This is a genomic window from Arthrobacter melezitosi (genome assembly GCF_054511055.1).
The window spans coordinates 1-56,154 of the sequence record NZ_JBTNDJ010000008.1 but is presented as its reverse complement, the minus strand read 5'-3'; the positions used below and the strand labels follow the sequence as shown (position 1 = coordinate 56,154).

52 protein-coding genes (1 of these 52 only partly in view) are annotated in these 56,154 nt (G+C 70.0%); 29 read left to right on the top strand and 23 right to left on the bottom strand.

Translation table 11 applies throughout. The features are described 5' to 3' along the window. The 3 genes from mmsB to ACX80W_RS10455 all read left to right on the top strand — a co-directional run. On the top strand, window positions 1–412 hold the 3' portion of the coding sequence (mmsB, locus tag ACX80W_RS10465; protein WP_459282987.1) for a multiple monosaccharide ABC transporter permease. The gene continues 881 nt to the left of window position 1, outside the view; 412 of the gene's 1,293 nt are visible here — the last part of the coding sequence; its start codon lies off the left edge, out of view; its stop codon occupies window positions 410–412. A 54-nt stretch (window positions 413–466) separates the two neighbouring features. Next, complete coding sequence (locus ACX80W_RS10460) at window positions 467–1,573, top strand: substrate-binding domain-containing protein (RefSeq protein WP_459282985.1); 1,107 nt, start codon at window positions 467–469, stop codon at window positions 1,571–1,573. Window positions 1,574–1,728: 155 nt separating this feature from the next. Next, a complete protein-coding gene (locus ACX80W_RS10455; protein ID WP_459282983.1) occupies window positions 1,729–2,808 on the top strand; it encodes a Gfo/Idh/MocA family protein in 1,080 nt (359 codons plus the stop codon). Window positions 2,809–2,926: 118 nt separating this feature from the next. Here the strand turns inward: ACX80W_RS10455 and ACX80W_RS10450 are convergent, their stop codons facing one another. Both ACX80W_RS10450 and purH read right to left on the bottom strand, forming a co-directional pair. Beyond that, window positions 2,927–5,149, bottom strand: coding sequence for an NADP-dependent isocitrate dehydrogenase (locus tag ACX80W_RS10450; protein WP_459282982.1), 2,223 nt, complete (start codon window positions 5,147–5,149; stop codon window positions 2,927–2,929). An 80-nt stretch (window positions 5,150–5,229) separates the two neighbouring features. Continuing rightward, window positions 5,230–6,858: a bifunctional phosphoribosylaminoimidazolecarboxamide formyltransferase/IMP cyclohydrolase gene (gene purH / locus ACX80W_RS10445; protein WP_459282980.1), complete on the bottom strand. Its 1,629-nt coding sequence runs from the start codon at window positions 6,856–6,858 to the stop codon at window positions 5,230–5,232. A 329-nt stretch (window positions 6,859–7,187) separates the two neighbouring features. Between purH and ACX80W_RS10440 the strand changes: the two genes are divergently transcribed. Further along, window positions 7,188–8,540, top strand: a complete 1,353-nt coding sequence (locus ACX80W_RS10440; RefSeq protein ID WP_459282978.1) for an MFS transporter — start codon at window positions 7,188–7,190, stop codon at window positions 8,538–8,540. A gap of 99 nt (window positions 8,541–8,639) precedes the next feature. Here ACX80W_RS10440 and ACX80W_RS10435 read toward each other — a convergent pair whose 3' ends face one another. From ACX80W_RS10435 to purN, 3 genes are all read right to left on the bottom strand, one after another. Further along, complete coding sequence (locus ACX80W_RS10435) at window positions 8,640–9,221, bottom strand: DUF6318 family protein (protein WP_459282976.1); 582 nt, start codon at window positions 9,219–9,221, stop codon at window positions 8,640–8,642. Between the two features lie 160 nt (window positions 9,222–9,381). Next, window positions 9,382–10,401, bottom strand: a complete 1,020-nt coding sequence (locus ACX80W_RS10430) for a magnesium and cobalt transport protein CorA (protein ID WP_459282974.1) — start codon at window positions 10,399–10,401, stop codon at window positions 9,382–9,384. Next, complete coding sequence (gene purN, locus ACX80W_RS10425) at window positions 10,398–10,964, bottom strand: phosphoribosylglycinamide formyltransferase (protein WP_459282972.1); 567 nt, start codon at window positions 10,962–10,964, stop codon at window positions 10,398–10,400. The genes ACX80W_RS10430 and purN overlap by 4 nt, the downstream gene beginning before the upstream one ends. 59 nt (window positions 10,965–11,023) lie before the next feature. Between purN and ACX80W_RS10420 the strand changes: the two genes are divergently transcribed. Next, window positions 11,024–11,491, top strand: a complete 468-nt coding sequence (locus ACX80W_RS10420) for a hypothetical protein (RefSeq protein WP_459282970.1) — start codon at window positions 11,024–11,026, stop codon at window positions 11,489–11,491. Window position 11,492: 1 nt separating this feature from the next. On the opposite strand, the gene ACX80W_RS10415 is transcribed toward ACX80W_RS10420, so the two are convergent. Continuing rightward, entirely contained in the window at window positions 11,493–12,782 is a 1,290-nt protein-coding gene (locus ACX80W_RS10415) for a cell division protein PerM (protein WP_459282968.1), read from the bottom strand. Window positions 12,783–12,848: 66 nt separating this feature from the next. Further along, window positions 12,849–13,601 (bottom strand): sulfite exporter TauE/SafE family protein, encoded by a 753-nt coding sequence (locus ACX80W_RS10410; RefSeq protein WP_459282966.1) that lies wholly within the window; start codon window positions 13,599–13,601, stop codon window positions 12,849–12,851. A gap of 68 nt (window positions 13,602–13,669) precedes the next feature. Between ACX80W_RS10410 and ACX80W_RS10405 the strand changes: the two genes are divergently transcribed. The 3 genes from ACX80W_RS10405 to ACX80W_RS10395 all read left to right on the top strand — a co-directional run bounded on the left by ACX80W_RS10405 (window position 13,670) and on the right by ACX80W_RS10395 (window position 16,879). Next, window positions 13,670–14,305 (top strand): DUF1684 domain-containing protein, encoded by a 636-nt coding sequence (locus ACX80W_RS10405; RefSeq protein WP_459282964.1) that lies wholly within the window; start codon window positions 13,670–13,672, stop codon window positions 14,303–14,305. Window positions 14,306–14,370: 65 nt separating this feature from the next. Continuing rightward, window positions 14,371–16,002 (top strand): stealth family protein, encoded by a 1,632-nt coding sequence (locus tag ACX80W_RS10400; protein WP_459282962.1) that lies wholly within the window; start codon window positions 14,371–14,373, stop codon window positions 16,000–16,002. A gap of 34 nt (window positions 16,003–16,036) precedes the next feature. Then, window positions 16,037–16,879 carry an MSMEG_6728 family protein gene (locus ACX80W_RS10395; RefSeq protein ID WP_459282960.1) on the top strand — a complete coding sequence of 281 codons (843 nt, stop codon included), beginning with the start codon at window positions 16,037–16,039 and terminating at the stop codon, window positions 16,877–16,879. On the opposite strand, the gene ACX80W_RS10390 is transcribed toward ACX80W_RS10395, so the two are convergent. From ACX80W_RS10390 to ACX80W_RS10370, 5 genes are all read right to left on the bottom strand, one after another. After that, a complete protein-coding gene (locus ACX80W_RS10390) occupies window positions 16,876–17,787 on the bottom strand; it encodes a phosphodiesterase (protein WP_459282958.1) in 912 nt (303 codons plus the stop codon). The genes ACX80W_RS10395 and ACX80W_RS10390 overlap by 4 nt on opposite strands. A 148-nt stretch (window positions 17,788–17,935) precedes the next feature. Continuing rightward, complete coding sequence (locus tag ACX80W_RS10385) at window positions 17,936–18,955, bottom strand: glycine betaine ABC transporter substrate-binding protein (protein WP_459282956.1); 1,020 nt, start codon at window positions 18,953–18,955, stop codon at window positions 17,936–17,938. Between the two features lie 2 nt (window positions 18,956–18,957). Continuing rightward, window positions 18,958–19,746, bottom strand: a complete 789-nt coding sequence (locus ACX80W_RS10380; RefSeq protein ID WP_459282954.1) for an ABC transporter permease — start codon at window positions 19,744–19,746, stop codon at window positions 18,958–18,960. Next, window positions 19,739–21,037, bottom strand: a complete 1,299-nt coding sequence (locus ACX80W_RS10375) for an ABC transporter ATP-binding protein (RefSeq protein WP_459282952.1) — start codon at window positions 21,035–21,037, stop codon at window positions 19,739–19,741. The genes ACX80W_RS10380 and ACX80W_RS10375 overlap by 8 nt, the downstream gene beginning before the upstream one ends. Then, on the bottom strand, window positions 21,030–21,671 hold the full coding sequence (locus ACX80W_RS10370; protein ID WP_459282950.1) for an ABC transporter permease: 642 nt from the start codon (window positions 21,669–21,671) through the stop codon (window positions 21,030–21,032). Before ACX80W_RS10370 ends, ACX80W_RS10375 begins: the two co-directional genes overlap by 8 nt. A gap of 328 nt (window positions 21,672–21,999) precedes the next feature. On the opposite strand from ACX80W_RS10370, the gene ACX80W_RS10365 reads away from it, so the two are divergent. The 4 genes from ACX80W_RS10365 (at window position 22,000) to ACX80W_RS10350 (ending at window position 25,874) form a co-directional block, all read left to right on the top strand. Beyond that, window positions 22,000–22,416 carry a hypothetical protein gene (locus tag ACX80W_RS10365; RefSeq protein ID WP_459282948.1) on the top strand — a complete coding sequence of 139 codons (417 nt, stop codon included), beginning with the start codon at window positions 22,000–22,002 and terminating at the stop codon, window positions 22,414–22,416. A gap of 169 nt (window positions 22,417–22,585) precedes the next feature. After that, window positions 22,586–23,962: an ABC transporter substrate-binding protein gene (locus ACX80W_RS10360; protein WP_459282946.1), complete on the top strand. Its 1,377-nt coding sequence runs from the start codon at window positions 22,586–22,588 to the stop codon at window positions 23,960–23,962. Between the two features lie 3 nt (window positions 23,963–23,965). Next, a complete protein-coding gene (locus ACX80W_RS10355; RefSeq protein ID WP_459282943.1) occupies window positions 23,966–24,937 on the top strand; it encodes a carbohydrate ABC transporter permease in 972 nt (323 codons plus the stop codon). Further along, window positions 24,930–25,874, top strand: coding sequence for a carbohydrate ABC transporter permease (locus ACX80W_RS10350; RefSeq protein ID WP_459282941.1), 945 nt, complete (start codon window positions 24,930–24,932; stop codon window positions 25,872–25,874). The genes ACX80W_RS10355 and ACX80W_RS10350 overlap by 8 nt, the downstream gene beginning before the upstream one ends. Before the next feature lie 63 nt (window positions 25,875–25,937). Here the strand turns inward: ACX80W_RS10350 and ACX80W_RS10345 are convergent, their stop codons facing one another. After that, entirely contained in the window at window positions 25,938–26,180 is a 243-nt protein-coding gene (locus ACX80W_RS10345) for a hypothetical protein (protein ID WP_459282939.1), read from the bottom strand. A gap of 48 nt (window positions 26,181–26,228) precedes the next feature. Beyond that, entirely contained in the window at window positions 26,229–26,489 is a 261-nt protein-coding gene (locus ACX80W_RS10340) for a hypothetical protein (protein WP_459282937.1), read from the bottom strand. A gap of 216 nt (window positions 26,490–26,705) precedes the next feature. Here ACX80W_RS10340 and ACX80W_RS10335 point away from each other — a divergent pair, with 216 nt between their 5' ends. Continuing rightward, window positions 26,706–27,449: an MBL fold metallo-hydrolase gene (locus tag ACX80W_RS10335; RefSeq protein WP_459282935.1), complete on the top strand. Its 744-nt coding sequence runs from the start codon at window positions 26,706–26,708 to the stop codon at window positions 27,447–27,449. A 78-nt stretch (window positions 27,450–27,527) separates the two neighbouring features. After that, a complete protein-coding gene (locus ACX80W_RS10330; RefSeq protein WP_459282933.1) occupies window positions 27,528–28,781 on the top strand; it encodes a phospholipase D-like domain-containing protein in 1,254 nt (417 codons plus the stop codon). 25 nt (window positions 28,782–28,806) lie between these two features. Here ACX80W_RS10330 and ACX80W_RS10325 read toward each other — a convergent pair whose 3' ends face one another. Then, complete coding sequence (locus ACX80W_RS10325; RefSeq protein WP_459282931.1) at window positions 28,807–30,621, bottom strand: gamma-glutamyltransferase family protein; 1,815 nt, start codon at window positions 30,619–30,621, stop codon at window positions 28,807–28,809. 217 nt (window positions 30,622–30,838) lie between these two features. On the opposite strand from ACX80W_RS10325, the gene ACX80W_RS10320 reads away from it, so the two are divergent. Together ACX80W_RS10320 and ACX80W_RS10315 are read left to right on the top strand one after the other, a co-directional pair. Beyond that, complete coding sequence (locus ACX80W_RS10320) at window positions 30,839–31,546, top strand: YoaK family protein (RefSeq protein ID WP_459282929.1); 708 nt, start codon at window positions 30,839–30,841, stop codon at window positions 31,544–31,546. A 63-nt stretch (window positions 31,547–31,609) separates the two neighbouring features. After that, the gene (locus ACX80W_RS10315; protein WP_459282927.1) at window positions 31,610–33,241 is read left to right on the top strand and encodes a CPBP family intramembrane glutamic endopeptidase; all 1,632 of its coding nucleotides are present in this window, start codon (window positions 31,610–31,612) and stop codon (window positions 33,239–33,241) included. A gap of 60 nt (window positions 33,242–33,301) precedes the next feature. On the opposite strand, the gene ACX80W_RS10310 is transcribed toward ACX80W_RS10315, so the two are convergent. After that, on the bottom strand, window positions 33,302–33,961 hold the full coding sequence (locus ACX80W_RS10310; RefSeq protein ID WP_459282925.1) for a pentapeptide repeat-containing protein: 660 nt from the start codon (window positions 33,959–33,961) through the stop codon (window positions 33,302–33,304). Window positions 33,962–34,434: 473 nt separating this feature from the next. Here ACX80W_RS10310 and ACX80W_RS10305 point away from each other — a divergent pair, with 473 nt between their 5' ends. Further along, window positions 34,435–35,280 carry an NAD-dependent epimerase/dehydratase family protein gene (locus ACX80W_RS10305; RefSeq protein WP_459282924.1) on the top strand — a complete coding sequence of 282 codons (846 nt, stop codon included), beginning with the start codon at window positions 34,435–34,437 and terminating at the stop codon, window positions 35,278–35,280. Between the two features lie 88 nt (window positions 35,281–35,368). Next, entirely contained in the window at window positions 35,369–36,631 is a 1,263-nt protein-coding gene (locus ACX80W_RS10300; protein ID WP_459282922.1) for an MFS transporter, read from the top strand. A gap of 37 nt (window positions 36,632–36,668) precedes the next feature. Here the strand turns inward: ACX80W_RS10300 and ACX80W_RS10295 are convergent, their stop codons facing one another. Then, the gene (locus ACX80W_RS10295) at window positions 36,669–37,916 is read right to left on the bottom strand and encodes a hypothetical protein (protein ID WP_459282921.1); all 1,248 of its coding nucleotides are present in this window, start codon (window positions 37,914–37,916) and stop codon (window positions 36,669–36,671) included. Window positions 37,917–38,319: 403 nt separating this feature from the next. Between ACX80W_RS10295 and ACX80W_RS10290 the strand changes: the two genes are divergently transcribed. Together ACX80W_RS10290 and ACX80W_RS10285 are read left to right on the top strand one after the other, a co-directional pair. Beyond that, window positions 38,320–40,728 (top strand): putative bifunctional diguanylate cyclase/phosphodiesterase, encoded by a 2,409-nt coding sequence (locus ACX80W_RS10290; RefSeq protein ID WP_459282919.1) that lies wholly within the window; start codon window positions 38,320–38,322, stop codon window positions 40,726–40,728. 123 nt (window positions 40,729–40,851) lie between these two features. Next, a complete protein-coding gene (locus tag ACX80W_RS10285) occupies window positions 40,852–42,372 on the top strand; it encodes a flotillin family protein (protein ID WP_459282917.1) in 1,521 nt (506 codons plus the stop codon). Between the two features lie 37 nt (window positions 42,373–42,409). Here ACX80W_RS10285 and ACX80W_RS10280 read toward each other — a convergent pair whose 3' ends face one another. Further along, window positions 42,410–44,452, bottom strand: coding sequence for a putative bifunctional diguanylate cyclase/phosphodiesterase (locus ACX80W_RS10280; RefSeq protein ID WP_459282916.1), 2,043 nt, complete (start codon window positions 44,450–44,452; stop codon window positions 42,410–42,412). Between the two features lie 312 nt (window positions 44,453–44,764). Between ACX80W_RS10280 and ACX80W_RS10275 the strand changes: the two genes are divergently transcribed. Continuing rightward, window positions 44,765–45,406: a ScbR family autoregulator-binding transcription factor gene (locus tag ACX80W_RS10275; RefSeq protein ID WP_459282914.1), complete on the top strand. Its 642-nt coding sequence runs from the start codon at window positions 44,765–44,767 to the stop codon at window positions 45,404–45,406. A gap of 180 nt (window positions 45,407–45,586) precedes the next feature. Here ACX80W_RS10275 and ACX80W_RS10270 read toward each other — a convergent pair whose 3' ends face one another. Further along, window positions 45,587–46,120, bottom strand: a complete 534-nt coding sequence (locus ACX80W_RS10270) for a heme-degrading domain-containing protein (RefSeq protein ID WP_459282912.1) — start codon at window positions 46,118–46,120, stop codon at window positions 45,587–45,589. Between the two features lie 129 nt (window positions 46,121–46,249). Continuing rightward, window positions 46,250–46,465 carry a hypothetical protein gene (locus tag ACX80W_RS10265; RefSeq protein WP_459282910.1) on the bottom strand — a complete coding sequence of 72 codons (216 nt, stop codon included), beginning with the start codon at window positions 46,463–46,465 and terminating at the stop codon, window positions 46,250–46,252. A gap of 200 nt (window positions 46,466–46,665) precedes the next feature. Between ACX80W_RS10265 and ACX80W_RS10260 the strand changes: the two genes are divergently transcribed. After that, a complete protein-coding gene (locus ACX80W_RS10260; protein WP_459282908.1) occupies window positions 46,666–46,890 on the top strand; it encodes a hypothetical protein in 225 nt (74 codons plus the stop codon). Between the two features lie 4 nt (window positions 46,891–46,894). Here ACX80W_RS10260 and ACX80W_RS10255 read toward each other — a convergent pair whose 3' ends face one another. Then, window positions 46,895–47,050, bottom strand: coding sequence for a hypothetical protein (locus ACX80W_RS10255; protein ID WP_459282907.1), 156 nt, complete (start codon window positions 47,048–47,050; stop codon window positions 46,895–46,897). Between the two features lie 371 nt (window positions 47,051–47,421). Here ACX80W_RS10255 and ACX80W_RS10250 point away from each other — a divergent pair, with 371 nt between their 5' ends. Together ACX80W_RS10250 and ACX80W_RS10245 are read left to right on the top strand one after the other, a co-directional pair. Continuing rightward, entirely contained in the window at window positions 47,422–48,885 is a 1,464-nt protein-coding gene (locus tag ACX80W_RS10250; RefSeq protein ID WP_459282905.1) for a GH1 family beta-glucosidase, read from the top strand. Between the two features lie 97 nt (window positions 48,886–48,982). Further along, complete coding sequence (locus ACX80W_RS10245) at window positions 48,983–49,957, top strand: LacI family DNA-binding transcriptional regulator (RefSeq protein ID WP_459283121.1); 975 nt, start codon at window positions 48,983–48,985, stop codon at window positions 49,955–49,957. 12 nt (window positions 49,958–49,969) lie between these two features. Here ACX80W_RS10245 and ACX80W_RS10240 read toward each other — a convergent pair whose 3' ends face one another. Then, entirely contained in the window at window positions 49,970–50,251 is a 282-nt protein-coding gene (locus ACX80W_RS10240) for a hypothetical protein (RefSeq protein WP_459282903.1), read from the bottom strand. 163 nt (window positions 50,252–50,414) lie between these two features. Then, a complete protein-coding gene (locus ACX80W_RS10235; RefSeq protein ID WP_459282901.1) occupies window positions 50,415–50,633 on the bottom strand; it encodes a hypothetical protein in 219 nt (72 codons plus the stop codon). Between the two features lie 260 nt (window positions 50,634–50,893). Between ACX80W_RS10235 and ACX80W_RS10230 the strand changes: the two genes are divergently transcribed. The 5 genes from ACX80W_RS10230 to ACX80W_RS10210 all read left to right on the top strand — a co-directional run bounded on the left by ACX80W_RS10230 (window position 50,894) and on the right by ACX80W_RS10210 (window position 55,900). Next, window positions 50,894–51,763, top strand: coding sequence for a hypothetical protein (locus ACX80W_RS10230; protein ID WP_459282899.1), 870 nt, complete (start codon window positions 50,894–50,896; stop codon window positions 51,761–51,763). A 110-nt stretch (window positions 51,764–51,873) separates the two neighbouring features. After that, window positions 51,874–53,280 (top strand): pyridoxal phosphate-dependent decarboxylase family protein, encoded by a 1,407-nt coding sequence (locus ACX80W_RS10225; protein ID WP_459282897.1) that lies wholly within the window; start codon window positions 51,874–51,876, stop codon window positions 53,278–53,280. Next, on the top strand, window positions 53,277–54,236 hold the full coding sequence (locus ACX80W_RS10220; RefSeq protein ID WP_459282895.1) for an acyl-CoA thioesterase: 960 nt from the start codon (window positions 53,277–53,279) through the stop codon (window positions 54,234–54,236). The genes ACX80W_RS10225 and ACX80W_RS10220 overlap by 4 nt, the downstream gene beginning before the upstream one ends. Before the next feature lie 211 nt (window positions 54,237–54,447). Then, the gene (locus ACX80W_RS10215; protein ID WP_459282893.1) at window positions 54,448–54,843 is read left to right on the top strand and encodes a hypothetical protein; all 396 of its coding nucleotides are present in this window, start codon (window positions 54,448–54,450) and stop codon (window positions 54,841–54,843) included. A 355-nt stretch (window positions 54,844–55,198) separates the two neighbouring features. Further along, entirely contained in the window at window positions 55,199–55,900 is a 702-nt protein-coding gene (locus tag ACX80W_RS10210; RefSeq protein ID WP_459282892.1) for a type 1 glutamine amidotransferase domain-containing protein, read from the top strand. Window positions 55,901–56,154: the final 254 nt, after the last annotated feature.

Here is a 56,154-nt window from a genome sequence, read left to right as displayed (position 1 = left end):
GGCGGCCCTGGCCGGCATGATCTTCGTGGGCCGCTCGACCGCCTCCGGCCCGTTCGACGGCGTCGGCTGGGAGCTTGACGCGATCGCCGCGGTCTTCATCGGCGGCGCCGCGGTGACCGGCGGCGTCGGCACCGTCATCGGCTCGATCATCGGCGGCCTGGTGATGGCCGTACTGAACAACGGCCTGCAGCTGCTCGGCATCGGCGCCGACATGACCCAGATCATCAAGGGCCTCGTGCTCCTGGTCGCCGTCGCCTTCGATGTCTACAACAAGACCCAGGGCAAGCCCTCGATCACCGGCCTCCTGACCCGCAACTTCGGCAACAAGACCAAGCCGGACCTGCCAAGCGAGGTCCGGAGCCCGGACAGCGAGCAGTCGATCTCCACCAAGGAAGTCATCTCCAAGTCCTGACGTCCACCAAGTTTTCCACCGTCCGAAAAAAGCAAGCTAAAGAAAGAGAATGGAATGCGTAATTTCGCAAAGTCCTTTGCGGCAGTCGCTGCAATCTCGGCGCTCGCGCTGACCTCCTGCGGCCGTGAAGATCCGGGCACCGGCAACGAGGGCGGCGGCACCGGCAATGAAGCGGCCGCCGAGGGCTTCGAGGAGGGCGCCGCGATCGGCGTCGCCCTCCCGCAGAAGACCTCGGAGAACTGGGTCCTGGCCGAGCAGCTGTTCAACGACGGCCTGACCGAAGCCGGTTACGAGCCCGACGTCCAGTTCGCCAACGGCGGCGTTTCGGAGCAGCAGAACCAGATCAACTCGATGATCACCAACGGCGTCGAGGTCCTGATCGTGGGCGCCATCGACGGCGCCCAGCTGGGCAGCCAGCTGCAGCAGGCCGCCGATGCCGGCATCACCGTGATCGCGTACGACCGCCTCCTCACCAACACGGAGAACGTCGACTACTACGTGGCCTACGACAACTTCCAGGTCGGCGAGCTGCAGGGCCAGGCCCTGCTCGACGGAATGGCAGAGAAGGGCGAAGGCCCGTACAACATCGAGCTGTTCGCCGGCTCCCCCGACGACGCCAACGCCCAGGTCTTCTTCGACGGCGCGATGAGCGTCCTCCAGCCCAAGATCGACGACGGCACGCTGAACGTCGTCTCCGGCCAGACCAAGTTCAACCAGGCCGTCACCCAGGGCTGGAAGGCGGAGAACGCCCAGCGCCGCATGGATACCCTGCTCTCCGGCAACTACGACGCCGAAGAACTCCACGGCGTCCTGTCCCCCAACGACACCCTGGCCCGCGCCATCCTCACCTCGGTGAAGGCCGCCGGCAAGGAGGTCCCGGTGGTCACCGGTCAGGACTCCGAGGTTGAGTCGGTCAAGTCGATCATTGCCGGCGAGCAGTACTCGACCATCAATAAGGACACCCGCGACCTGGTGGAGCACTCCATCACCATGGTCGAGGGCCTTGCCGCCGGCGAGGAGCTCGAGGTCAACGACACCGAGTCCTACGACAACGGCGTGAAGGTCGTTCCGGCCTACCTGCTGGAGCCGCAGATCGTCACCAAGGAAAACGCTGCAGAGGCCTACGCCGACGATCCCACGCTCTCCGAGATCGTCAAGTAACCTCCCTTCAACCGGTCCGGCAACGGGTCCGGCGGGAAATCCCGGTACCGCCTCGGCGGTACCGGGATTTCTTTTTGCCCGCACCGGGCGCCGCCGCAGCCCCGGACCCGGCGGTGCCGCTGGACCGGGGGCGCTTTCGCCGACAGGATGAGGGCATGACACCTCACCAGCGCCTCGTCCAGCCTCCCTGCGCCGCGCCCGGAGCGCCCAGCCCCCTGGCGGCCACCGGCCGCCCCCTGCGGTGGGGCGTCGTGGCCACCGGCCGCATCGCCGCGAAAGTGACGGCCGACATCGCCCTGCTCGAGGACGCCGTCCTCCATGGGGTGAGCTCCCGCAGCGCCGGCAGCGCACGGGCGTTCGCGGAGCAGTTCGGCTTCGCGGCGGCCTACGGGGATGAAGGCGGCGTGCCGGGCTACCAGCAGCTCTTCGACGATCCGGCGGTCGACGTCGTCTACGTCACCACCCCGCATGCCCAGCACTTCGAGGTGGCCCGGGCCGCCCTCGCCAGCGGCAAGCACGTCCTGTGCGAGAAGCCCTTCACCGTCAACGCGGCCGAGGCGGCGGCGCTGATCGACCTGGCCGCCGCGCGCGGGGTGTTCCTGATGGAGGCCGTGTGGACGCGCTTCCTCCCCAGCATCAACCGCGCGTGGGACATCCTCGCCTCCGGGGAGCTGGGCGAGGTCCGCTGGGTGCAGGCCGACCTTGGGTTCCCCGCGGAGTTCAATCCCGCCAGCAGGCTCTGGGACCCGGCGGCCGGCGGCGGGGCACTGCTGGACCTCACCGTGTACCCCCTCACCTGGGCCCTGGGTGCGCTGGGCTTCCCGGCGTCGGTGTCCGCCTCCGGGGACCTGAACGCGGACGGCGTGGACGTCCAGAACGCCGTGACGCTCAGCTACGAGGACGGCGCCCAGGCGCAGCTGACCTCCTCCCTCGGCGCGCTGGGCCCGGCCGCCGCCACGGTGGCCGGCAGCGGCGGCTGGCTGCGCACCGGCGGCGGGCCGCTCCACAACCCCCGCGAACTCACGGTGCAGCCGCTCGACGGGGAGCTGCGCACGGAAACCTTCGACCCGGTGGGGGCCGGGTACACCTACGAGTTGCGCGAAACCACCCGCTGCATCCAGGCGGGCCTGCTCGAGAGCCCCACCATGCCGCTGGCCGACACCCTCACCACCATGCACCTGCTGGACGGGATCCGGGCGCAGCTGGGGCTGCGCTACGCCAACGACTCCGTGTAGCGCCGCCCCTGGAGCGCCCCGCGGGGAAACGGAGAAGGCCGCCCCCGCGGATGCGGGAGCGGCCTTGACCGTCAAACGGCTGCCGCGAGACCGGGCGCCCGGTCTCCCGGGCGTCCCGTCAGGCGGCGAGGGTCGCCAGGACTTCCTGGAGCTTCTGCGACGGACGCATCGCGGCGGCCACCTTGGCGACGTCGGGGTGGTAGTAGCCGGCGATGTCGACTGGGGAACCCTGCACGGCGAGGAGCTCGGCGACGATCGTCTCCTCATTTGAGGCAAGCGCCTCGGCCACCACGGAGAAGGCCTGAGCCAGTTCGCTGTCCTCGCTCTGCTGCGCGAGTTCCTGCGCCCAGTACCGCGCCAGGTAGAAGTGGCTGCCGCGGTTGTCGATCTCGCCGACCCGGCGGCTCGGCGACTTGTTCTCGAGCAGGAACGTCCCGGTGGCCCGGTCCAGGGTGTCGGCGAGGATCTGCGCGCGCGCATTTCCGGTCGACGTCGCGAGGTGCTCGAAGCTCACGGCCAGGGCGAGGAACTCGCCGAGGCTGTCCCAACGGAGGTGGTTCTCCTTCAGGAACTGCTGGACGTGCTTCGGCGCCGACCCGCCGGCGCCGGTCTCGAAGAGCCCGCCGCCGTTCATCAGGGGAACGACCGAGAGCATCTTGGCGCTGGTTCCCAGTTCGAGGATGGGGAACAGGTCGGTGAGGTAGTCGCGCAGGACGTTGCCGGAGACCGAGATGGTGTCCTCTCCCCTGCGGATCCGCTCCAGGGTGAAGGCGGTGGCCTTCTCCGGCGTCAGGATCTCGAGCTGCAGGCCCTCGGTGTCGTGCTCCCCGAGGTACTGCCGGACCTTCGCGATGAGGTTGGCGTCGTGGGCGCGGCTTTCGTCGAGCCAGAACACGGCCGGCATGCCCGACGCGCGGGCGCGCGTCACGGCGAGTTTGACCCAGTCGCGGATGGGCGCGTCCTTGGTCTGGCAGGCCCGCCAGATGTCGCCCGGCTGGACGTCGTGCTCGAGGAGGACGGTTCCCGCGCTGTCGAGGACCTGCACGGTGCCGGCCTCGGTGATCTCGAAGGTCTTGTCGTGGCTGCCGTATTCCTCGGCGGCCTGCGCCATCAGCCCGACGTTGGGGACGGTGCCCATGGTGGTGGGGTCGAAGGCGCCGTTGGCCCGGCAGTCATCGAGGACCGTCTGGTAGACGCCCGCGTAGCTGCTGTCGGGGATGACGGCGAGCGTGTCGGCTTCGGAGCCGTCGGGCCCCCACATGTGCCCGGAGCTGCGGATCATCGCCGGCATCGAGGCGTCGACGATCACGTCGCTGGGGACGTGGAGGTTGGTGATGCCCCGGTCGGAATCGACCATGGCCAGCTTCGGGCCATCGGCCATGCCCTTCTCGATGGCGGCCGTCACGCCGTCGCGCACGTCGGCGGGCAGCGCGTCGAGGCCGCTGAGGATCGAGGCGAGCCCGTTGCTCGGGCTGAGGCCGGCGGCGGCCAGCTGGTCGCCGTACGTGGCGAAGAGTTCGGGCAGGACCGCCTTCACCACGTGCCCGAAGATGATCGGGTCGGAGACCTTCATCATGGTGGCCTTCAGGTGGACCGAGAACAGCAGGTCCTCCTGTTTCGCGCGCTCAACCTGTGCCTTGAGGAACTCGTCGAGTGCGGCGGCGCGCATCACGGTGCCGTCGACGACCTCACCGGCGAGGACCGGGACGGACTCCTTGAGGACGGTGGTGCCGCCGTCGGCAGTGCGGAGCTGGATGCGGAGGGTGTCGTCGGCCTCGAGCACGACGGATTTCTCGTTCGACCGGAAATCGTCGGCGCCCATGGAGGCCACGCGGGTCTTGGACTCCGGCGTCCAGGCGCCCATGCTGTGCGGGTTCTGGCGGGCGAAGTTCTTCACCGAGGCGGGGGCCCGGCGGTCCGAGTTGCCCTCGCGCAGGACGGGGTTGACGGCGCTGCCCTTGACCTTGTCGTAGCGGGCGCGGGCTTCCTTCTCCTCTTCGGTGGAGGGGGCGTCCGGATAGTCCGGCAGCGCGTAGCCCTGGCCCTGCAGCTCGGCGATCGCGGCCTTCAGCTGCGGGATCGAGGCGCTGATGTTCGGAAGCTTGATGATGTTCGCCTCGGGGGTCTTCGCGAGCGCCCCGAGTTCGGCCAGCGAGTCCGGCACCTGCTGCTCCTCGGTGAGGCGGTCACCGAAGAGGGCGAGGATTCGGCCCGAGAGCGAGATGTCGCGGGTTTCGATGTCCACTCCGGCCGTCGAGGCGAACGCCTCGACGATCGGCAGGAACGAGTAGGTGGCCAGCATGGGCGCTTCATCGGTGTGGGTATAAATGATCTTGGCCATTGGCGTCTCCCTGAAATTCTTCGGATGCGGTGGATTCTGGGTGTTCCTCGGTTCCAACCTACCCGAGGGCCACCTCGGAGCTAGTGGAAGAAGTGCCTTGCCCCGGTGAAGTACAGCGGGACACCGGCAGCCGCCGCGGCGTCGACGACCTCGGTGTCGCGCACCGACCCGCCGGGTGAGACGACGGCGCGCACTCCGGCGTCGAGCAGGATCTGCAGGCCGTCGGCAAAGGGGAAGAACGCGTCGGAGGCGGCCACGGCGCCGCGGGCGCGTTCGGCGCCCTCGCCGGCGAGGGTGTTGGCCCGCTCCACGGCCAGCCGGCAGGAGTCGAGGCGGTTGACCTGGCCCATGCCGACGCCCACGGAGGCACCGTCGGCGGCAAGCAGGATGGCGTTGGACTTCGCCGCCCGGCAGGCGCGCCAGGCGAAGGCAAGATCGGCAAGGGTGGCCTCGTCGGCGGGTTCACCGGCGGCCAGGGTCCAGTTGGCGGGGTCGTCGCCGCCGGCCTGGAGGGTGTCGGCCTGCTGCACGAGCACCCCGCCGGAGACCTGGCGCATCTCGACCGGGTCGCGCCGGTAGTCCGCCGGAAGGGCAAGGAGGCGGATGTTCTTCTTCTGCGAGAGAATCTCGACGGCCTCGGGCGCAAACGACGGGGCGATGACCACCTCGGTGAAGATGTCCTTCACGGCCTCGGCCATGCGGGCGCTCACCTCGCGGTTGGCGGCGATCACGCCGCCGAAGGCCGACACCGGGTCGCAGGCGTGCGCCTTCGCGTGGGCGTCGGCGATGGGGTCCTCTGCGCCGGCCGCAGCGACAGCCACGCCGCAGGGGTTGGCGTGCTTGATGATCGCCACGGCGGGCTCGGCGAAGTCGAAGGCGGCCCGCAGGGCGGCGTCGGCGTCGACGAAGTTGTTGTAGCTCATCGCCTTGCCGTGCAGCTGGGTGGCCTGGGCGATCCCGGGAGCCGCCGCCTTGTCCACATACAGGGCAGCCGGCTGGTGCGGGTTCTCCCCGTAGCGCAGCACCTCCGAGCGCTCGAGGGCCTGTCCGGCGTAGGCGGGCCAGGCATCGCCGTCGGCGGTGCCGTCACCGAACTGGGCCGCGGTCCACGCGGCCACCGCGGCGTCATACGCGGCGGTGTGCGCGAAGGCGGCGGCCGCCAGGCGGCGGCGGGCGGTGAGTTCGAACCCGCCGTCCGCCGCGGCGGCCACGACGTCACCGTACCGCGCGGGGTCGACGACGACGGCGACGGAGGGGTGGTTCTTCGCGGCGGAGCGGACCATGGCGGGGCCGCCGATGTCGATCTGCTCGACGACATCGTCGGGGGCCGCCCCGGAGCGGACCGTCTCGACGAAGGGGTAGAGGTTCACCACGACCAGGTCGAAGGCCTCGACGCCGAGCTCGGCGAGCTGGGCGGTGTGCTCCTCCCTGCGGCGGTCGGCGAGGATGCCGGCGTGGATCTTCGGGTGGAGGGTCTTGACCCGCCCGTCGAGGCACTCGGGGAACCCGGTGACCTCGGAGACCTCGGTGACGGGGACTCCGGCGGCGGCGATGCGGGCCGCCGTCGAGCCGGTGGAGACGAGGTCCACCCCCGCCGCGGAGAGGCCGCGGGCGAGTTCCTCCAAACCGGTCTTGTCGTACACCGAGATCAGGGCCCGGCGGATGGGGACACGGTCAGGATGGGTGGTGCTCACGCAGATCTCCGTCATGTTGCTGTGCGGGGGGTCACTCCAATTCTATAGGCGCACCGGGCAGGGCCGAGGACCCGAAGCCCGGGCAGGAAGTCCACCCCCCAAGGGTCGGACCCCGGACGGCTCCCGCCGTCCGGGGACCGCAGCGGAACCGCCGGCGGGACACCCCGGCCACGGGCGTCGGCGGGGCGGCCTGGAACGACGGCGTAGAATCGGAACTGCGCAGATTATGGTCATCAGGACTTTAACTCGCTCTTTCTGCGTTGCAGATCACCAGGGACACAGTTTCGGTGCCCCATGCGCGGCTGTAGAGCTTCGCAGTCACCCCGCCCGTTCAGGAAGGCACAGTGAGCACCTCAATTTCGTTACCCACCGGCGACCAGGTGGTCCAGGAGCTTCCCTGGCGGTGGCGCGTGCAGGGGAAGATCTTCCTCATCGGCGGCCTCGGCTTCATGTTCGACGCGTGGGACGTCACCCTCAACGGCTACCTCATCCCCCTGCTCTCCGCGGACTGGGGCCTGACCCCGGGCCAGGCGGCCTGGGTGGGCACCTCGAACCTGATCGGCATGGCCCTCGGGGCGTTCACCTGGGGCTCCATCGCCGACCTCATCGGCCGGCGGACGGCGTTCACCGCGACCCTGCTGATCTTCTCCATCTTCACGGTGCTCGGCGCCTTCTCCCCCGACATCGTGTGGTTCTCCATCTTCCGCTTCGCCGCCGGGTTCGGCCTCGGCGGCTGCATCCCGGTCGACTACGCCCTCGTCGGTGAATTCACCCCCCGCAAACACCGGGGCCGGGTGCTCACCGCCATGGACGCCTGGTGGCCGATCGGAGCCTTCCTCTGCGGGGTCGTTACCACGCTGCTCGTGGCCAGCTTCGGCGACTGGCGGTACGCCATGCTCGTGATGGTCCTGCCCGCCCTGCTGGTGTTCTGGGTGCGCCGCTCGGTCCCCGAATCCCCGCTGTACCTGGTGCAGAAGGGGCGGCGTGAGGAGGCCCGGAAGGTCATCGACTCCCTCATCGAGCGCACCGGCGGCGGGACGACCGAATGGCGCCTGCCCGAACCGGGCACGGCGGCGAAGCTGACCCTGGGCGGCCTCACCGGCCAGTTCTCCGGCATCTGGCGCTACAACTGGCGGCTGACCCTGACCGCGTGGTCGCTGTTCCTGACCATCCTGCTCGTGTACTACGGGGCGCTGACCTGGATGCCGAAGATCCTCATCGAGGCCGGGTACAAGCAGTCGGTCGCGTTCATCACCACGGCGGGTATGACCGGCATTGGACTGTTCGGCGTGATCGCCGCGGCCCTGCTGGTGGAGCGCGTCGGCCGCAAGTGGATCCTCGGGATCACCGGCCCGCTCTCGGCCGCCGTCCTCGTCATTTTCGCGCTCACCGTCGATGCACCCCTGGTGGCGACCCTGTGGCTCCTGGCCTTCGGGTTCCTGATCCAGGTCGCCATCCCGGTGCTCTACACCTACGTGTCGGAGCTCTACCCCACGGACCTGCGTGCGTCCGGCTTCGGCTGGGCCTCCACGGTCTCCCGCGTCGGGGCCGGGCTCGTGCCGCTGATCTTCGGGTCGCTGCTCTGGCCCTACCTCGGCCTGCCGTTGACCTTCGCGCTCACCGGCGCCCTGGTGCTCGTCGCGGTGCTCTGGATGGCGCGGAACGCCCCGGAGACCCGGGGCGCCGAGCTGCACTGAGCCGAGCTGCCCTGGGCCGGTCCGCCCGGACCGAATAAACCCGCGGGCCAAATGAAAGCCGGGGGCCTCCCGGCCCCCGGGCGTTCCGGCGCCGGGAGGCTACTCCGGCAGTTCGGCCTCCGGGGTTTCCTCGAGCGAGGTGATCTTCCAGGCCCCTTCGGCGTACTTCACGGCGGCGGTGTAGACCGTCCCGTCCGGGGTGAAGGGCCGGTGCTCAAGGACCTTCCCGTCGGCTCCGAAGGACGTGTACTCCCCCGGGTTGACCGGCAGAAGCGCGGTCACCTCGGCGGCGCCCTCAGGGGAGGTGACGAGGATGTTCTTCACCTTGGGCTGCCCGCCGAGGATCCACCCGCCGTCCTCGTACACCTCCGCGATGCGCCCGGCCCGGTCGGCCTCGGCGGCCGCGCCGTCGAGGTGTTCGAGGAGCACGCCCGTGTCCCCGGTCTGGAGGGCGTAGGCGGTGAGGTCGAAGTAGTGGAACAGGAAGGCCCGGGCGCCCTCGGCGGAGTTCTCCGTGGCGAGTTCATTGGATTCGGGCTGGCGGATGTTCGACGCCGGCGCGCTCGAGCTGGCGGGCGACGGCGCCGCGGACTCCGGCCCGGCGGCCGGCCCGGCTGCGGCGCCGCAGCCGCTCACGGCGAGGAGGGTGGCGGCGAGGACCGCGGTTCGAAGGAGGCTCATGGTGGATCCCAACCTGGAAGAACGGGGCACCCGCGCGCCCCGGGGCCTCGGATCGGCCCGGTCCACACTATCGGTGGCTTCGGGCAACAAGTGAGGAAGTCGGCCGGGATGTGACGGAGATCGCGCCGGAGCCGTGGGGCAGAGCTGGTTCAGAGCTGGGTCAGAGCCACTTCCGGCGGCGGAAGGCCCAGTAGAGGCCGGCGCCCATGGCGACCATCAGCAGCAGCGCGAAGGGGTAGCCAAGGGTCCAGTGCAGTTCCGGAATCACGTCGAAGTTCATCCCGTAGATCGAGGCGACGAGGGTCGGGGCAAAGAGGATCGCGGCCCAGGAGGAGATCCGCTTGACCTCCTCGTTCTGCGTCAGCGAGGTCTCGGTCAGCCGGGTCATCTCCTCGTTCTGCCGCTGCGCCACCAGGGTGGAGTGGACAGCCAGCAGGCTCTGCAGCAGGCTGCGGAACGTGTTGACCCGCTCCACGATGCGCAGCACGTGGTCGAGCACGTCGCGCAGCCGCCGGGCGAGCTCCCCCTCGCCCCGGAAGTCGCCCGAGCCGCGCTGCAGCGACTCGATGATGGTCTGGAGCGGCTGGGTGGCGCGCTGGAACTCGATGACCTCCCGGTGGAGCTCGTAGATCCGGCGTGAGACATCGGGGTCGCCGCCGAAGAGCTCGTTCTCGATCTCGTCGATGTCGTTTTCGAGCCCGTTCACCACCGGCAGGTACTCGTCGACCACCTCGTCGAGGATGGCGTAGAGGACCGCCTGCGGGCCCATCGCGAGCAGCTCGGGGCTGGCCTCCATCCGGTCCCGCACCGCGCCCAGGTCCGGCGACTCGGCGTGCCGGACGGTGACGACGAAGTCGGAGCCCGCGAAGACGTGGAGCTCGCCGAACTCCACCTTCTCCTCCCGGTCGAGGTAGCGGGCCGGGCGCAGCACCACGAAGAGGGTCTCGCCGTAGCGCTCGAGCTTCGCGCGCTGGTGGCCGTTGGCGGCGTCCTCGACGGCCAGTTCGTGCAGCCCGAACTCCTCGGCGACGGCCTGGATCTCGGCGCGGTCGGGGCGGTACAGGCCGATCCAGCCCATGCCGGCGGTCTCGCGCATCGCCTCGAAAGTCGAGTCGAGATTGCCCGGCTCGATCCTCCGCCTGCCGTTGACGTAGACGGCATTCGCGACAAGCGCGTTCACCGTGTGCTCCCCAGCGTCCGGAGGGTCTCGATCAGGAGCCGGCGCTCTTCGACCTTGATGCGTTCGTGCAGGCTCTCCTCGGTGTCGCCGGGCAGCACGGCCACCGGAGCCTGGGCGAGGATCGGACCAGTGTCCACGCCGGCGTCGGCGACCATCACGGTGCACCCGGTGACCTTGACGCCGTAGGCGAGCGCGTCGCGGACCCCATGGGCGCCGGGGAAGCTCGGCAGCAGCGCGGGGTGCGTGTTGAGGTAGCGGTTGGGGAAGCGGTCCAGGAAGCCCTGGTCGACGATCCTCATGAAGCCCGAGGACACCACGTAGTCGGGCTCGTAGGAGGCGACCGCCGCGCCGAGCGCGTCGTTCCATTCGGAGCGGTCCGGATAGGCGGCGAAGTCGACGACGAAGGTGGGGATCCCGGCCCGGGCCGCCCGTTCGACGCCGAACGTGCCCGGCCGGTCGGCGCCGACGGCGGCGATTTCGGCGTCGAGGCCGCCGGAGGCGACCGCGTCGATGACGGCCTGGAGATTGGACCCCGTGCCGGAGACCAGGAGAACGATGCGCATTGCTCCACTGTAGGGCGCGCGGTCGGCTCGGCGTAAACCGCAGCGGCTAGGGTTGAACCATGAACCAGCGGTCCGCACCTCCATCGAATGGCCCGTCGAAAGGCCCCTCCAACGGCCCGCACCGCGCCGTCTCCGGCCGGACCGCCCCGGGAGCGGATCCCGCCCCGGATGAGCGCGCCCGGGTCCTCTCCCAGTGGTTCCTGGTCACCCTCGTCACGGCGGTGGTCACGAGTTCGCTGGATCTGCCGTTCAAGGTGCTGGGCCTGGTGTTCAGCACTGCGGCGTTCGTCCTGGGCATCCTGGCCCTGGTGCGCGCCGTGCGGAGCAGGCTGGGCGGGTTCGTCCGCCTCACCGCCGCGGTGGGCGTGGGCATTGCCGGCTTCCTCGCCCTTTCGACGGCACTGCTGATTGCCCTGTGGCCGGTGACCGAGAACTACGAGGACTGCATCGACACCGCCCTGACCCTTGAGGCCGAGCGGGAGTGCCAGGACCGGCTGCTGACCCTCGACGGGCTGCTCCCGGGCTGAGTCAGGCGTCCCGCCGCTGCGGTTCCCGCTCCAGCAGGGGCGCCACCGCATAGCCGAGCACCGCGCCGAGCCCGACCTCGGCGCCGAGCCACAGGGCGACCGCAAGCGGGTCCGGGCCGAGGTCGGTCAGCCGGCCGATGCCCAGGGACGCCCTCGACAGCAGGGCCAGGGCAGCTCCGCCCAGGCCGGCCAGCAGGCCCACGAAAAGCCCGAGGCACACCGTCGAGACAATCGAGGTGAGCCAGCGGGCCGAAGTCTTAAGGCTCAGCCACTCGTCGAAGTGGTTCTCGCCCTCCCGGAAGAACCACCACCCGGCGAGCAGGCCGGCCACCACGGGCAGGGCCAGCGCGGCGAGGCCGTACTCGGGGGCCCCGGCCGGCAGCGCCCCGAGCACGGGCACCGCGGGCAGGGGGCCCACGGTGCTGGCCAGGGGCGTGAGTGAACTGCCGGCGCCGAGCGCGAACCCGGCCCCGGACGCCCAGGCGAGGGTCCACAGCACGAGGTTGGGCAGCAGGCCCAGCTGCCCGAGGGTCAGGGCCGTCGACCCGGCGATCCCGGCCTCGAGGCGTTCGTAGACGGTGATGACGTCGGCCCAGTGCAGCACCACCGCGGCGGCGAAGAGGACCGCCGACAGGCCGGTGGCGGCCACCACGCCGAGGAAGGCCGAGCGCACCACGGACCACGCGTAGGAGCCGGCCCACCGCGAGTGCTGGCTCGTCCGCGCGATCCACGAGGCGAGGTCGACGCCGATCAGGCGGCTCCACGCGCCGGCCTCCCGGTAGGCGCCGGTGACGATCCCGAGCCCGGCCGAGACGGGCGGGATCAGGGCACCGGCCACCAACGGGACGGTGACCTCGGCATTCGTGGAGAAGTAGGCGGCGGCGGCCCCCACCAGGGCGTAGATGCCAAGCGCCCCGAGGACCGCCTGCCACAGCTGGTCGGTGTAGGAGGCCCGGGCCAGGCGCCGTCCGGCCCGCCACGCGAGCAGGAACGGTACGAGCACCAGGCCGAGGGGCACGGCGTGCAGCAGGCCCGACGTCGTCCCGGCGATCACGGTGCCCGGCGGGAAGGTGAGCACCAGCGGCACCCCGTGCATGACCAGCCAGGCGTGGCCCGCCGACTGCGCCGCGGAGGCGGCATCCCGGTCGGCGAATCCCCCGGTCAGCCACACGGCGGCGATGGGGATGAGGACGAGGGCCGCGGAGATCAGGGCGGCCTGGCCGAGCTCGAACACCCCCTGCAGCCACAGGGGCATGGGAGGGGCGGTCGGTCTCCGGCGTGGAAGTTTCATCCCTTCAATGGTGCCACCGGCTCCGGGGTGGGCCGTCCACCGACGCGGCCGGGGCGCGGATGCGGGCTAGGCGAGCAGGTCGGCCAGGCCCTTGGCAGTGGCCAGCCCGGCCCCGAGGAAGGCGATGACGACGACGCCGATCCGGGCGTGGTCGTCCCGGATGAAGCGCCCGAGCTTCTCCCCGGCGAAGATGCCGCCGACGATAGTGATCCCGATGGCTCCCCACATCCAGGGGGCCAGGGCCGGGGCCTGGGCCGGGTCGAGGAAGAGCTTCACCGCGAGGGTCACGAGCCCGATGATGACGAAGAAGGGCTGGAGGGTCGCGGCGAAGGGCCGCTGCGGCCACCGCGCCAGGACGGCGTAGGCGCTGACCGCCGGTCCGCCCACCCCGGCCATCGAGTTGGTCAGCCCTGCGCCGAATCCGGCCAGCGCCTTGGGCACATTGCCGCGGACCACCACGTCGGAGCGCTGGAGGACCAGCGACACCGACAGCGCGACGAGCACGACGCCGCCCACGGTCACCGCCAGCGGTGCCGCCGGCGCGGCGACGGCGATGAGCGAGCCGGGGATCGAGCCGAAAAAGGAGGGAACGGTGAGCCAGCGGAACATGCTCCAGTCGATGTCGCGCCACACCCGTCCGACGATGATCGCCGAGGACACCACCCCGCAGATGTTCACCAGCAGCACCCCTTCGTGGGGGCCAAGGATCAGCACGAGGAACGGGGCGATCAGCAGGGCGAAGCCGAGACCGGCGATGCGCTGGGCCACGGCTCCTGCGAAGATCGCGCCGAGCACTATCGAGAAAATCCCAAGGGTCACCCTCCCCACAGTACGCAGGGAGGTGTTCCAACCGGTGCGCGCGCGCTGCCCGGGGGTACGCTGAGTGCATGACGTTGCTCACCACCGCCCTCGATACGGCGGACTGGCGGAAATCGGTTTTCAGCCTGTACGGGCAGGTGCGCCGCAGGACGGTCGAGGACTCTCCGGAGGCGGCCCACGCCCTGTGGCGGGCCGGCCGGAACCACCTCCTGGGCACCCACCCGGCCTCGCCCCTGGACGCCGCCGCGAAGGAGCGGTTCTCGGGGGTCGCCATGGCCGACTACGACCCGTCCTACCGGTTCGAGGCCGCCGTGAACGACGAGGGGGCCGGCGAGGTCCGCGACGTCGAGACGGGCACCGACGGCACGGTTCCCTTCCAACGCCTGGGCAGCGTGGTGCTGCCGGGCCTGGGCCAGCTCGCGCTGTGGCGGCTGAAGTCGTACGGCGGCGGGATCTTCCTTCCGCTGCGCGACACAACCGCCGGACGCGACGGCGGAACCTACGGGGCCGGCCGGTACCTGCTCGACACCATCAAGGGCGCCCACCTGGGCGAGGGCCGCCAGCCCGGCAGCCTCGTGATCGACCTCAACTTCTCCTACAACCCCTCGTGCGCCTACGACGAGGCGTGGGCGTGCCCGCTGCCGGGACCGGAGAACCGGCTCGACGCCGACGTTCCCGTCGGAGAGCTCTACCGCACGTACTAACGCGCTCCGCGCCCGGGCACCGGTCCGGACCTGTGCCTTCAGGAGCAGCCCCCGCAGGCCCTATCATGGGAGTTTCGACACCCAACCGCGCGGAGGCAACGATTACGGACACGGCTGCACAACACGACATCTATTTCGGCGCTCCCGAACCGGAGAACGAAGCTGAGATTCTCGAGTCCGCCTCCCGTGCGGCAGTCGCCCGATTCACTGACCGCTCCGACATCACCACCGTCAAGCGGCGCTTCACCCTGATCAACTCCGACCGCACCCCGCACGAGGCCATGGTCGAGGACCTGCTGTTCATCCGTGCCGCCCTCGATGCCGCCGGCATCCAGTTCCTGCTGGTGCGCGGCAATGACGAACGCCCCGTCATCGCCATCGACGTCAAGGACCAGGAGCGGCTGCGCGCGGCCCTGGTGGAGGCGTGCCGCAACGAACCCTTTTATTCACGCACCGTTGACACCAAGCGCCGCACCACCCTGCTGGTCGCGGACGGGTCCCTGTCGCACAGCCGCAAGGCCCGCATCTACCGGCTGTTCCGCCCCCGCATCGAACCGATCGGCGGGCTGGCCTACGGGCCCTCCGCCGGCGTGCAGATCGAACTGTGGACACTTCACGCCGACAACATCGAACTCCCGGTGGAGAACTCGCTGACCCGCCGCACGGTGCCTGCGGCCGAGGCGGTGCGCGGTTCCGTTGAGCGCCACGGCCTGAAGTGGCCCACCATCGACAATATGTTCGCCGACCACGCCTCGGACATCGGCTTCGACATCGACCTCGTCTTCTCCTGGGTCGACGGCAGCAGCCCGGAGTTCCAGGCGGCGCGCGCCGCGCGGATGAAGGGTGCCGTCGTCGGTGAAGGCGACGATCACGAGGCGCGCTTCCGCCAGATCGACGAACTGAAGTACGCGCTGCGGTCGGTGTACATGTTCGCCCCCTGGGTGCGCCGGGTCTTCATCGCCACCGATTCGGCGCGCCCCGAATGGCTTGCCGAGCACCCCTCGGTGACCCTCGTGCGCGCCGAGGAGCACTTCCTCGACCCGTCGGTGCTGCCGACCCACAATTCGCAGGCCGTCGAGGCCCAGCTCCAGCACATTCCGGGCCTGGCGGAGCACTTCCTGTACTCCAACGACGACATGTTCTTCGGCCGCCCCGTGGCACCCGACATGTTCTTCTCCCCCGGGGGCATCACCAAGTTCATCGAGGCCGACACCCGGATCGGCCTGGGCGAGAACGACGCCGAACGCAGCGGCTTCGAGAACGCGGCGCGCGTTAACCGCCGGCTGCTGCACGAGCGGTTCGGCAGGATCACCACCCGGCACCTCGAGCACACCGCGGCTCCGCTGCGCAGGAGCGTGCTGCTGGAGATGGAGCAGGAGTTCGCCGCGGAGTTCAAGGCGACCGCCGCCTCGACCTTCCGGGCCAAGGACAATATCTCGGTCACCAACTCGCTCTACCACTACTACTCGCTGCTGACGGGGCGGGCGGTCACCCAGGAGCTGGCGCGGGTGAAGTACGTCGACACCACGGCGCGGTCGGGGCTGAAGATCCTCAACAAGATGCTCGACAAGCGCAGCTTCGACTTCTTCTGCCTCAATGACGGCAGCTTCCCCGAGGTGCCCGCCGACGAACGAGCCCGGCTCGTCACGGAGTTCCTCGAGAAGTACTTCCCCGTCAAGGCCCCCTGGGAGAAGTAGCCACCGGCTCCCGGGTGCGTGCCAGACTGGCTCCATGCAGACGTTCCTGCCGTACCCGGACTTCGCCGCCAGCGCCGCCGTCCTCGACCAGGCACGGCTCGGCAAGCAGCGCGTCGAGACGCTGCAGGCGCTGCGCGCCCTGGTCATCCCGGACTACGGGTGGCGCCGGCATCCGGCGATCCGCATGTGGATGGGGTACGTGCCGGCACTGAGCGTGTACGGCCTGGCGATGGTCCGGGAGTGGGTCTCGCGCGGGCACGCCGACACGACCGGCCCGCTGATCCGGGAGTTCGCCCCGGACGCCGAGCCGGACGCCGTCGCCCTGCCGCCGTGGCTCGGCGACCCCGGAGTACACCTGAGCCACCAGTCGAACCTGATCCAGAAGGCACCGGAAATCTACCGGGACCGCTTCCCCGGCGTGCCGGAGGACCTGCCCTACCTGTGGCCGGAGCCCGAACGCGAGATCCTGCCCAGCGAGCCCGCCGACGGCCGGGTGTGGATCTGGCGGACCGATGCCGGCCCCGACGCCGTGTCCGTCGGGGAGCCCCGCGCGGCCCTGCGGATGCCGCTGGAGGCGCCCGGCGGCAGGCCCGCCCCGAAGTGGGACCGCCAGCTGGCGGTCTTCGAGCACGGCATCGCCGACGGCGACACCGTCGTGCTGGCCGGACCGGACCCGGAGCGGTTCAGCACCGGCACCGCGGGGCCGGTGCTGCTGGCGGAGGATGCCCTCATCCGCGGCGTCGCCCTGGACGGGTGGGTGGGCCGCGGCGGCTTCGACCGGCCGGCCCTGCTGCAGGATCCGCGCACCCTGTTCTGCGTGCCGCGGCCTCCGGCGCTGGCCCCGGGACCGGGCGGGGAGCCCGGGCGCGCCCGCTAGACCCCGGTGAACTGGCGGGCCGGAGCCGCCTCGGCGATCCGAACCCCCGCCGCCTCGAGGCGCCGCCGGGTCTCGGCGCGGGGAACCGTCTCCCCCACCGCCGCGTACTGCCCGGCCGGCACCACCGAGTGCACGATCGTGTCCTCGTAGACGTGGACCATATTGTAGGACTGGGCGCCGTCGCGGCCCCGGGTTCCCCCGCCGTCGTACTGCAGGTCCTGGGTGTAGCAGGTGGCCGAGGCGACCGAGACGGGCACCCCGGCGAAGGTCGCTGTCGTCGAGTAGTGGAGGTGCCCGGCGATGACGGCCCGGATGTCGGAGCCGCGCACGACGTCGGCGAGCTGGCGCTGGCCGCGCAGCTCGACCAGGACGGCGAGGTCCTGGACGCTGGGCACCGGCGGGTGGTGCAGGGCGAGGATCGTCCCGTGCGGTGCCGGAGTGAGCAGTTCGTTGGCCAGCCACATCAGCTGGCTCCGGCTGAGCGCGCCGTGGTGGTGGCCCGGCACCGTCGAGTCGAGGGTGATGATCCGCAGCCCGTCGAGGTCGTAGGAACAGTCCACGGGAGCGGTCCCGGGGGCTTCGTCGAGCAGGCCCGAGCGGAAGGCCGCCCGGTCGTCGTGGTTGCCCATCGCCCACACCACCCGGGCCCCGAGGCGCTCGGCGGCCGGATCCACGATGGCGCGCAGCTTCGCGTAGGCGCCGGGTTCGCCCTTGTCGGCGAGGTCGCCCGTGAACACGATGGCGTCGGGGCGGGCACCCGAGGCGGAGATGTCAGCGAAGATCCGGCGCAGCCTCTCTTCGCTGTCCACCGCCCCGTAGAGGGGTCCCGGACCGCCCACCAGGTGGGTGTCGCTCAGATGCAGGATGAAATGCTGCGGCCTCGCATGTTCGGCCGTCCGGTACTCCATGGCAACCTTCTTGGTAGTTGACTGCGTCGTACAACCCAATTGCCTTCCATCAAAGCAGAGCCCGGCCGTCCATGAAGTGAATTCGGCGCGGCAAGTCGGAAAAGTTAAAGTGCGCCCGACCTGCGCCCCGGTTCGGCCCCTCCCCCGTTCAGCCCTTCCCCGGCTCGGAGATGAAGCCCTTCTCGACCATGAAGTCGAAGGCGACATCGGCCGGTTCCTGCCCCTTCACGTCCACCAGCAGGTTCATCCGCCGCAGCTCCTCGTCGGTGAGCTCCTTGGCGACCTGCGCGAACACGTCTTCAAGGCCGGGGTGCCGCTCGAGGACCTCGGTGCTGAAGACGGGGGCCGCGTTGTAGGCGGGGAAGAAGTTGAGGTCGTCCTCCAGGATGGTGAGGTCGAGTGCGTCGATGCGGCCATCGGTCGAGAACACCTCGCCGAAGTTGCAGTCGCCGCTGTCGGTTGCCGAGTACACGGCCCCGGTGTCGTAGACCCCGATGTTCGCATCCGGCACGCCGTCGGGAGCGCCGCGGGTCAGGCCGTAGTGCTCGAGCATGGGGTTCAGCCCGTCGGTGCGCGAGTTGAACTCAGACTCGACGCAGAAGGTGCGCTCGGAGACGGGCAGTTCGGCGATCTGCGAGAGCTTCGTGATGCCGCCGAGTTCCTTGGCGGCCTCGGAGCGCACCGCGAGCGCGTAGGTGTTGTTCAGCGGAGCCGGCCGCCCCCAGGAGAGGGAGTTGGCGAGGTCGGCGTCATGGACCGCCTGCCACTGTTCCTCCTTGTCGGGAATGCCGGCCGGCTGGTTGAGGAAGGTCAGCCACGCGGTGCCCGTGTATTCGATCGTCAGGTCGGCGTCTCCGGAGACGAGCAGTTCGCGCACGGGCTGGCTGCCGGGCACATTGGTGAGGTCGGTGACCTCGAAGCCCGCCGCGGAGGCCGCGAGCACCGCGATCTTCCCCAGAATCAGTTGCTCGGTGAAGTTCTTTGAGGTGACGGTCAGCGGCGCCCCTTCGGCGCCCTCGAGGGCCCGAATCGAGCCGGAGCCCGCTTCGGGGACGTAGGAGGTGGCGGGCTGCAGGCCGCAGCCGGCCAGCAGCACCGCCGAGGCGGCGAGGAGTGCGGGCAGCCTTCCCCGCCGTCCGGCGGGGACGGGAAGGTTCTGCGGGGTCATTGTCAGAGTCCTTTCGGGCGGGCCACGTGCTCCACGACGCGGCCGGCCCAGTCGACGAGCAGGGCAAGGAGCGCCACGATCACCGAACCCGCCACGAGTACGCGCGGCAGGTTGAGGTTGACGCCGGTGGTGATGAGGATCCCGAGGCCGCCGCCGTTGACGAAGGTGGCGAGGGCTGCCGTGCCGACGAGGAGGACCAGTGCCGTGCGGATGCCCGCGAGCATGATGGGGACGGCAAGGGGAAGCTCGACCCGCAGCAGCACGGCGAGGGCGCTCATGCCCATCCCCCGGCCGGCCTCCACCAGCCGCTGGTCGACCTGGTTCAGGCCGACCATGGTGTTGCGCAGCACCGGCAGGGCGGCGTAGAGCACCAGCGCGGCGACGGCGGCCCAGAAGCCGAAGCCGAGCCAGAACGCCAGGAGCACCACGAGCCCGACGGCCGGGGCCGCCTGGCCGAAGTTGGCCAGGGCCAGCACCGGAGTGTTGAACCGGCGCATGCCGCTGCGGGTCAGGAGGATGCCCAGCGGGATGGCGACCAGCAGCACGATCAGGGCCGAGAGTCCGGCCAGGGCCAGGTGCTCCCGGGTGTACCCGGCGAGGGATGACGGGCTCAGGGTCGTGCGTTCGGCGCCGGTCAGGTCGGCCATGGCCAGCCAGAGGGCCAGGACGACGCCGGCCAGGACGATCCCGGCGAGCTGAAGCAGCAGCGGACGCCACGACAGCGGCGCGGCGTCGGCCCGGATGGCCGCTTCCTGCCCGGCCGGGACCCCGGTCGATGTCGACTCACTCACCGGAGCCTCCCGGTCCGGCCAGTCCTACCGCCGCCTGCCCGGGGGCGCCGGTGGCCTGCACCGCCTCGAGCGTGCCGGTGTTCACTCCGACCGGGCGGCCCTTGGCGTGGGCAGTGCGGGCGTGCCGGTGGGCCCGTCCGATGGCGTCCATGACGGTGTCGACGTCGATCACGCCGCGGAACGAGTCGCGCGGACCGGTGACCAGCGCCGCCCCCACGCTCGAGACGAGCATCGTATCGAGCGCGTCGTTGAGGGTGGCCCGGTCGCCCACCACGGGCAGCCGGGGGTCGCGCGCGGCGCCGACCCGCTCGAGCCGGCTCAGCTGCCGGCGCGAGAGCCACTGCAGCGGGCGGTTCCGGGCATCGACGATGACCGCATGGTTGTGGTCAACGGCGTCCATGCGCGAGAGCACATCGGTGGCGAGGTCCCCGGGGCGGGCCACGACCGCGTCCGCCAGGTCGACCTCGTTGACGCGGGTCAGGGTCAGCTGCTTGAGGCCCGCACCCGAGCCGATGAAGTTCTCGACGAACTCGTTGGCGGGTTCGGCGAGGATCCGTTCGGGGGTGTCGTACTGGACCAGCTGGGCGCCTTCGTCGAAGATCGCGATCCAGTCGCCGAGCTTCACCGCCTCGTCGAAGTCGTGGGTGACGCAGACGATCGTCTTCTGCAGCTCGCCCTGGATGTTGAGCAGTTCGTCCTGGAGGCGCTGGCGCGTGATGGGGTCCACCGCTCCGAACGGTTCGTCCATGAGCAGCACGGGCGGATCGGCGGCAAGGGCGCGGGCCACCCCGACGCGCTGCTGCTGCCCGCCGGAGAGTTCGCGGGGGAACCGGTCCCGGTAGCGGTCCGGGTCGAGGGAGACGAGTTCGAGCAGTTCATCGACGCGCTCGGCGATGCGCTCCTTGCTCCAGCCGAGCATCTTGGGCACGAGGCCGATGTTGGCGGCGACGCTCATGTGGGGGAACAGTCCCCCGGCCTGGATGACGTATCCGATGCGCCGGCGCAGGGAGTCCCCGTCGATCCGGGTGACGTCGTCGCCGTCGAGGACGATCCTGCCCTCGGAGGGCTCGATCAGCCGGTTGATCATCTTCAGGGTCGTGGTCTTGCCGCAGCCCGAGGGACCGACGAACATCACGATCTTCCCCGCCGGGATCTCCAGGGTGAGACCGTCCACCGCGGGCTTCGCCTGGCCGGGATAGCGCTTGGTGACGGTGTCCAGGAGGATGCTGGCACCGGTGATCGGGGGCGCCGCAGCTCCGGCGGCCGGGGAGGAGGAAAGGGTTTCAGACACGGATACCTCGCGGGGTTGTAAGCCGGCCCAGGCCGACGAGAAGCAGGTCAAGGACAAAGGCAAGAACGATGACGCAGAAGACGCCGGTGGCGACCGACTCGAACGAGTTCGCACCGCCGAGGCGGGAGAGCCCGGAGAAGATCAGGCCGCCGAGTCCGGGGCCGAGCGCGTAGGCGGTGATCGCGGCGATTCCCATCACCATCTGCGCCGAGACGCGGATCCCGGTGAGGATGACCGGCCACGCCATGGGGAGCTCGATCCGGAGCAGCGTGCGGAACCGGCCCATGCCGATGCCGCGTGCCGCCTCAACGAGGGACTGGTCGATGCCGGTGAGGCCGACGATGGCGTTGCGCAGGATCGGCAGCGCGGCGTAGAACGCTACGACGATCACCGCAGGGGCCACGCCGAACCCGAGGGGGGCGATCAGCAGACCGATCAGGGCGAACGCCGGAACCGTCAGCCCGACCGCCGAGACGCCGTTGGCCAGGGCCGAGAGCGTGGCGTTTCGGTACACGAGCACCGCGAGGACGACGGCGGCCACCGCCGCGAGCAGCAGGCACTGCACCACGAGGGAGAAGTGCTGCCAGCTCGAGAAGAGGACCGAGTCGATCCTTTCGACGAGAAAATCGATCACATTCATACCCTTTTCACCTTGGGAGAACTGCCCGCAGCGGGAAACTTCGGGCGAAAACCAGGCCGCTTTATCGGTGAACGGCGGCCTCTACCTTAGGCAGACTTCCGCGAAGTTGCCATTTCACCAGCCGTCCCAGGGGCCCCTCCAGTCATCGCCGGCGCTCCTCCGCAGCGGTCCGCGCCGGGCCCCGGCGTCACCTTCGGCGGTATGCTGGATTCGCCTTCCGGACCCCCGTAGGCTCGTTCCAGCCCGTGGCTCCGTTGCGGGTTTCAGCAGTCGATCCGTGGCTGGATTCCGCGGAGATTTCACCGAAAGTAGGACCAATCCCATGGTTATTAAACTGAGCCATATCCCGCCGCGGGCGGCCACCGGCGCCTTCATCCTGAATGCCGGGATCGGCAAGCGCGGACTCGATGAGGAAAGCGCCGCGTACATGCAGCAGATGGCCGCCGGGGTCTTCCCGCAGGTCGGCCAGCTCGACCCGGAGAAGTTCGGCAAGATCCTCTCGGCAGTGGAGATCGGCCTGGGCAGCCTCCTGCTCGTCCCGTTCGTCCCGAGCCGGCTCGCGGGCCTGGCCCTGGCAGGCTTTTCCGGGGGGCTTCTTGCGATGTACCTCAAGACGGAGGGCATGACCGAGAAGGACGGGGTGCGCCCGACCCAGGCCGGAACCCCTGTCGCCAAGGATGTCTGGATGCTCGGCATCGCCCTGGGCCTGATCCTCGACCCGCCGAACAAGCGGAAGTAGAAGCCCGCCCGCCGGTCCGGCGCACACGACAAGCCTGCTGACAGTAAGCCGCCTTAGGTGATTTTGGGAGAAGTGTTTATGCTGACTTCACACGTTGATCCCGCGTCGACCGGAGGCTGAATACCCATTCCCTCGAGCGATCCGGGACGTTCGAAGCAAAGGGGCGGGTATGAACACTCGAAAGTCACTGGCTATTGCGGCAGCCCTCGGGTTGACACTCTCGGCGTGCGCCACCGGTACGGGCGGCTCCAAGACCTCCGGCGAGAGCCAGTTCGACCCTGAGGCGGAGATCTCGGGGGAACTGAACATCATGGGCTTCGGCGCGACCGACGAGATCGGCGAAACGCGGGTGAAGTCGGCCGAGGAAAAGCTCGACGGCGTCGAGGTGAGCCTGGTCGAGGGCGACCTGGACATCCAGCAGTTCCTCTCCGCCGTCGCCTCCGGCGAACCGCCGGCCCTCATCTACGCCAACCGCAACCAGCTCGGGACCTTCGCCTCCCGCGGAGCGATCATGCCCCTGAACGAGTGCATCGACTCCCACGGCGTCCAGGTCGACCACTTTCGGGCGGCGGCGATGAACCAGGTGACCTTCGAGGGCGATATCTACGGCGTCCCCGAGTTCAACCAGGTGCAGATCGTCATGGGCAACGCCTCACTGCTCGAGGAGCAGGGCCTCAGTGTCGAGGACATCGACGGCTCCGACTGGGACGGGATCCGCAAGGCAGCCGACACCGTGGCCAAGAACGAGGGCAAGCTGAGCGTGATCGGTTATGACACCAAACTGCCGGAGTTCCTCCCCATCTGGGCCAAGGCCAACGGCGCCGACATCCTCTCCGGGGATGGGCGCACGGCGAAGCTGAACGACCCCGCCGTCGTGGAGGCCCTCGAGTTCGCCGCCGAAATCTACGAAAAGCAGGGCGGGTTCAGCGCCGTCAAGGCCTTCCGCGACTCGGCCGACTTCTTCGGCGAGGGGAACCAGTTCGCGTCGAACACGCTCGGGGCCATGCCCATGGAGCAGTGGTACGTGAACATCCTCAACGATGTCTCACCGGACGCTCCGATGGCCTTCACCACCCTCAAGGACACCTCGGGCAAGACGATGAGCTACTCGAGCGGCTCGGCCTGGGCCATTCCGAAGGGAAGCTCCAACCCCGAGGCCGCCTGCCGCTTCATCGAGCACATGACCAAGGTGGACACCTGGATGGAGGCCGCCTCAGCACGCGCCGAGATCCGCACGGAGGAGGGCAAGCCGTTCACGGGCCTCTTCACCGGCAACCAGGCCGCGGACGAGCGCATCAGGACGGAGTTCGTCAAGGTCGGCTCGGACCCCAAGTGGGACGCGGCGATCGAGGCCTCCTATGAAGCCAACGACGCCTCCTTCGCCCTGCCGGCAAGCCCCGCGGACGCCGAATTCGAGACGGCCTGGGAGGACGCGGTGAACCGGGTGCTCAACGGTCAGCAGGAACCCCAGGAGGCCCTCGACCAGGCACAGGAGGAGGCCCAGCAGGCGCTCGACGAGGCCTGGAAATCCTGGGACGAGGAATAGGCCGTGAACTCGCAGGCCGCCGGGCTGCGGGGTCCCCGGGCCGCTGGGCCGGCGCTCCGGCCGGGCCAGCGGCGCAACCGCCGCCGCGCCCGGCGGGCCGCCCTCCTGTTCATCAGCCCCTGGATCGCCGGATTCCTCATCTTCACGCTCTGGCCGGTGATCTACAGCGCCTACCTTTCGCTGACCGACTACGACGTGATCAACAACCCGACGTTCGTGGGGACGGCGAACTACGCCGAGCTGTTCGACGACCCCAAGACCGTCCTGTCGATGCGCAACACCTTCATCTACACCGCCATCTCGGTGCCGGCGCACGTGATCGTCTCGCTGCTGCTGGCGCTGCTGCTGAACCGGGCCGGGCGTGCCTCGGGCTTCTTCCGCACCGTGTTCTACCTGCCGAAGATGACGCCGCCGGTGGCCATCGGCATCCTCGTGCTGCTGCTGTTCAACGGGCAGAACGGCCTGGTCAACGGTTTCCTGGGCTGGTTCGGCATCGACGGCCCGGCCTGGACGACCAACCCGTCCTGGATCAAGCCCGGGCTGATCCTGATGAGCCTGTGGACCCTTGGCTCCTCGGTGATCATCCTGCTGGCGGCGCTGCGGGACGTGCCGCAGGAACTCTACGACTCGGCGAAGGTCGACGGCGCCAACAGCTTCCAGGTCACCCGCAGCATCACCCTGCCGATGATCAGCGGAAGCCTGTTCTTCCTGGTCATCATCAATACGATCGCCGGCTTCCAGACCTTCACGGAGGCCTACACCGCGTTCTTCGGCTCGGGCAACACCACCTACAGCAACGACGCCGCCCTGTTCTATTCGATCTACCTGTTCCAGCAGGCGTTCGAATTCCTGCACATGGGGTACGCCTCGGCGATGGCGTGGGTGCTGTTCGTCATCGTCCTGATCGTCACCGTCATCCAGATGGTGCTCAGCCGGAGGTTCGTCTACTACGAAAGCGGGAACAACGATGGCTGATCTCCAGGCCGGCCCGTCCCAGCTGCCGCCGGTCACGCCCGTCCGTCCCGTCGACGGCGCCCCCGCGGCACCGCGGGCCGCGCCGCGGCCCGCCCCGTCGGGGGTGCGCCGCAGCCCCGTCGCCAGGGTGCTCACCTGGCTGGCGCTCGGCGCGGCGACGGTGGTCTTCACCTACCCCCTGCTGTGGCTCGTCAGCGCCTCCTTCAAGCCGCGCTCCGACGTCTTCGACAACAAGCTGATCCCCGAGAACTTCACGTTCGAGAACTACCTGACGGTCTGGCAGGAGGCCCCGCTGGCCCTCTGGCTGGCCAACACCGTGCTCGTCACGGTGCTCGCCGCCACCACCGTCACCATCTCGAGCGCGCTCGTGGCCTGGGGCTTCGCGTTCTTCCGGTTCCGCGGACGGAACTTCCTGTTCGGCCTCGTGCTGGCGACGATGATGCTTCCCGGGGCGGTCACCATGATTCCGACCTTCCTGATCTGGAACAGCCTCGGCCAGGTAGGCACCCTCACCCCGCTGTGGGCGGGCAACCTGTTCGGCAGCGCGTTCTACATCTTCCTGCTGCGCCAGTTCTTCCTGGGGCTGCCGCGCGAACTGTTCGAGGCGGCCAGGGTGGACGGGGCGAACAACTGGCACATGTTCTCGCGGATCGCGCTGCCCCTGTGCAAACCCGCCCTTGTGGTCACCCTGCTCTTCGAATTCCAGGCGGCGTGGACGGACCTGATGCGCCCATTGATCTACCTGCGCGACAGTTCGACCTTCACCGTCCCCCGCGGCCTGAAGGCCCTGCTCGACCAGTTCGGCTTCGGCGGGGACTGGCACTGGGAACTGGTCGTGACGGCGAGCGTGATCACCACGGTGCCGATGATCATCCTCTTCTTCCTTGGCCAGCGGCACTTCGTCGAGGGAATTGCCACCACCGGCAACAAGGGTTAGCAGCCGGACCCGGCCAGCTAGCGGGAGCCCCGCTTCGGTCTACCCGGGAGCCCCGCTCCGGACCTAGCGGGGAAGGGTTTCCCGGCCCTGGCCGGCGGGGGTGACAAGCGCGGCGATCCGGAGGAGTTCGGCCTCCGGGATCCCCGTCGCCTCGGACAACGCGGCAGGCTCCTCCCCCGCCCCGAAGGCCTCAAGCACCAGATCGCGGTACAGCAGGGCGAGCCGGTCCCGCTCGAACTCGGCCTTCTCAAGATCTGCTGCAGCGATCATGATCTGCTTGACGGGGGTCGAGGGGGAGTCGGACATGGCCGCCCTTTCAGATAACAGGGGTTGGCCTTCGAATTTATCAGTCGATCAGGACCACCCGCGACCTTCCCTGCTGTAGGGGGCCCGCGGTGCCGCCGGCTGTTCGGCGATGAACTCGTTGACGGCGTGGGCGAGCATGTCCCGCTCGAACGCGGGAAGCAGCAGCGAACTGTAGAGGTAGGCGTCGACCTCCTCCTCGCCGGCGTTGCCCCCCAGCCCGACATACCGCAGCCACAGTTCATAGAGGCTCAGGGTCGTCTGCCGGAAGGCCGCGCAGGTGCGGCGCTGCTGGTCCTGTTCGCTGATCACCGGACTCCACCGCTCACTGACGGGCACCGGCGCAACGAAATCCGCCCTTAACGGGCTCCGGGCAGATCCTGCTGCGGACCGGCACTCCGACTCGGAATCGAAATACCCTTTCAACCTATCCAGCAAGCACGGCTTTGGGAAGAAAGTGCCTTGCGGAGTCCCACCGGGACTGCTTGGCTTGAATTTTCCGGCTCTGTCCACGAGGGAGGATCCTCAATGTTCACGCGGGATGTCGCGGAGGGAATCCACCGCATCGAGCACGCGCACACCAACTGCTACCTCGTCGAGGACGGCGGGAGCCTGCTGCTCGTCGACGCGGGGCTGCCGGGCACCCGCCGGGAGTTCCTCAACGCGCTGGGCAGCCTGGGCAGGAGCCTCGCCGACGTGCGGGCGGTGGTGCTCACCCACGGCCACTTCGACCACCTCGGCTTTGCCGAGTACCTGCGGGTGCAGCACGGGATTGCCGTTTACGGCCACCGGGACGACGCCTACATCGCCGCCCACCCCTACCGGTACCAGCGGGAGAGGACGCCGCTGCTGTACCCGGTGCGGTACCCCCGCGCGGTGCCGGTGCTGGCCGGCATGGCCGCAGCCGGTGCCTTCCGGGTCCGCGGGGTGAAGTCCCTCGAACCGCTGACTTCGGCGAGCGCCGCCGCCCTGCCGGGCAGTCCCGTGCTGGTTCCCTCCCCGGGGCATACGAAGGGCCACTGCGCTCTGTCCTTCCCCGACCGCGGGGCGCTGATCAGCGGGGACGCCCTCGTTACCCTCGATCCCTACACCGGCCGCAGCGGGCCTCAGATCGTCGCCCGGGCCGCAACCGCCGACACCGCGGCGGCCCTCGCCTCCCTCGATGCGCTCGAGGGCACCGGGGCGCAGCTCGTCCTGCCCGGGCACGGGTACGTCTGGACCAACGGCATCGCCAAGGCCGCCGCGGAGGCCCGCCTCGTCGGCGGCCACTAGCAACGCCGCCGCGGACCGGGTGGCAGGGAAGACCGGGCGGCAGGGAGGACCAAGTCGGGCGGGCGATAGGCTCTAGGCATGGACTCGCTGAACCACAGGTTTGTAGTGGGCTTTGCCACGACCGCCCTCCGCCGTGCCGCCCTTCTTTTCCTTGCCGTGCAGGCGGCGGTCATCGCCTCCGTCGTACTCGTCGATGCGGTGCAGAAACGCATCCGCCGGACCCGTGAAGGCTTCCCCCGGCCCGGCACCTTCACCACGACGATCAGCGACTCGACGACGACCGTCTATACGTACGGTGAAGACCTCTACAACGCGATGATCGACGCCATCGGGAAGGCCGAGCGCCAGATCCTGCTCGAGACGTATATCTGGAAGGGCGACGCGATGGGCCGGCGTTTCCGCGACGCCCTCAATGACGCCGCCGCCCGCGGCGTGGAGGTCTACGTGATCTACGACGGTTTCGCGAACCTCGTGGTGCGCCCCTCTTTCTACCGGTTCCACCCGGACGTTCACGTGTTCCGGTTCCCGGTCCTGCGCCCCTCGGTGCTGTTCACCAATATCCGGGGCACCGGACTCGACCACCGGAAACTGCTGGTGGTTGATGACGCCGTCGGCTTCGTCGGTGGGTACAACATCGGTTCCCTGTACGCCACCAAGTGGCGCGACACCCATCTCCAACTCACCGGCCCCTCGGTGTGGGAGCTCCGGCAGGCCTTCGTGAGCGTGTGGAACCTGAGCGTGAAGCGGCGTGCGAGGATGGCCGACACCAGCGCCGGCTTCTGGGAGCCGAGGATCCGTGCCGTCAACAACATCCCGGCGAACCTCGTGTTTCCCATCCGGGGGGTCTACCTGGATGCCATCAACCGCGCGACGCGCTCCATCTACATCACCACCGCCTACTTCATCCCCGACCAGCAGATCATGGACGCGCTGCTGCGTGCGAGCCGGCGGGGCGTCGACGTGCGCGTCATCCTGCCGGAGGACTCGAACCACGTCGTGGCCGACTGCCTCTCGCGCGGGTTCTATTCCTCGATGCTGCGGGCCGGCGTGCAGGTCCTGCTGTACCAGAACGCCATGATCCACGCCAAGACCGCAACGGTCGACGGCGAGTGGTCGACGGTGGGCACCGCGAACATCGACCGGCTGAGCCTGACCGGCAACTACGAGACCAACCTTGAGATCTTCGACAAGGAACTTGCGGGCACCATGGAGCGGATCTTCGAGATCGACAGCTCCAACACCCGCCTGTTGACCCTCGAGGAGTGGGAGAGCCGGCACGTGGTGGCCCGGTTCAGCGAGATGGTCCTCGCGCCGCTCCGCCCGTTCCTGTAGGCCTGGGACCCGGAGGACGGGCAGGTCAGCGGCCGGCGGCGTAACCCTGCGCGCCGCGCGGGTTGGCCGCCGCCTGCAGGATCCCGGTGACCGGATCGGCCGTGACGCACGAGAGCCGGCCCAGGGCCCAGTCCCCCGCCCGGGTGACCGTGTGCCCGCGGTGTTCGAGCTCGGCGATGACATCCCCGCCGAGCCGGTCCTCGACCACGGCCCCGCCCGGTTCCCAGGTGCGCGGCCAGAATGACCCGGGGATCGACGTCGTATGCAGCGAGGGCGCGTCGATGGCCTCCTGGGGGCTGTAGCCGCCGACGATCGTACGCAGCAGGTACAGCAGCTGCCACTGGTCCTGCTGGTCCCCGCCGGGGGAGCCCAGGGCCACAACCGGCGTGCCGTTCCGAAGGACGAGGGTCGGCGTGAGGGTGGTGCGGGGGCGCCGTCCGGGACGGAGCGTGGAGGGGGCGCCGTCCTCGAGCCAGGTCATCTGCAGGCGCGTGCCCAGGCAGAAGCCGAGCCCGGGGATGGCCGGCGACGACTGGAGCCAGCCGCCGCTCGGGGTCGCCGAGATCATGTTTCCCCAGCGGTCGACGACGTCGATGTGGCAGGTGTCCCCGCGGGCCTCCCCGGCGCGCGAGACGGTGGGCTCCCCCGCCCCGGCGAACGGCTGCCCGGCGGCCGCCGGCGGTGTGTACTCGGTGCGCAGGGGCGGGATGAACGGTTCGTGTCCCGGGACGGTGCCGGGGCGGAACCCGACGGAGGCCTCCCGGCCGATCAGGGCGCGGCGCTGGGCGGCGTACTCCGCGGAGAGCAGGTAGTCCAGGGGCACCTCGGCGTCGCCGTAGTAGGCCTCACGGTCGGCGATGGCCAGTTTCTGGGCCTCGAGGATGGTGTGCGCGCCGAGGGCGGTGGAGGGGTCAAGGTGGTCATCGGGCAGCCCGTCCAGGATCGCCAGGGTCTGCAGCAGCGCCGGTCCCTGGCCCCAGGGTCCCGTCTTGGCGATGGTGAAGCCGCGGAATTCGAGGGTCACCGCGGGCTCGTACCCGGCCGCGAAGCCGGCGAAATCCCGCCGGGAGATCACTCCGCCATGGTCCGTTCCGGAGGAATGGCGGTGCGGGACGGCAAGGAATTCAACCGCCGTGGACGCTACCGCGCCGGTGCGCCATTCCCGCCGGGCGGCGTCGATCCTCGCTTCCCGGGTCTGGGCACCTCCCCCGGCACTCGTCCCGGCGGCGGCGAGCCGGTCGAGGACCGCTGCGTATTCCTCGTTCGCGATGATCTCGCCCGCGGCCGGCGGGTGCCCCTCCGGCATCCACAGGGCGGCCGAGCTGGGCCAGTGTTCGGTGAAGAGCCCGGCGACTGTGGCGATGGTGGCGCCCACCCGGCCGAGCGCGGGGTGCCCGTTCCGGGCGTAGCCGATGGCGTAGGCGAGCACCTCGCCGAGTTCCCAGGAGCCGTGGTCGCGCAGCAGCAGCAGCCAGGCGTCGACGGCGCCGGGCACGGCGGCCGCCAGGGCTCCGGCCCCCGGCACCAGCTCGAGCCCCTCCGCCAGGTAGTGCTCGCGGCTCGCCCCGGCCGGGGCAGGGCCCTGCCCCATGAGCACCGTCGGCGTGGGATCCGCGGCGGTGGCGAAGATGCCGGTCATGTCACCACCGGGACCGTTGAGGTGCGGCTCCACCACGTGCAGCACGAAGGCTCCCGCGACGGCGGCATCGAAGGCGTTGCCGCCGCGTTCGAGGACCGCCTGGGCGGAGGCCGTGGCAAGCCAGTGCGTGGAGGCGCTCATGCCGAAGCTGCCCTGCAGGGTGGGGCGGGTGGTGAAGGCCCCGGCCGGTGTGTAGGTCATGGAAGCGCCTTTCGGCCCGCCGGGCGGGCTTGACGGGGATGGACACCCCGAAGCAGGGCCCTTGGGACCGATACGGTCCCAGCTCCGACGATATGCTTCGTGTACATTCCCCACAAGGCAGCCGGAGGCACCGGGCCCCGGCCGGGCCCGGTGTCGGAAACCGCCGCGGGCACCGATTCCTCTCCCCGGCTACGGCCCCTCGTCATTGGAGAACCGCATGAAGAGAACGCCCGTCTCCACCGACCGGCTCCAGCTGGTGCTGATGCTCGTCCTCACCTTCTCCACCGGGGTCATCGACGCCGTCGGCTACCTCGGCCTTGACCGGGTATTCACCGGCAACATGACCGGCAATGTGGTGCTCCTTGGCATGGCGTTCGCCGGTGGCAGCGACCTCCCCGTGCTCCGGCCCGCTCTCGCCCTTGTCTTCTTCATGGTGGGCGCGGCCGTTGCGGGCCGGCTCCTGCGCAGGGCGCCCGAGGGCTGGTCCGGGCGGACCACCGCCGCCCTGGCGGCGGTGGCCGGAGGAATGGCGGCGCTCGCCGTCTTCGTCGCCCTGGTGGACGTCGCCGACGACGAGGCGCTGGGAAGCGTCACGACGTCGGCCCTGGGTCTGGTGATGGGAATCCAGGCCGCCACGGCGAAGCGGCTGAAGGTCGCTGAGATTACGACGGTCGTTGTCACCTCGACCATCACCGGGCTCGCCTCCGATTCCCGGATCGCCGGTGGCAAGAGCCCTTTCTGGGCCCGCCGCGCCGCCGCCATCGCCCTCATCCTCGCCGGGGCGGTCGCCGGGGCAGCGGCCCTGAAGATCGACCTGTGGGCGGGAATCGCCCTTTCGGCGGTCCTGACCTCCGCAGTGACGGTCCTCGGCCACGTGCGCGCCCGGCGTGATGCGCGGGCTCCATTGGAGGAGGTCTACCGTTAAGCAGGAATAAGGCAGGGGCCCGAACCCTGGGCACAGTCTCAACGAAAGATGGAAGACATTCAAGTGGACCGATCAACAGAGGGCCCGTCCGCCGTGGCCCCATCCCAGGACCGATCGGGGGCGCCGGCGGATCCCGCCATCGCCCCGGCGGGCGAGTCCTTCCCTTTTCACCGCCTCACCCGCTCTTGGGACGGTTACCGGTGGTGGAAGCCGCTGCTGACCGGGTTGCTCGCCTTGGTCTTCTACCTGGTCTTCATCGTCATCGTGCTCGTCATCGGCGGTATCAGGATCGGCCTCGACCCGGCGCTGGGCACCTCCTATCTTGAGAGGCTCAACGCCTTCGATCTGTCGGACCCCCTCGTATTCGGCTTCGCGATGGTCTCCCTGATCCTGCTGATTCCGGCGCTCGCCCTGGCCGCGCTCATCACCGGGCCTCGGCCGATCGGGCTGCTGTCCTCCGTCCACGGGCGGCTCCGCTGGGGGTGGCTGGGCAAGTGTGCCGCGGCCGCCGTCGTCATCTACTCGCTGAGCATCGCGCTGTCCTTCCTCCTTGAGCCGCTGTTCCCCGGCTACACGCCTGCGGTCTTCGACCCCACGGGGCCCCGGGTGGGAATCCTGGTCGCCATGACCCTCCTCCTGGTGCCGTTCCAGGCTGCCGCAGAGGAGTATGTGTTCCGCGGCTACCTCATGCAGGCGGTCGGCAGCTGGCTGCGCCACCCCGCCTTCGCGATCCTCCTGCCCGTCCCGCTGTTCGTGCTGGGCCACGGATACGACCCGCTGGGCCAGCTCGATGTCGCGCTCTTCGCGATCTTCGCGGGGTGGATTACCTGGCGTACCGGCGGTCTTGAGGCGGCCATCGCCGCCCACGCGGTCAACAATTCGACGATCCTCCTGCTCGGCGCGGTGGGCCTCGTCGACGTGAACGCCAAGGAGGGCTCAGCCGTTGGGGTCGGCATCACGGTGCTGACCACCGCGGCCTTCGCGGTCGTCGTGCTGCGGATGTTCGACCGTTCCGAGGGCGTCAGGCGGGACCGCGTGGTTGTGCCGGCACCGGCACCCGCCCTTTACCCGCACGCGCCGTATCCCTACGCGCAAAACCCATACGGGCAACACCCCTACGCACCGTATCCCTACGCGCAGAGCCCCGCGCAGTACCCGCCGGCGCACACCGCAGGACAGTACCCCGCGCAATACATACCCGCGGCACCGCCTTTGAACCAGCAATCCGGGCAGTACCCACCGGCACCCGCCGGCGGGCAGTACCCCGGACCGTATCCGCCGGCACCCGCCGCCGGACAGTACCCGCCGGCACCCACCGCCGGACAGTACCCGCCGGCACCCGCCGCCGGACAGTACCCCACGCAATACGCCGGACAGTACCCGCCCGCACCCACCGCCGGACAGTACCCACCGGCACCCACCGCCGGACAGTACCCCACGCAATACGCCGGACAGTACCCCACGCAATACGCCGGACAGTACCCACCGGCACCCACCGCCGGACAGTACCCACCGGCCCCGGCCGCTGGGCAGTATCCGCCAGCACCCACCGCGGGACAGTCCGCATCAAAACTGGACCCTGTGGACGAGTATCCCGCCCTCAACCCTCCGGCCCGTCAGGAGAATCGCCCCTCCGGGTGGAACGCTCCGGGACCGGAGGCCGGTCCGCGGGACGAGGCCCCGGACGGCCACTAGCCGGTACGAAGCCCAGGACGCGCCGATGGGCCGGTCAGGGCACTGCCCTGACCGGCCCCTTCAGCCCTCGACGCGGATACCCAGGTTTTCCGCGAGGACCGGAGCGATGAGACCCAGTTGATACGAGTCGATCGTGACTCCGCCCAGCCCGTCCATGCCGTTCAGCGCCCGGAACTCCGTGGTTCGCAGGTCGAGATCGCGCAGTCGACTTCCGGAGAGCGTCAGTGAGTTCAGGCGGCAGTTGCGCAGTGCGACGCGGAGGCCCTTCGCCTCCGTCAGGTCGAGGTCGCCGATGATGCAGTCCGAGATTTCGACATCGGTGAGGGTTGAACTGCGGAGGTTGACGAAGTCAAGCTTCCCGCCGCTGATCCGCACGGATTCCAGCGTGCTGTCGTACAGTTCGGCGGACCCCCAGCGGGTGCCCTCGAGGGAGACGTTGCGCCAATTGCTCCGCGCTGCGGCGAAGACCGGGGCGAACAGCTCGGTGAAGCGGCATTCGCGCAGCCGGGCACCTCGGAGTTGCGTCTCGTTGAAGGAGACCCCCTCGAACAGGCATTCGCTGAAGGTGATGCCGCCGAGGTCGAGGCCGTCCAGGCTGGTGTGGGCGTACGCCTCACCTTCCCGGTGATCCCCTGCCTCGGGCGGGCCGCCTTCCGGCGCCGCGAGGTCCCGCAGCACCAGGGGTTCGATCCGGGGCGACCGGGTTGGGCTTTTCGCCATTCGCTGTCCTGGGGGTTCGGCGTGGAAGGAGGCCAGAGGGCTGCCCCGGCCGGGTCTCCGGAAGTCTAGCGGACCCCTCCCGCCCCTCCCGCCGTCCGACGCACCCCCTCCCGCCCCTCCCGCCGTCCGACGCACCCCCTCCCGCCAACAACCCACCCGTTAGCGACCCGCGCACCCGATCACGACCCGCACACCCCAAAGCGACAAACGCCCCAGATATATCGTGCCCGCCCGTCGCTTTCCGGCCCGCTGGCCACCGCTCGGAGCGGCACCCTGCGGACAGCCCTCCCGCCGGCGGACCCACCCCCTCCCGTCGCCGAACGCACCCGTTTGCGACCGGCGCACCCGATCACGACCCGCACACCCCAAAGCGACGAACGCCCCAGATATATCGTGCCCGCCCGTCGCATTCCGGTCCGCTGGCCACCGGCCGTGCGGGATCCGGGACCGGGAACTGGCGATAGGCTCGGGGCATGACTGTGTTGATTGCCGGATGCGGAGACCTCGGAACGGAGGCCGGGCTGCGCTTCGCCGCGGCCGGGCACCGGGTGGTGGGTTGGCGGCGTTCCCCCGGCCGGCTCCCGGAGCAGCTTGAGGGCGAGGCCGTTGACCTCACCGGCACCCTGCCGCCGGTGCCCGCCGATACCGGGATCGTCGTGATCGCCACCGCCGCCGGCGAGCGCACCGAGGCGGCGTACCGGGCAGCCTACGTGAGCGCCACAGCGAACCTGCTCGACGCCCTGGAGCGCGACGGCGTCACCCCGCGGCGGATCCTCTTCGTTTCCTCCACCGCCGTGTACGGAGACTTCGGCGGCGGGCCCGTGAACGAGCAGTCCCCGGCAGAACCGGGCACCCCGACCGGGAAGATCCTCCGGGAGGCCGAAACGCTCCTGCTCGAGCGCTCCCGCAGCGCACTGGTGCTCCGGCTCTCGGGCATCTACGGGCCGGGCCGCACCCGGCTGATCGATTCGGTGTCCTCCGGCAAGGCGGTCCTGCCGGCCGAGCCCCAGTGGACGAACCGGATCCACCGCGACGACGCCGCCGCCGCCATCGTCCACCTCACCACCGCTGTGGACACGCCCGCGCCGGTGTACCTCGGAACGGACGAGGAACCGGCGGACCTCGCCGACGTGCTGCGGTTCCTGGCGGCCGAACTGCGGCTGCCCGTTCCCCCGTCCGGCCCCACCAGCACCAGCCGTGGCGGTGACAAGCGCTGCTCCAGTGCCCTGCTGCGCTCGAGCGGGTTCGCCTTCGCCTACCCCACGTACCGGGAGGGGTACCGTGCCGTGCTGGCCGGTGAAGGGGTCCGCCACCCCTGAGCGGTGCCGGACCTCCGCGCCTTGATGCGGGCGCGGGCCAGCACCTAAGCTGAAGCTCCCTCCCTGCGTCCTCCGTCGAAGGAACCCGATGCTCTCCGTCCTGCGGGTTCCGGCCTACCGCAACCTCCTGGCGGCCCAGGTCGTGGCGCTGGCGGGCACCGGGCTGCTGACGGTGGCCCTGGGCCTGCTCGCCTTCGACCTCGCCGGCGGACAGGCCGGCGCCGTCCTCGGAACGGCTTTCACCCTCAAGATGGTGGCCTACGTCTTCGCCGCCCCCGTGATGGCCGCGGCGGTGGAGCGCCTGCCCCGCCGTGCGGTGCTGATCGGGGCCGACCTCGTGCGCGCCGCCATCGCCCTGGCCCTGCCGTCGGTCGACCAGGTCTGGCAGATCTACCTGCTGGTGTTCCTCCTGCAGTCGGCCTCGGCCACCTTCACCCCGGCGTTCCAGGCCCTGATCCCCGTCGTCCTTACGCGGGAACGGGACTACACGCGCGCCCTGTCGCTCTCCCGCCTCGCCTACGACCTCGAGTCCCTGCTCAGTCCGCTGCTCGCCGCGGCACTGCTGCTCGTCCTTTCCTACTCCAGCCTGTTCGTCGGCACCGCCGCGGGGTTCCTGCTGTCGGCCGCATTCGTCACGGCCACCCGGCTGCCGCCGGTCCCGCCGTCGTCCCCGGCCGGCTCCCTGCTGCACCGCACCACCCTCGGCACCCGGATTTTCCTGCGCGTGCCCGCGCTGCGCGGACTGCTGGCCCTGGACCTCGCCGTCGCGGCCGGAACCGCCTTTGTGCTGGTGAACACCGTGGTGCACGTCCAGGAGGTCTTCGGCCGGCCCGATACCGACCTCGCCCTCGCACTCGCCTGTTACGGCGCGGGCTCGATGCTCGTGGCCCTCGCCGCCCCGCGGCTCCTCGACCGGGCCACCGACCGCTCCCTCATGCTCGCCGGCGGCATTCTCCTTCCACCGGGGCTCGCCGCCGCGGCCCTGATGACGTGGACCGGGATGCTCCCCGGCGGCCCGACGGACCAGGCCTGGCTGCTCTACCTCGCACTGTGGGGGGTCCTCGGCGCCGGAACCTCGATGATCAGCACCCCCTCGGGGCGGCTGCTGCGCAGGGCCGCCACGGACAGCACCCGGAACCAGCTGTTCACGGCCCAGTTCTCGCTCTCGCACGCCTGCTTCATCCTCACCTACCCTGCCGCTGGCTGGATCGGCGCCGCCGCGGGCCAACCGGCGGCCGCGCTTGTCCTGGCGGCCCTGGCCGCGGCAGGGACCACGGGGGCGGTGGTGCTGTGGCCGCGCACAACGCGGCCCGTGCCCGAGGCTGCGCAGCCGGGGTCGGACGGCAGCTGACCTGCCCGGGCAGCCGGGACTCCGTCCCGGAACCGGCCTACGCGGAGCTGGGCAGGCCCGCCGCGGCCGTCCGCCGGCTCATCCGCCAGAGCCTGCGCACCGACCACCCGAAGATGCCTACCACCAGGAGGTTTCGCAGCGTCAGCAACACGGCCACGGCCGGGTTCAGCGCGTACCTCAGCTCGTCGTAGAAGATCGGGTAGACGAGGGTTGTCAGCGCCGCGGTCAGGAGCATCGCCAGCGCCGGGATCCGCCAGCCTCCCGCGCGGTCGAGCACCAGGCCGACGGCGATCGCCGCGGCGATCCAGAGCATGAACTGGGGCGAGCCGACCTTGTTGAACACGACGAGCGTCGTTACCAGCGCGAGCGAGGCGGTGGCCAGCAGCGGGCCGGTCCGCGCCCCGCGCCGCAGGCCGACGGCGACCAGTACGGCCGAACCGAGGACCGCCAGGGCCAGGAGCGGGCTCATGAGGGCCGCGACCTGGCCGCTCAGCGCCCCACGCACCTCCATGGTGTTGATGATCTTGTCCTCGTAGAAGTACGCACCCGAACTCCCGGTGATGGCCTGCCACACGCCGGGCGTGGACAGGGGCGCTTCGAGCTGCATGCCGCGCGCGCCCTGGGCTCCGAGGAAACCCGTGAGGTTCCGGAGGTCGCCGAAGACGGCGACGACGACGGCGATGAGCACCGAAAGGCCCGCACCGGCGAGCACGACCGTCATGCGGCTGCGGAGCGTGATCACCGCGGCGAGCACGACGGCGGCGGGCCAGACCTTCACCCAGGCGGCGGCACTGAGCAGGAGGGAGGCAAGGACCGGGCGCGCCGCCAGGAAGAGGGTTCCGACGATCACCATCGGCGCCGTCAGGCCGTCGAGCCGCCCCACGGCGACCGGACCGAGCAGGGCCGTGGCCGCAAGCCACCAGTATGCCGCCCGGAGCCCGTGCGGGGCAGCGCGGCGCACGAGGGCCGCGGTGCCGGCCGCATTCAGCGCGGTGAAGATGCCGAACCACGCCAACTGGTACAGCCAGGGGCCGAAAGCCGTGGCGGCGACGATGGGCACGATGGCCCCGGCGGGATAGACCCAGGCGGTGTCGATCCCCTGCCAGACGCCGTCGTCGAGGGCCTGGTAGGCCCACCCCCGGTAGATGTTGATGTCGCTGAGCACGCCTCCGGACAGGATGAAGGGCATCAGCCGGGCGAGGAATCCCGCATGGATCAGGGCAAAAAAGATCCAGACCGACGAGGTGCGGGAAAGGAAGTCCGGACCAGGCCGAAGGTATCGCACGGGCGCTCCTGTGGGGTGGGTGGTCCGTCAAGTCTTCCACCCGGCCGCACCAGCCCGGAAATCGCCGGCCCGGGCGAAGCGGCCACGAGCCTGCCGGCCGGCCCGGCCGGTGGGTCCGCGGACCGTCCGCAGCCGCCCGCTCCGGCCGGTTCCGCCACGCCGGCGATGGCAGGAGCTGCGCGTTCGCCACCATCCCGGGCGCACCGCACCCGCCCTGCTATAGTCGGCGCAGGTGGCTGCCGTCCGGCTCACCCGAGGGGCGGAGTGGGCCCGGCTCGCGCTGCACCGATGCACAGCGATCAGCGAAGGTTCCGCCATGCGCCAATGCTCCACGCCGCGAAGGTTTCCCTCCTGATGTCCGGGCCCGTAGGCCCGCGGCGCCGGTTGCGGGGGTGGGTGCGCCATGGGAATCCCTGAGCTGTCGGCCACGCTGTGGCAGGAACGGCACGCCCTAGAGGAACTGCTCGGGCCGACCGGGCAGCGGACCGAGGACACCCTCCGGGAGGAACTCGGGCTGATCCGCCTGGCCCGGGATGTCGAAATCGCCGCCGTCGCCCAGGAGTGGGGGCTGGACCCGGCGACCGGGCTCCCCGGCCTCGCCGCCGGTGCGCCGACGGATACCTGGCGCTGGATCCTCGACTCCCACCACCAGGCCCTTACCGACCTCGAGGTTCAACTGCGCGCCCGGGGTCCCGCAACGGACACCGGGGATGCCGCTGCCTCCACGGACGCGCCGGAGGGACCCACGGAACGGGTGGGCGCGGAGCGGGCGGGCACGGGCGGGTCCGGGTCCGCCGAACGGCCGGGCACCGACGGGCCCGAGCTTCCCGAGTCCCTGCTCAGCCAAGCGCTCAATGCCGTCTCCGAGGGCTCCCTCATCACGGATGCCGACCAGGACATCGTGTATGCCAATGCCGCATTCTCCACCATCACCGGCTACGCCCGCGAAGAAGTGATCGGCCGGAACTGCCGGTTCCTGCAGGGCCCGGGGTCGGATTCCGAGACCCTCGCCGCAATGCGCGGCCGCCTGGCCCGCGGCGAGACCTTCCGCGGCAACCTCCTCAATTACCGCAAGAACGGCTCGCCGTTCTGGAATGCCCTCACCATCTCCCCGCTGCGCGGGGAGGACGGCAGGATCACCCATTACGTGAGCATCCAGCGGGACATCACCGCCCAGGTGGCCCTGCAGGAGGAATTGCGCTTCCTCGCCCTCCATGACCCGCTGACGGGGCTGCCGAACCGTGCCGGGCTGGAGCAGCGACTGGGCGCCGCCCTTCCCGCCCAGTCCGTTGCGCTCGGAGTGATCAACCTCGATGGCTTCCAGGATGTGAACGGGACCTACGGCCATGATGCGGGCGACGCCCTCCTGCGGGAAGTGGCCCGCAGGCTGCAGTCGAACCTGCGCACCACCGACTTCCTGGCCCGGGCGGGCGGTGACGAGTTCATCATCCTGATCGCCGGGATCGACGACGACGATGCCCACCGGCAGATCGGGTCGGTCGCGGCCCGGCTCCACCGCTCTGTCGAAACGGCGGTGCCGCTTGGCGGTGGGAACTCCGTCCACATCGGGATGAGCATGGGGTTGGCGCTGCGCTGCAGCGGCCCCGAGGGCATCGGGGCGTCCCGGCGCCGGGCCGAAGCCGCCCTTCACGAGGTGAAGGCGCGCAGGGCCGACCGCCACCAGTGGTGGAGCCTTGCCAACCCGGTCGAAGGCGCCCCGCCCACCGAAGGGTGCCCTCCGCCATCTCCAACCCCTCCCGCTCCCCCGGCTCCGGCCGGGCGGGAGGCGGGGGACGCCGCCACCGGCCCCGAGGGCGCGGCCGGCACGCTGTCGATGGTCCTGCAGCCCGTCGTCGACTTCCGGACCGGAAAAGTCGACATCTTCGAGGCTCTCGCCCGGGTCAGCGTCAACGGCCGGCCGCCGGTGGGACCGGCCGACTTCCTCCCGGTGCTCGCCGCGGGCGAGGTGGACCAGCTGTTCCGGGACGGACTTGACCAGGCGCTGTCCCATCTCGCCCGTTGGGACGGGATGGGCCATTCCTTCCGGGTCAGCGTGAACCTCAGCCCGGCCACCCTGCTCGACCCGGAGTGCCCCCGCTGGATCGCCTCGGCGCTGGCCCACCACGGCATTGCCCCGGAGCGGCTCGTCCTCGAGCTCCTCGAGACCGGGGTGATCACCTCGAGGGTGCAGGTTGCGGCCCTGTCGCGGCTTCGGACGCTGGGTGTCCGGCTTGCCATGGACGACCTCGGCTCGGGCTACAGCAGCCTTCAGCGGCTGTCCGTCCTGCCCTTCAACGCCGTCAAGATCGACGGCGCACTCACCGGCCAGCTCAGGACGCGGCCCCTGCGCACGCTGACCCTGCTTGCCACGCTCATCCAGATGGGACGTGACCTCGACTGGGAAGTCATCGTCGAGGGCCTCGAGGACGCCGCCCTCACCGAGGCCGCCAGGATCCTCGGACCGGACTACGGGCAGGGGTATTTCCTGGCACCACCCCTCGACCCGCAGGACATCCCCGCGTCGGTTGAGGGAATTTCCCTCCCCGGCGCCGACGGCGGGCTTGACACCTTCCTCGGCGCCCTGGCGTTCACCTGGCAGTTTTCCCGGCTGCGCTCGCCGCACCCGGGCACCTACGCCCGGTGCCCGCTCACCGCGTTCCTGGACCTGCACGCCGACCCGGGTTCACCGGTCCCCGCCTGGCACGGGCTCCAGCACGGTCCGGCCGCGGAGGCCCTGGAGCCCGGGACACGGCTGCTCAACTGGCTTGCCGAGCGGAGTACCGAAGAATATGCGAGGTCCCCCCTGCAGTAATCGGACCGCAAAACGAATTCCATGGGTTCCGGACACAGAAAGACAATTGTTCCCTAAGATCGGTGGTGGAACGCGGGACCCTTTTCCGCGGCTCGTCGCACAATGCCCGCCGAAAGGGCCACCATGGATCCCACTCTTATTCCGATTATCCTCGCCGTCGTGGTTCTGCTCGCCCTTGCCGTCGTGGGGGTAATTCTCGCCCGCATGGCACTCCATATTGCGAGCCCCGACCAGGCGCTGATCATTTCCTCGAAGGACAGCAAGGGGCAGCCCGACCCGGACAGCCAGCGCGTTGTCTTCGGGCGCATCTTCATCAACCCGTTCTCCCAGCGTGCCTACCCGATCTCGCTCGCTTCCCGCCAGGTCTCACTCAAAATCGAGGGCATCTCGCAGAACGGCATCAAGCTGCACCTCACCGGGGTGGCGCAGGTCAAGGTGGGCGGGGACGCCGACGCGGTGCGCAAGGCCGCCCAGCGGTTCCTCAACCAGCAGGACGCAATCGACCACTACACCCAGGAAACCCTTTCCGGGTCGCTCCGCTCAATTGTGGGAACGCTGACCGTGGAATCGATTATCAAGGACCGTGCGACCTTCGCGAAGAGCGTAAAGGAGGAAGCCGAACACTCAATGCACAATCAGGGCCTGGAAATCGACACTTTCCAGATTCAGTCGGTCGACGACGACTCGGGGTATTTGAAGAACCTCGGCCGGCCGGAAGCGGCGCTGGCCGAGAAAAACGCAAAAATCGCCGAGGCCCGGTCAATTCAGGAATCCGAGCAGGCCCGTGCCATTTCGGACGAGCAGGTCGCCCTGGCCCACCAGCAACTCCTCATCAAACGCGCCGAGTTGAAGGAGGTCGCAGACGCCAGGCAGGCCCGGGCGGACGCGGCCGGGCCCCTCGCCGCGGCGGAGCAGAACGAGCAGGTGATCATCCGGGAGCAGCAGGTGGCGCAGCGGCGTGCCGAACTGCGTGAACGCGAACTCGACACCGAGGTGCGCAAGCCCGCGGACGCGGAGAAGTACCGGCTGATCCAGCAGGCGGATGCCAGGCTCGAGGAGCGGCGGCGGGCCTCGGAGGCGACCGAAATCGAGGCCCGGGTTGAACTGGCCAAACGCAAGCTCAACGCGGAGGGCGACAGGGTCGCGGCGGAGGCCGATGCGGCGGCGAACACCGCCCGGGGCACGGCCGAGGCGGCCGTCCAGGAGGCCCGTGGCCGTGCCGAGGCGGCCGTCATCCGCTCGCGCGGCGAGGCGGAGGCCGAATCGATCGGTGCACGCGGCAAGGCAGAGGCCGCCGGCATCGCGGCCCAGGCCGAGGCCTATGAGAAGTTCAATGAAGCGGCGGTGCTGAGCAAGGTCCTTGAGGTCCTTCCCGCCATGGCACGGGAGGTTGCCGCTCCGCTCTCGGCCATCAAGACGATGACGGTTGTGTCGAACGACGGCGCCGGCCAACTCAGCCGCGACGTGTCGACCGGCGTGCAGCAGACGACCCAGCTGATCAAGGACACCACCGGCCTGGACGTTATCTCGCTGCTTGGGGACATCCTGGAGGGAGCGGGGTCGGGCCGCCGCGGATCCGCGAACGGCGCCTCGGTGGCCCCGCCGGCCGCGGATGGAACAGTGGACGGCACCCGGCAGCCCTGACCGTCCTGCGGCCCCGCCGGTGCGGGGCGGCGGCGGTTCAGGCGGAAATCTGGAGGCGCTGCCCGGCAGGTTCGCCCGTCTCCCGGATCTGCCGCACCAGCCAGTCGACGAGGAGCCGTCCGGCGCCCGCATGGGGCGCCCGCGGGTCATGCTGCTGGACGTGCCACCGGGCCGCATCGGTGCTGCCGCCGTGGTCGGAGAGGAACTTGCTGAGGGGGCATTCGGCCAGGGCGCGGGGGTGCGGGGATCCCAGCCGGGCGAACTGCCAGTGGTAGGCAAGGGCCCCGAGGGATGTCCGGAGCGGGCCGCCCCGCTTGGGCAGGCGGAACTGCCCGGCCCACGCTGCGGCGCCTTCCGGCGGCAGCGGCTGGCTGAAGTGGTAGCCCTGGCCCAACGGTGCGCCGAGCACCGCCACCGCCTCGGCGATCCCCTCGTCCTCAACCCCTTCGATGACCACGTTCATGCCGAAATCCCTGCCCATCTGGATCAGGGTCGCGATCAGGCTGAGGGTCTCGGGCGGTTTCCTGCGGATCTCGGCGAGCAGGTCGCGGTCGAGCTTGATCGCGTTGAACGGCAGCGAGGACAGACGCTTGAGGCTGCTGTATCCGGCGCCCAGATCGTCCATGGCGAGGCCGACCCCCAGCCGGACCAGCTGGCTCAGGGCATCCCGTTGGATATCCCATTCGAGGCTCTGCGATTCGAGGAGTTCAAGCCCCAGCCGGTGGGGGGCGATCCGATGCCGGGTCAAGGCACTGCCGATCAGGGCCGGCGATGCCGGATCCAGCAGGGTCGTTGGCGGCAGGTTGACCGACACGCTGAACGATTTCCCCTCCCGGTCCCACTCGGCCAGCCGGGCGAGGGACAGCTCCAGCACCGTCGAAAAGATGTGGTCGAGGTCGAAGTTGCTCAGGCCTCCGAGGAACTCCGCAGGCGCCAGCACCGTCCCGTCGGGAAGGGTGAGGCGGGCCAGTGCTTCGAACAGGTGGACCGAACCGTCCCGCAGGTCGATGACCGGCTGCAGGCGGATCGAGAGGCCTCCACCGTAGAGGGCATCGCGCCGGCGCTCAAGAGCCCACCCGGCCTGCTCCTCGGTGGCGTCGGGCGGGACCCCGGGCAGTGCGGTCCCGGCCCGGTCGGCCGGAGGGAGCTCGGCGGCGAGTTCCCACCACCGGCGCCGTCCGTTCTTGCGGTTCTTCACGTCGTAGAGCGCTTCATCGGCGCTCTTGAGCAGGGAAGCGGTGTCGAAACCGTCCTCGGGGAACAGTGCCAGGCCCATGCTCATGCCGACCGTGACCTGGCTGGATCCGATGTTGAAAGGCCGCTCGACGACGGCGGACAGCCGTTCCAGCACCTGCGCGAGACCGGTCTCGGGGTCACCGCGCCGGATACCGGCCAGAATCAGGACAAACTCGTCCCCGCCCATCCGGCCAAGGAAATCCTCATCGCGCAGTTCGGCCTGGATGCGCGCCGCCCACTCCTTGAGCAGCATGTCGCCGGCCTCATGGCCGAAGGTGTTGTTCACTACGCGGAAGTCGTCGAGGTCGATCATGCCAACGGCCGCCGTCACCTCGGAGCGGGACCCGGCCGCGAGGATGCCGGCGAGGTGGTTGTTCATGGCGAGACGGTTCGGCAATCCCGTGACGGGATCGTGGAGGGCCTGGAAGCGGAGCTGTTCGAGGAGGGCCATCCGGGTGTTGATGTCCCGCTGGACGCTCACGAAGTGGGTGAGCTCCCCCGACGCCGACCTCAGCGGCGTGATGCTGAGCATGTTCCAGAACGCCGACCCGTCCTTGCGGTAGTTGAGGATCTCGCCCCGGAACCCCTCCCCGGCGTCGAGCGCAAGCCGGATGCCCGCCAGGGTGTCGGCGTCGGTGCCGGGCCCCTGGAGTATCCGGCAGTTGCGCCCGAGCACCTCATCCGCCGCGTATCCGGTGATGGCGGTGAAGGACTCCGAGACGTGGAGGATCCGCTCCGATGCATCGGTGATCAGGGAGATTTCCGAGGTTGCGGCCATCGCCTGGATGAACAATTCCTCCGGCAGTTTGCCGTCGCCGAAACGTGGGCCTTGGCGCAGATGCATGACGTAGTCCCCCTCTACCTGTCACATCCAAAGGCACCCGCCACCCGCCGTGCTGCCGCGCGGTGCGGCGTTACGCGGCTTCTTGTGCCGGATGCTACTGGCATGCTAACCCCTATCCAACCCGGCGTATACGTCTGCCCTCCCGCCGGGCGCGGCGGGAGGAGACCGGACGTAGGCTGGCGGGAGCCATCGAACACCTGCGAAGGAAGGCTGCAACGTGGAGTGGATGTGGGTTCTTTCCGGGGACGGGTGGCACCGGCGGCCCGGGCGCAGCAGCCTGCCACCGCCGAGCCCGGGGCGGAAGGCCCCGGCATGATCCAGCAGCGCGCCCGCGCAACGCGCGAGTCGATCCTCGCCGGGGCCGCCGCGGTCTTCGAAAAGCAGGGGTATGGGAACGCCTCCCTCGCCAGCGTCGCCGAGCGGGCCTCGGTGACCAAGGGCGCGCTGTACTTCCACTTCCGCTCGAAGGACGAACTGGCACGTGCGGTGATCGCGGCCCAGCACGCCTTCGTGATGGAACGGTCCGCCGCCATCCTCGCCGAAGGCCGGCCGCCGCTTGAATCGATGATCCTGATGTGCCGCGAATTCGGCAGGGACCTCATCGCCGAACCCATCGTGCGCGCCGGGGTCCGGCTGACCTTCGAGGCGACGGCCTTCGGGCAGGACATCGCCGGGCCCTACCGCGACTGGGTCGAAACGGTGGAGCGCCTGACACGGGCCGCGCGCGACGAGGGCTGGCTGCATGCCGATGTCGACCCGGAGTCCTTCGCCAGGCTCCTCGTGGGCTCATTCACGGGTGTCCAGATGGTTTCGGACATCCTGACCGGGCGCCGCGATGTGCTTGAGCGCATCGAGGACATGTGGGCCGCGCTCCTTCCGGGCATCCTGTCCGAGGGCCGCCGGCCGGAGGGACGGCGGCTCGCCGGGCTGATCTCCGGGGACCCGACCCAGTAAACCGGTCAAACGGTTTGTTTTTAGGGCCGTCTGTGCTTAGGCTTCGTTGTGGCGTAGGACTCACCGCTCCGTGGGGGAAGCGGTGAGACGACGGAACGCATCCGTTCCCGCCACTGGACGTGCCCGGCGCTGAATCGAATTCCGCCCGGGCACGTCCACAGGGTAACGGCCCCGGCAGGCTTACCGGGCTCCGTCCCGCCAATCCCGCAGCGCCTCGACGACCAGGTCGTGGTCGTCCACCTGCGGCAGCCCCGACACCGTCACCACGGCCACGGGCCCCACGCCCCGCACATACAACGGAAACGCCCCACCGTGCGCCGCAAAGACCGTCGGATCCAGCATCGGGTTGTCCGCCGGCGTCCCGCCGCCTTGGCGCGCCCGGAGGCCCACCAGCAGCGATGGCTCGGCATACCGCGCTGCCGTGCGGCTCTTGGCGGCTGCCCAGATGTCGTTGTCGTAGGTCGCCCCCTCCAGGGCGACGTGGAAGACCACGTGCTCGCCCCGTCGGATGTCGATGGCGATCGGGAGGTTCCGGGCGGTGCCCAGCCCCACCAGCCGGAGACCCAGTGCGACGGCGTCGGCCGGAGCGAACCGGTCGAACTGCAGCTCCGCGATCTCACCTTCGATCCGCTCAATCTCGGCGAGGAGCAGTCCCTCGGGCTGCGGCTCGGCCGACTCGGGATCGTAACGGGAGGGAGAAGTCGATGTCGTCATCGCACCAACCTACTCTCCCGGCGGGCGTATCCACGGCCCTGCGGCGGGACAGGGCTGGCGACCGGGGCGCGTGCCCCGGTCCTCTATGCGGGACGGTCCGGCATTTCGACCGGGCAGGCGCCCCGTGAGCTACCGGCGGTTGAGGATGCCCCGGATCATTCCGCCAAGTCCACCGCGGGAGCCGCCGCTCATGCCACCCCGGCCCGTGGTGCGTCCCATGCCACGCCCCACGCCACCCATGCCGCGTCCTGTTCCACCGGCGCCGCGCGGCCGGCCGGTGCCCGTCGTGCCCGTCGTGCCGCGGCCCGCCAGCCGTCCCGCAGCGTTGATAAGTCGGTTGCTCAAGCCCATGGCGCACTCCCCTGGTCGGCTGTGCCCGCAGGTTGACTACCCGCCGGTCACGCCTCAATGCTAAGCCTGCGTTGTATTCGGAGCCATTACTTTCAGGCCCTTCATCGGGCGGATTCCCTCTCGGTACGATGAGTCCACCAGCCCCGGCGGAGGCCCCGGGGCCGCAGCGGGCACTCGCACAAGGAGCGGACAACATGGCAATCGCGGAGGACGACGGCGGGGAGATGGTCATTGGAGACGTCAGCCGGGTGGGCGGCCGGGCGCTTGCGGTGGGGCTTTCCGGCTCCGGAGGCGAGGAGGTGCTCAAGATCGGCTGGGTGGAGCAGTCAGCCGAACTCGAACTCACGATGGAGGAGGCGGTTGCCCTCCGCGACGAGATCGACAGGATCATCCGGGACCGCCAGGCGCACTCCTCGTAGCAGGCTAGGCCTGGACCGCGGGGTTGGCCACGATGACCCGGTGGTTTCCCTCGCACTGATACACCGCCACCGCACCCTCCGGGACGGGGCCGGAGGCCGGCCACTGGCTCTCGGGAAGTTCCTGCAGGGCGGATCCGCACGAAGGACACACGGCGCTCATTCTTTCCTCCTGGGAACGGCGGGCAGGTCCTGCCATTAAACCCGGTCCCGGCCGCCGGGCATACCGGGCGGGGATTGCGCCCGGGCTGGACAAATCCGCATTTCCCGAGGTGCCGCCGTCCGGCGGCCCGCCCCGGGCGCGTCGGCATCCGCCGTCCGGAGGCCTTCCCTTTGACACCGCAGCGCAAGGCTTCCTAGACTCGTGCGAACCTGTGAGAGCGCTCTCACCACCGGTCCCGCGCCGTCCGGATCCCAGGGGGAACCGGGACGGCCCTGCCAGGGCGGTGGCCGCGGCGCTGCCATGCCGGTGCTTTCCGCGGTTGCCGGGGCCGCACCATTTTCCACAACCATCCAAGGAGCAGTGAAGGGCCGATGCCTCAGCAGGAACACTTCCGTACGAACTGGCCGAAGGGTTTCATCTGGGGCTCGGCCACCGCCGCCGCCCAGGTGGAGGGCGCGGGCCACGAGGGAGGCAAGGAGGACTCGGTCTGGGATGCCTTCGCCCGCATCCCCGGCGCGGTCGCCCGGGGCGACAACCTCGAGACCGCCGTGGACCACTACCACCGCATGCCCGAGGATGTGCGCCTGATGAAGGAACTGGGGCTCGACTCCTACCGCTTCTCCACGAGCTGGGCCCGGGTACGCCCCGGGGATCGGGGCGCCAACCGCGAGGGGCTCGACTTCTACTCCCGGCTCGTCGATGAACTGCTTGCCGCCGGCATTCTGCCCTGGTTGACCCTCTACCACTGGGACCTGCCGCAGGCGCTCGAGGAGAAGGGCGGATGGGCCAACCGCGACACCGCCTACCGCTTCGTCGAGTACGCCACCGACGTCTACGACGCCCTCGGGGACCGGGTGCGGCACTGGACAACCTTCAACGAGCCGTTCTGCTCCTCCCTGCTGGGGTACGGGTCCGGGGTGCATGCGCCGGGCCGGCAGGAACCGCGCGCCGCGATCGCCGCGGTGCACCACCAGCACCTCGCCCACGGCCTGGCAGTGAATGAGCTGCGAAGCCGCGGCGCCTCGAGCCTCGGCATCACCCTGAACCTCAGCAACTCGATCCCCCGGGACCCGGCCGACCCGGCCGACCTCGAGGCCGCACGCCTTTTCGACTCGCTGCAGAACCGGATCTTCCTCGACCCGATCCTCCGCGGCGCCTACCCGGAGGACTCCCTGCAGGACCTCGAGCCGTTCGGGCTGGCCGAGGTCATCCAGCCGGGCGACCTTGAGATCATCGGTGCGCCGCTGGACTTCCTCGGGGTGAACCACTACCACGACGACCTCGTCGGCGGCTCCTCCGACGACCCGGGCAGCGACGGGCACGCCGGCGGAGCCGAGCGGCCGGCCGCCTCGCCCTGGATCGGTGCCGAGCACATCACCTTCCCCAGCCGCGGCCTGCCGCGCACCGCGATGGACTGGGAGGTCAACCCCGACGGCCTGCGGCACCTGCTGGTGCGCCTCGGCCGGGAATACGAGAACCTTCCCCCGCTGTACATCACGGAGAACGGCGCCGCGTACGACGACGAGGTCGGTGCCGACGGCGCCATCCACGACGCCGAGCGCACCCAGTTCATCCTGGACCATGTCGACGCCGTAGGGCGGGCCATCGACGAGGGCGCCGACGTGCGGGGGTACTTCGTGTGGTCCCTGCTCGATAATTTCGAATGGTCGTGGGGGTACGGCAAGCGGTTTGGAATTGTGCGGGTGGACTACGACACCCTGGCCCGCACGGTCAAGGACAGCGGGCACGCCTACGGCCGCCTGATTGCCGCCGCCCATGCCGGAACCGGGTCCTCCCCGGAGGCCGCCGAGGCCCAGGGCCGGCCCGCCCGGTGACACCGCAGGGACCGGACGCCGGACGTCCCGGGGCCGGCCCGGCAGCGGGCTCGCGGTGACACCGCACGGGCGGGACCGGGCGGTGCCGACACTTGAAATGGTGGCGGCACGGGCCGGAGTCTCACGCGCCACGGTCTCTCGGGTCGTCAACGGCTCGCCGTCGGTGGATCCGCAGCGCGCCCGGGCGGTCCGGGACGCCGTCTCGGCCCTGAACTATGTGCCGAACCGTGCGGCCCGCTCGCTCGCCAGCAGGCGGGCCCAGGCCGTGACGCTCGTCCTTCCCGAGTCGGCGTCGAAGGTCTTCGCGGACCCGTTCTTCGCCTCGATCATCCAGGGCATCGCGGGCGCCCTGGCCGACACCGAGTTCACCCTGAACGTGGTCCTGTCCTCGGAGTCCTCGCCGGAGAAGACCCGGCGCTACCTGCTGGGCGGAAACATCGACGGCGCCCTCGTGGTCTCCCACCACCGGGGGGACTCCTCCTGGGCGCAGGTGTCGAACGCGCTGCCGACCGTCTTCGCGGGCCGCCCCCTTGCGGGCGGTCCGGACAGCTACTACGTCGAGGTGGACAACGCGTCCGGAGCGGCCGAAGCCACGGACCTGCTCATCGCGAGGGGCCGGCGGAACATCGCCACGATCGCCGGGCCGCAGGACATGTCCGCCGGGATCGACAGGCTCTCGGGCTGGCGGCAGGCGCTGGCAGCGGCGGGCCTGGACCCCTCGCTCGTCGAAGTCGGGGACTTCACCGCCGACTCGGGGGCGGAGGCGATGCGCCGGCTCCTCGCACGCGGTCGGCCGATTGACGGCCTGTTCGCCGCTAGCGACCAGATGGCCGCCGGGGCCTACCGGGTGCTCGCCGCCCATTCGCTGCGCATCCCTGGGGATGTCTCCGTGGTCGGGTTCGACGACGACCAGTTCGCGACGGCGCTCTCTCCTGCGCTGACAACGGTCCACCACCCGGTTCCCGCGATGGGCGCACGGATGGCGGAGGTCCTGGTGGCCCGAATCGAGGGCCGCCCGGTCGACCGCGTGACCCGGCTGGGGACGTCCCTGGTACTGCGGGATTCCGCCTGAGCGGCCCGCGGGTCAGGCTTCGGCTTCCTCGGGCTCCCCGGCTGCGGGCTTGAGGACCGTCACCTCGGCCACCGGCCGCGCCTCCTGCTCCGCTTCGTCGTCCCGGCGGTCAAGTTCCTCGGTCAGCTCCTCGAGGCGGAACTCGGTTTCCGGAACAAGCTCACCCAGTTCGTCGTACTCCGCATCGATCTCCCGGTGGATCTTGCTGTGAAGGACTTCGACCGATTCGTCCTTGAGCTCCGTGAGGTCTTCGGGGAACGGCTCCTCCGGGGTGAGTCTGCTCTTGTTCGGCATTTCTTCTGCTCTGTCTCTGGGAGGGATGACCAAGGTGGGGGGTGATCCAAGGGTGTGAATCGAGGCCACTAGGAAAGCATATAGGTAGGCCCTCTAACAAATCACGGAGGAAATCCCCACCGCGCCGGGCCCTGGAGGAGGAGCATGGGCGCGGAAAGCCCTATCACTCCCCGGGCGGGTGGATCTCCCGGCCCCCGGACAATCCGACGACCTCGGGTTCGGGGAGATCGGCTGCCTCGGCGATGAGCGCCGGAGGTTCACCGTGGCGCAGGGCCGCAACGACCGCCTCCTCGAGGGTCAAGGACGCGTGGTCGAACTCGAAGGCCGCCGCTTCCTTGTCCGCCGCGGCGATGCGGATGCGGCGGAGGTCTTCCTCATTCATAGTGTCAGCCCTTCTTCACTGGACCGGAGAGATACGCAGGGAAGACCGTTTCCGCCCCCCATCCGTTCCGCCGGAATCGGCGGAACACGCTCATCATAAGAGCACTTCTTCCTTTCCGGTAGCGTCCCCGGGCCCGGGGTGGGAACCGTTTCCGTTCTGTGGCCCGACAGTGGAGGGCCGGACCCTCCGGCGCCCATTGCCCCGGGGCGTCCTCTTTGCGAGTGTTGGCATAACCACCTCCCCACCGACAGGCGTGATGCATGGATCTGGGCGCAACGGCAGCCGAACTTTACGCGCTGCCCCTCGATGAATTCACCCGTGCCCGGGACGGCCGCGCGAAGGAAGCTGCCGCGGCCGGCGACAAGAACCTCGGCGGCGCAATCCGGAAGCTGAAGAAGGCTTCAACGGCGGCGTGGCTGGTGAACCTGCTGGTGGACCGGCAGCGCCCGGAGGTCGAACAGGTGCTGGCTCTTGGAGTCTCCCTCCGCGAGGCCCAGGAGACCACCGACAGGGCCCGCCTCCACGCACTGGGCCAGCAGCGGCAGCGGCTCCTGGCCGCCGTCGCACGGCAGAGCCTTGACCTCGCCGCCGACCTCGGCCACCCGGTGGGCGCCTCGGCGCTGCCCGAGGTGGAGCAGACCCTCCGGGCGGCCATGACCGATCCCGCTGCGGCCGCGGCCGTCCTCACCGGCCGGCTCGTCCGGCCGCTCGAGGTGGCGGGGTGGGAGCCGGTGGACCTGGCCGGCGCCGTCGCCGGCCCGTTCACGGCGCAGCCGGGCGCCGAAGGCGCCGCCGGCGACGGCGGGGCTCCGGGCGATGGGGTGGAACGGGCGGCCGAGCTGTCGCGGGCCCAGGCCGACCTGTCGGAGGCCGAGGCGCACGCGCAGCGAACCGTTGAAGAGGCGGCGGCGGCACAGAAGCGGGCACACCGGATCGCGGTGAAGCGGAACGGGCTCCAGGCCTCGATCGAGGATCTCCAGGAGCGGCTTGAGGTGCTGCAGCGGGAGCTCGACGGGCTCGCCGCGGAGGTGTCGGAGGCCGGCCAGACGGAGGCCGCGGCCCTCCGCAATGCCGAGGCAGCCCAGGAGGAGGCCGAGGAGGCGCGGCGCCGGGTGGAGGACCTGGCCTGAGGAGCCGCTCCGCCCGGCGGTTGCACGCGGCGATTGCGCACGGCGATGGTGCCCGGCCGATCCCGCCTGCACCCTCGGCACAGGGGTGCCGTCCCTGCTAAGGTGGCGGCATGTCGGCCCGGCCGGACGCCTTTGGCGACGCGTTGGACAGGGCGAGGGTGCACGCTGAAGAGTGGCTCGCGTCCATCCCCACGCGTGCGCTGCCCCCGAGACGCACGGCCGAGGAACTCGCCGCACAGTTCGCCGCTCCCCTGCCCGAAGAGCCCACCGATCCCGCAGCCGTCATTGACGAACTCGCCCTGCTCTCCGAGCCGGGGCTCATGGCCATGCAGTCCGGCCGGTTCTTCGGCTGGGTCATCGGCGGCACCCTCCCGGCGGCGCTCGGGGCTGACTGGCTCGTGAGTGCGTGGGACCAGAACGCGGGACTGCGCTTTGCCACCCCGGCGGCTGCGGCAGCCGAGGAGGCCGCCGCGGGGTGGCTGCTGGAGCTGCTGGGCCTCCCGACCGGCAGCGCTGTCGGTTTCACGACCGGAGCCACCATGGCGAACTTCGTCGGCCTCGCCGCCGGGCGCCAGTTCGTCCTCGAGCAGGTTGGCTGGGACCTGGCCCGGGAGGGCCTTTCCGGCGGCCCGCGCGTCCGTGTCTTCGTCGGAGCCGAACGGCACGAGGTCGTCGACCTCGCACTGCGCTACCTCGGGCTCGGCGCCCCGGTCGTCGTGGAGGCGGACAGCCAGGGCCGCCTGCTTCCCGGGGCCCTGGCGGCGGCAATGGATGCGGGGCAGGGCCCGGCCATCGTCTGCCTGCAGGCCGGGAACCTCCACTCCGGGGCCTTCGATCCGATGGCCGAAGCGATCGAGGCGGCCCACGCACGCGGGGCGTGGGTCCACGTCGACGGCGCATTCGGTCTGTGGGCCGCCGCGAGCCCGCGCTACCGTGGACAGGTCGCCGGCGTCGGGTCGGCCGACTCCTGGGCCACCGATGCCCACAAGACGCTCAACGTCCCGTACGACTGCGGGGTGGCGGTGGTCTCGCGCCCGGAGGTGATGCGCGCCGCGTTCGCCGTGCACACGAGCTACCTCATCGCCGACGTCTCCGGCCCCGGCGACCCGCACGAAAGAGTCCCTGAATTGTCCCGCCGGGCCCGCGGGGTGCCCGTGTGGGCGGCCCTGCGCTCCCTTGGCCGCTCGGGCACGGTGGACCTTGTGGATCGGCTTGCCCGGCATGCCCGCGCCCTGGCCGAGGGCATCGCCCGGCTGCCCGGGGCGGAGATCCTCAACGAGGTTGCCTTCACCCAGGTCTGTGTGAGCTTCGGGGACGATGAGCGCACCCGGCGGGTCACCGAAAACCTCCTTGCCGGGGGAACGGCCTGGATGTCCGGGTCCCGGTGGCAGAACCGGGCGGTGCTGCGGATTTCCGTGAGCAACTGGTCCACCGACGAGGACGACGTCGAGCGCTCGATCGCCGCCGTCGCCGATGCCGTCGCAGCCGTTGGAGGGGAAATGGGTGAAGCGCAGTGAGCGAATCCCCCGGTGCGCGCGGCACCATGGTCCTGCGCTTCCTCGCCGCCCCCACCGACGTCGCGGTCGGCGGCGGGACGGTGCAGGCCGGCAGGGTGCTCGAATGGATCGACAAGGCGGGATTCGCCTGCGCCGTGGGCTGGAGCGGCGGCTACTGCGTCACCGCCTACGTGGGTGATGTCCGGTTTAACCGGCCCATTCCCGCCGGCAGCCTGATCGAGGCCCACGCAAAGCTGATCTACACCGGCAGCACTAGCATGCACATCCTCGTCAGCGTCCTGTGTGCCAATCCCCGGTCGGGCCGGTACGAGGAGGCCACCGAGTGCCTCCTGGTGTTCGTCGCGGTGGACGACGACGGCGCCCCGCGGCGCGTGCCCGAGTGGAAGCCCTCGACCGACGGGGAGCGCGCCTTCCACGCCGCGGCCGCCGAGCGCATCCCGATCCGATCCGAGATCAAGAAGGAGGTGGCCCGCACCGCGTTCACCGCCGCCGGATCCGGGCCGCAGATGACCTTCCGGTTCCTCACGGCGCCAACCGATGCGAACTGGAGCGGAAAGACCCACGGCGGCACGGTGATGGCCTGGATCGACGAGACGGCCTTCGCATGCGCCACCGGGTGGTGCAGATCGGACACAGCCGCCGTCTATGCCGGCGGCATCCACTTCCACCGCCCTGTCCCGGTAGGACACCTCCTCGAGATCGAGGCGCGGCTGTTGATGACCGGCACCTCGAGCATGCACATCGGGCTTCGGGTCCGGGCAGCGGACCCGAAGGACCAGGAGATGCACCTCGCGGCCCAGTGCCTGAGCGTCTTCGTGGCGCTCGATAAGGACGGCCGGCCCGTGCCGGTTCCGGCGTACGAGCCGGCCACCGATGAGGATCGGGCCCTGGAGCGCCACGCGCGCAGGCTCAAGGAGCTCCGTGAAGGAATGCCGGTGCTCGACCTCACGCCTTAGGGTCCACGCCCCGCTCCCGGCACCGCTGGCAGGGCATCCGGTGGTGTTCCGCCGGGGAGGGGTGGGGGCTGGTCGAGGGTCCCGGAAAACGGTGGGGGTGGGCCCGCAGGCGCCCGAGCAGACGGCCACGAAAATTCGTTGACGGGACTATACGTGCTGGTTACGCTTCCACTGGTACTGGGCCGCCCGACAAGCGAAAGGACCCTTGACAATGAAGCGCTTCACTCGGCTGGTCGTTGCCTCCGGCGCTGGTTTAGCTCTCACCTTCACGGTCCCGCCGGCGCTGGCTGCGCCGCCATCCGACCCGGGCAGCAACCGCGCCCAAGTGGAACATCGAGAATTCAGCAGCCCCGATGGATCATCCACCTACAAGGTCCACGGCGCGACCCGGAACGCCGACGGCCACTTCACTTCCAATTACCGCGATCAGTCGACCAGCGACGAGGCGTCGTTTGACTACAAAACCCACTACACCCTGACTGACAATGTGACTAAGTTGAGCAGCCAGAGTACGACGACCGAGAACGGCGAGACGTGCCGCTACAACTCCCGCTTTGTCGCCACAAACGGGGAGACGCGCACGGAGAAGTCGAGTTCGAACTGTTAGCGCGCGCAAGAGGTCACGCGTCCCCGACCATCGACCTCAAGCACCCGGCAACAAATCCCGCCTAAGCTTCGGCGCCATGCCCATAAACGGCCCCCGCATCGGTGTCATCCCCTGGGCGCCGGTTTCGGTCGGCGAATTGGCACGGCCGGGCGGTCTGGTCGACGCGGCAGCCGCGTGTCCGGACGCAGGCCCACCGCAGATCGCCGTCGATGGCTCTACCTATGCGCAACCAGGGGCCTTCCGGTCACACTCTCATTTGAACCGGGCATAAAAACGGCCCGGGTAGGCTGATCGTAAGGAAAGCAATCCACCGACCGGCGTACCCGCGGGGCGCGCCCGAAAAGGAGCACAACCCATGGCCCGAATCCTGATGGTCGTTTCCTCCGCCGATGCCCTCACCATGAGGGACGGCACCTCGCATCCCACCGGCGTCTGGGCCGAGGAGCTCGTCGTCGCGCACCGCACGCTGCGGGAGGCCGGCCACTCGGTGCAGCTCGCCTCACCGGGCGGCGTCAAGCCCACCATCGATGCGGCGAGCCTCGACCCGGAGCAGGTCGGCGGGCAGGCCAAGGCCGATGACTTCCGCTCCTACCTGGCGGACATCGACAACGAGCTCTCCTCGCCCCTGGTCCTCGCGCACGTCGATGCGTCCGAGTTCGACGGCGTCGTGATGCCCGGCGGCCACGGCCCCATGGCCGACCTCGCCTCGAACAAGGACTTCGGCCGGATCCTCGTCGAGACCAACACCGCGGGCAAGGTCATCGCGCCCTTCTGCCACGGCCCTGCCGGGCTGCTCAGCGCGGTGGACGAGGACGGCGGCTTCGCCTTCGCAGGACGCCGCATGACCGTCTTCACCAATGAGGAGGAGCTCGCCGGCGGCACCGGGGAGAACACGCCCTGGTTCGTCGAGGACGTGCTGCGCGGGAAGGGCGCGGTGCTGGAGACCTCCGCGGCGTGGAGCAGCGCCGTGGTGCGCGACGGCAACCTGATCACCGGCCAGAACCCGCAGTCCAGCGAGGACGTCGCCAAGGAAGTCATCAAGGCACTCGCCGAATAATCCCTGCAACTGCCGCAGGAAACGAAAACGACGGCGGGCGGTCACCAAAGAGTGACCGCCCGCCGTCGTTTTCGATCCGCCGCCACGGGGAGCGCCGGGCTCCCGCCGGTCCGCGGCGCAGGTTGCTAGGCCTGTTCGATGATCCAGGCGGTGGTGTCGGCGGGGAGCTTCCCGCCGGGCAGGGGCCCGCTGCTGACCACGACCCGGCCGGTGGGCAGGTCCACCGGTGCGGTGCCGAAGTTGGTCACCGAGTG

Coding starts and splice junctions, on each gene's coding strand:
- ACX80W_RS10460 (WP_459282985.1), top strand. CDS start 467: ATGCGTAATTTCGCAAAGTCCTTTGCGGCAGTCGCTGCAATCTCGGCG.
- ACX80W_RS10455 (WP_459282983.1), top strand. CDS start 1,729: ATGACACCTCACCAGCGCCTCGTCCAGCCTCCCTGCGCCGCGCCCGGA.
- ACX80W_RS10450 (WP_459282982.1), bottom strand. CDS start 5,149: ATGGCCAAGATCATTTATACCCACACCGATGAAGCGCCCATGCTGGCC.
- purH (WP_459282980.1), bottom strand. CDS start 6,858: ATGACGGAGATCTGCGTGAGCACCACCCATCCTGACCGTGTCCCCATC.
- ACX80W_RS10435 (WP_459282976.1), bottom strand. CDS start 9,221: ATGAGCCTCCTTCGAACCGCGGTCCTCGCCGCCACCCTCCTCGCCGTG.
- purN (WP_459282972.1), bottom strand. CDS start 10,964: ATGCGCATCGTTCTCCTGGTCTCCGGCACGGGGTCCAATCTCCAGGCC.
- ACX80W_RS10420 (WP_459282970.1), top strand. CDS start 11,024: ATGAACCAGCGGTCCGCACCTCCATCGAATGGCCCGTCGAAAGGCCCC.
- ACX80W_RS10415 (WP_459282968.1), bottom strand. CDS start 12,782: ATGAAACTTCCACGCCGGAGACCGACCGCCCCTCCCATGCCCCTGTGG.
- ACX80W_RS10405 (WP_459282964.1), top strand. CDS start 13,670: ATGACGTTGCTCACCACCGCCCTCGATACGGCGGACTGGCGGAAATCG.
- ACX80W_RS10400 (WP_459282962.1), top strand. CDS start 14,371: ATGGGAGTTTCGACACCCAACCGCGCGGAGGCAACGATTACGGACACG.
- ACX80W_RS10395 (WP_459282960.1), top strand. CDS start 16,037: ATGCAGACGTTCCTGCCGTACCCGGACTTCGCCGCCAGCGCCGCCGTC.
- ACX80W_RS10390 (WP_459282958.1), bottom strand. CDS start 17,787: ATGGAGTACCGGACGGCCGAACATGCGAGGCCGCAGCATTTCATCCTG.
- ACX80W_RS10385 (WP_459282956.1), bottom strand. CDS start 18,955: ATGACCCCGCAGAACCTTCCCGTCCCCGCCGGACGGCGGGGAAGGCTG.
- ACX80W_RS10365 (WP_459282948.1), top strand. CDS start 22,000: ATGGTTATTAAACTGAGCCATATCCCGCCGCGGGCGGCCACCGGCGCC.
- ACX80W_RS10360 (WP_459282946.1), top strand. CDS start 22,586: ATGAACACTCGAAAGTCACTGGCTATTGCGGCAGCCCTCGGGTTGACA.
- ACX80W_RS10350 (WP_459282941.1), top strand. CDS start 24,930: ATGGCTGATCTCCAGGCCGGCCCGTCCCAGCTGCCGCCGGTCACGCCC.
- ACX80W_RS10345 (WP_459282939.1), bottom strand. CDS start 26,180: ATGTCCGACTCCCCCTCGACCCCCGTCAAGCAGATCATGATCGCTGCA.
- ACX80W_RS10335 (WP_459282935.1), top strand. CDS start 26,706: ATGTTCACGCGGGATGTCGCGGAGGGAATCCACCGCATCGAGCACGCG.
- ACX80W_RS10330 (WP_459282933.1), top strand. CDS start 27,528: ATGGACTCGCTGAACCACAGGTTTGTAGTGGGCTTTGCCACGACCGCC.
- ACX80W_RS10325 (WP_459282931.1), bottom strand. CDS start 30,621: ATGACCTACACACCGGCCGGGGCCTTCACCACCCGCCCCACCCTGCAG.
- ACX80W_RS10320 (WP_459282929.1), top strand. CDS start 30,839: ATGAAGAGAACGCCCGTCTCCACCGACCGGCTCCAGCTGGTGCTGATG.
- ACX80W_RS10310 (WP_459282925.1), bottom strand. CDS start 33,961: ATGGCGAAAAGCCCAACCCGGTCGCCCCGGATCGAACCCCTGGTGCTG.
- ACX80W_RS10305 (WP_459282924.1), top strand. CDS start 34,435: ATGACTGTGTTGATTGCCGGATGCGGAGACCTCGGAACGGAGGCCGGG.
- ACX80W_RS10300 (WP_459282922.1), top strand. CDS start 35,369: ATGCTCTCCGTCCTGCGGGTTCCGGCCTACCGCAACCTCCTGGCGGCC.
- ACX80W_RS10290 (WP_459282919.1), top strand. CDS start 38,320: ATGGGAATCCCTGAGCTGTCGGCCACGCTGTGGCAGGAACGGCACGCC.
- ACX80W_RS10285 (WP_459282917.1), top strand. CDS start 40,852: ATGGATCCCACTCTTATTCCGATTATCCTCGCCGTCGTGGTTCTGCTC.
- ACX80W_RS10280 (WP_459282916.1), bottom strand. CDS start 44,452: ATGCATCTGCGCCAAGGCCCACGTTTCGGCGACGGCAAACTGCCGGAG.
- ACX80W_RS10275 (WP_459282914.1), top strand. CDS start 44,765: ATGATCCAGCAGCGCGCCCGCGCAACGCGCGAGTCGATCCTCGCCGGG.
- ACX80W_RS10270 (WP_459282912.1), bottom strand. CDS start 46,120: ATGACGACATCGACTTCTCCCTCCCGTTACGATCCCGAGTCGGCCGAG.
- ACX80W_RS10260 (WP_459282908.1), top strand. CDS start 46,666: ATGGCAATCGCGGAGGACGACGGCGGGGAGATGGTCATTGGAGACGTC.
- ACX80W_RS10255 (WP_459282907.1), bottom strand. CDS start 47,050: ATGAGCGCCGTGTGTCCTTCGTGCGGATCCGCCCTGCAGGAACTTCCC.
- ACX80W_RS10250 (WP_459282905.1), top strand. CDS start 47,422: ATGCCTCAGCAGGAACACTTCCGTACGAACTGGCCGAAGGGTTTCATC.
- ACX80W_RS10245 (WP_459283121.1), top strand. CDS start 48,983: ATGGTGGCGGCACGGGCCGGAGTCTCACGCGCCACGGTCTCTCGGGTC.
- ACX80W_RS10240 (WP_459282903.1), bottom strand. CDS start 50,251: ATGCCGAACAAGAGCAGACTCACCCCGGAGGAGCCGTTCCCCGAAGAC.
- ACX80W_RS10235 (WP_459282901.1), bottom strand. CDS start 50,633: ATGAATGAGGAAGACCTCCGCCGCATCCGCATCGCCGCGGCGGACAAG.
- ACX80W_RS10230 (WP_459282899.1), top strand. CDS start 50,894: ATGGATCTGGGCGCAACGGCAGCCGAACTTTACGCGCTGCCCCTCGAT.
- ACX80W_RS10225 (WP_459282897.1), top strand. CDS start 51,874: ATGTCGGCCCGGCCGGACGCCTTTGGCGACGCGTTGGACAGGGCGAGG.
- ACX80W_RS10215 (WP_459282893.1), top strand. CDS start 54,448: ATGAAGCGCTTCACTCGGCTGGTCGTTGCCTCCGGCGCTGGTTTAGCT.
- ACX80W_RS10210 (WP_459282892.1), top strand. CDS start 55,199: ATGGCCCGAATCCTGATGGTCGTTTCCTCCGCCGATGCCCTCACCATG.